The sequence below is a fragment of the Kribbella sp. CA-245084 genome, from assembly GCF_050942355.1.
GTDB lineage: Bacteria > Actinomycetota > Actinomycetes > Propionibacteriales > Kribbellaceae > Kribbella.
On record NZ_CP192053.1, the window covers coordinates 730,141 to 785,882 of the forward strand.

Annotated in this window: 54 protein-coding genes, 3 tRNA genes and 1 pseudogene (2 of these 58 only partly in view); 35 read left to right on the forward strand and 23 right to left on the reverse strand. The window is 67.5% G+C overall.

Going from position 1 to position 55,742, the window contains the following annotated elements; translation table 11 throughout:
* On the reverse strand, positions 1-457 hold the 5' portion of the coding sequence (locus tag ACQPYH_RS03665; RefSeq protein WP_432886511.1) for a TetR/AcrR family transcriptional regulator. Its footprint begins 206 nt before the window's first position; only the first 457 of its 663 coding nucleotides appear in the window; the start codon lies at positions 455-457; its stop codon lies beyond the left edge, outside the window.
* A gap of 92 nt (positions 458-549) precedes the next feature.
* On the opposite strand from ACQPYH_RS03665, the gene ACQPYH_RS03670 reads away from it, so the two are divergent.
* The 4 genes from ACQPYH_RS03670 to ACQPYH_RS03685 all read left to right on the forward strand — a co-directional run bounded on the left by ACQPYH_RS03670 (position 550) and on the right by ACQPYH_RS03685 (position 4,116).
* A complete protein-coding gene (locus ACQPYH_RS03670) occupies positions 550-1,974 on the forward strand; it encodes an MFS transporter (protein WP_432886514.1) in 1,425 nt (474 codons plus the stop codon).
* A 155-nt stretch (positions 1,975-2,129) separates the two neighbouring features.
* Positions 2,130-3,200 carry a serine hydrolase domain-containing protein gene (locus ACQPYH_RS03675; protein ID WP_432886517.1) on the forward strand — a complete coding sequence of 357 codons (1,071 nt, stop codon included), beginning with the start codon at positions 2,130-2,132 and terminating at the stop codon, positions 3,198-3,200.
* Positions 3,201-3,212: 12 nt separating this feature from the next.
* On the forward strand, positions 3,213-3,551 hold the full coding sequence (locus ACQPYH_RS03680) for a hypothetical protein (RefSeq protein WP_432886520.1): 339 nt from the start codon (positions 3,213-3,215) through the stop codon (positions 3,549-3,551).
* Between the two features lie 88 nt (positions 3,552-3,639).
* Positions 3,640-4,116 (forward strand): N-acetyltransferase family protein, encoded by a 477-nt coding sequence (locus ACQPYH_RS03685; RefSeq protein WP_432886523.1) that lies wholly within the window; start codon positions 3,640-3,642, stop codon positions 4,114-4,116.
* Here the strand turns inward: ACQPYH_RS03685 and ACQPYH_RS03690 are convergent.
* A complete protein-coding gene (locus tag ACQPYH_RS03690) occupies positions 4,063-5,283 on the reverse strand; it encodes a hypothetical protein (protein ID WP_432886526.1) in 1,221 nt (406 codons plus the stop codon). The genes ACQPYH_RS03685 and ACQPYH_RS03690 overlap by 54 nt on opposite strands.
* Positions 5,280-6,413, reverse strand: a complete 1,134-nt coding sequence (locus tag ACQPYH_RS03695; protein WP_432886529.1) for a helix-turn-helix domain-containing protein — start codon at positions 6,411-6,413, stop codon at positions 5,280-5,282. Before ACQPYH_RS03695 ends, ACQPYH_RS03690 begins: the two co-directional genes overlap by 4 nt.
* 329 nt (positions 6,414-6,742) lie before the next feature.
* Here ACQPYH_RS03695 and ACQPYH_RS03700 point away from each other — a divergent pair, with 329 nt between their 5' ends.
* Positions 6,743-7,480, forward strand: a complete 738-nt coding sequence (locus ACQPYH_RS03700; RefSeq protein WP_432886532.1) for a phosphotransferase family protein — start codon at positions 6,743-6,745, stop codon at positions 7,478-7,480.
* Between the two features lie 9 nt (positions 7,481-7,489).
* Here the strand turns inward: ACQPYH_RS03700 and ACQPYH_RS03705 are convergent, their stop codons facing one another.
* The gene (locus ACQPYH_RS03705) at positions 7,490-8,320 is read right to left on the reverse strand and encodes a hypothetical protein (RefSeq protein ID WP_432886535.1); all 831 of its coding nucleotides are present in this window, start codon (positions 8,318-8,320) and stop codon (positions 7,490-7,492) included.
* A 534-nt stretch (positions 8,321-8,854) separates the two neighbouring features.
* Between ACQPYH_RS03705 and ACQPYH_RS03710 the strand changes: the two are divergent.
* Positions 8,855-8,950, forward strand: a pseudogene (locus ACQPYH_RS03710) (hypothetical protein); the annotation flags it as partial.
* Positions 8,951-9,058: 108 nt separating this feature from the next.
* Here ACQPYH_RS03710 and ACQPYH_RS03715 read toward each other — a convergent pair.
* A complete protein-coding gene (locus tag ACQPYH_RS03715) occupies positions 9,059-9,997 on the reverse strand; it encodes a hypothetical protein (protein WP_432894695.1) in 939 nt (312 codons plus the stop codon).
* A 337-nt stretch (positions 9,998-10,334) separates the two neighbouring features.
* On the opposite strand from ACQPYH_RS03715, the gene ACQPYH_RS03720 reads away from it, so the two are divergent.
* On the forward strand, positions 10,335-10,730 hold the full coding sequence (locus ACQPYH_RS03720) for a tyrosine-type recombinase/integrase (RefSeq protein WP_432886538.1): 396 nt from the start codon (positions 10,335-10,337) through the stop codon (positions 10,728-10,730).
* A 190-nt stretch (positions 10,731-10,920) separates the two neighbouring features.
* On the opposite strand, the gene ACQPYH_RS03725 is transcribed toward ACQPYH_RS03720, so the two are convergent.
* The 4 genes from ACQPYH_RS03725 to ACQPYH_RS03740 form a co-directional block, all read right to left on the reverse strand.
* Positions 10,921-10,996 (reverse strand) — tRNA-Phe (locus tag ACQPYH_RS03725).
* A gap of 44 nt (positions 10,997-11,040) precedes the next feature.
* Positions 11,041-11,117: transfer RNA gene (locus ACQPYH_RS03730), tRNA-Asp, on the reverse strand.
* A gap of 60 nt (positions 11,118-11,177) precedes the next feature.
* Positions 11,178-11,250, reverse strand: a tRNA-Glu gene (locus ACQPYH_RS03735).
* A gap of 179 nt (positions 11,251-11,429) precedes the next feature.
* Positions 11,430-12,623 carry a hypothetical protein gene (locus ACQPYH_RS03740; RefSeq protein ID WP_432886541.1) on the reverse strand — a complete coding sequence of 398 codons (1,194 nt, stop codon included), beginning with the start codon at positions 12,621-12,623 and terminating at the stop codon, positions 11,430-11,432.
* Between the two features lie 117 nt (positions 12,624-12,740).
* Between ACQPYH_RS03740 and ACQPYH_RS03745 the strand changes: the two genes are divergently transcribed.
* From ACQPYH_RS03745 to ACQPYH_RS03755, 3 genes are all read left to right on the forward strand, one after another.
* Positions 12,741-13,661 (forward strand): hypothetical protein, encoded by a 921-nt coding sequence (locus ACQPYH_RS03745; protein WP_432886544.1) that lies wholly within the window; start codon positions 12,741-12,743, stop codon positions 13,659-13,661.
* Between the two features lie 17 nt (positions 13,662-13,678).
* Complete coding sequence (locus tag ACQPYH_RS03750; RefSeq protein WP_432886547.1) at positions 13,679-14,029, forward strand: metallopeptidase family protein; 351 nt, start codon at positions 13,679-13,681, stop codon at positions 14,027-14,029.
* A gap of 94 nt (positions 14,030-14,123) precedes the next feature.
* Positions 14,124-15,068 carry a hypothetical protein gene (locus ACQPYH_RS03755; protein WP_432886550.1) on the forward strand — a complete coding sequence of 315 codons (945 nt, stop codon included), beginning with the start codon at positions 14,124-14,126 and terminating at the stop codon, positions 15,066-15,068.
* On the opposite strand, the gene ACQPYH_RS03760 is transcribed toward ACQPYH_RS03755, so the two are convergent.
* Positions 15,065-15,793 carry a polyprenol monophosphomannose synthase gene (locus tag ACQPYH_RS03760; protein WP_432886553.1) on the reverse strand — a complete coding sequence of 243 codons (729 nt, stop codon included), beginning with the start codon at positions 15,791-15,793 and terminating at the stop codon, positions 15,065-15,067. The genes ACQPYH_RS03755 and ACQPYH_RS03760 overlap by 4 nt on opposite strands.
* 56 nt (positions 15,794-15,849) lie before the next feature.
* Positions 15,850-16,233: an STAS domain-containing protein gene (locus tag ACQPYH_RS03765; RefSeq protein ID WP_432886556.1), complete on the reverse strand. Its 384-nt coding sequence runs from the start codon at positions 16,231-16,233 to the stop codon at positions 15,850-15,852.
* Positions 16,234-16,430: 197 nt separating this feature from the next.
* On the opposite strand from ACQPYH_RS03765, the gene ACQPYH_RS03770 reads away from it, so the two are divergent.
* Positions 16,431-17,183 carry a DNA alkylation repair protein gene (locus ACQPYH_RS03770; protein WP_432886559.1) on the forward strand — a complete coding sequence of 251 codons (753 nt, stop codon included), beginning with the start codon at positions 16,431-16,433 and terminating at the stop codon, positions 17,181-17,183.
* A 15-nt stretch (positions 17,184-17,198) separates the two neighbouring features.
* On the opposite strand, the gene ACQPYH_RS03775 is transcribed toward ACQPYH_RS03770, so the two are convergent.
* Positions 17,199-18,698, reverse strand: a complete 1,500-nt coding sequence (locus tag ACQPYH_RS03775; protein WP_432886562.1) for an MFS transporter — start codon at positions 18,696-18,698, stop codon at positions 17,199-17,201.
* Between the two features lie 4 nt (positions 18,699-18,702).
* Entirely contained in the window at positions 18,703-19,419 is a 717-nt protein-coding gene (locus ACQPYH_RS03780; RefSeq protein ID WP_432886565.1) for a hypothetical protein, read from the reverse strand.
* 289 nt (positions 19,420-19,708) lie between these two features.
* Between ACQPYH_RS03780 and ACQPYH_RS03785 the strand changes: the two genes are divergently transcribed.
* The 4 genes from ACQPYH_RS03785 (at position 19,709) to ACQPYH_RS03800 (ending at position 22,469) form a co-directional block, all read left to right on the forward strand.
* Positions 19,709-20,524, forward strand: a complete 816-nt coding sequence (locus ACQPYH_RS03785; protein ID WP_432886568.1) for a DUF4397 domain-containing protein — start codon at positions 19,709-19,711, stop codon at positions 20,522-20,524.
* A 146-nt stretch (positions 20,525-20,670) separates the two neighbouring features.
* Positions 20,671-21,174: a class F sortase gene (locus ACQPYH_RS03790; RefSeq protein WP_432886571.1), complete on the forward strand. Its 504-nt coding sequence runs from the start codon at positions 20,671-20,673 to the stop codon at positions 21,172-21,174.
* A gap of 17 nt (positions 21,175-21,191) precedes the next feature.
* A complete protein-coding gene (locus tag ACQPYH_RS03795; RefSeq protein WP_432886574.1) occupies positions 21,192-21,809 on the forward strand; it encodes an L-threonylcarbamoyladenylate synthase in 618 nt (205 codons plus the stop codon).
* A gap of 12 nt (positions 21,810-21,821) precedes the next feature.
* Entirely contained in the window at positions 21,822-22,469 is a 648-nt protein-coding gene (locus ACQPYH_RS03800) for a nitroreductase family protein (RefSeq protein WP_432886577.1), read from the forward strand.
* Here ACQPYH_RS03800 and ACQPYH_RS03805 read toward each other — a convergent pair whose 3' ends face one another.
* Entirely contained in the window at positions 22,470-22,961 is a 492-nt protein-coding gene (locus tag ACQPYH_RS03805; RefSeq protein WP_432886580.1) for a DNA polymerase ligase N-terminal domain-containing protein, read from the reverse strand.
* A 127-nt stretch (positions 22,962-23,088) separates the two neighbouring features.
* On the opposite strand from ACQPYH_RS03805, the gene ACQPYH_RS03810 reads away from it, so the two are divergent.
* Positions 23,089-23,265 (forward strand): hypothetical protein, encoded by a 177-nt coding sequence (locus ACQPYH_RS03810; protein ID WP_198681793.1) that lies wholly within the window; start codon positions 23,089-23,091, stop codon positions 23,263-23,265.
* Between the two features lie 29 nt (positions 23,266-23,294).
* Here the strand turns inward: ACQPYH_RS03810 and ACQPYH_RS03815 are convergent, their stop codons facing one another.
* Together ACQPYH_RS03815 and ACQPYH_RS03820 are read right to left on the reverse strand one after the other, a co-directional pair.
* Positions 23,295-24,356 carry a serine hydrolase domain-containing protein gene (locus tag ACQPYH_RS03815; RefSeq protein ID WP_432886584.1) on the reverse strand — a complete coding sequence of 354 codons (1,062 nt, stop codon included), beginning with the start codon at positions 24,354-24,356 and terminating at the stop codon, positions 23,295-23,297.
* Positions 24,357-24,395: 39 nt separating this feature from the next.
* Positions 24,396-25,295, reverse strand: a complete 900-nt coding sequence (locus ACQPYH_RS03820; protein WP_432886587.1) for a TIGR03564 family F420-dependent LLM class oxidoreductase — start codon at positions 25,293-25,295, stop codon at positions 24,396-24,398.
* Positions 25,296-25,373: 78 nt separating this feature from the next.
* Here ACQPYH_RS03820 and ACQPYH_RS03825 point away from each other — a divergent pair, with 78 nt between their 5' ends.
* From ACQPYH_RS03825 to ACQPYH_RS03865, 9 genes are all read left to right on the forward strand, one after another.
* Complete coding sequence (locus ACQPYH_RS03825) at positions 25,374-26,246, forward strand: LysR family transcriptional regulator (RefSeq protein ID WP_432886590.1); 873 nt, start codon at positions 25,374-25,376, stop codon at positions 26,244-26,246.
* Between the two features lie 267 nt (positions 26,247-26,513).
* Positions 26,514-28,793, forward strand: coding sequence for an MFS transporter (locus tag ACQPYH_RS03830; RefSeq protein ID WP_432886592.1), 2,280 nt, complete (start codon positions 26,514-26,516; stop codon positions 28,791-28,793).
* Between the two features lie 123 nt (positions 28,794-28,916).
* Entirely contained in the window at positions 28,917-30,149 is a 1,233-nt protein-coding gene (locus ACQPYH_RS03835) for an IS30 family transposase (RefSeq protein ID WP_432886595.1), read from the forward strand.
* Between the two features lie 134 nt (positions 30,150-30,283).
* Positions 30,284-31,582 (forward strand): SWIM zinc finger family protein, encoded by a 1,299-nt coding sequence (locus ACQPYH_RS03840; RefSeq protein WP_432886598.1) that lies wholly within the window; start codon positions 30,284-30,286, stop codon positions 31,580-31,582.
* Positions 31,579-32,982, forward strand: a complete 1,404-nt coding sequence (locus ACQPYH_RS03845) for a DUF5691 domain-containing protein (protein WP_432886601.1) — start codon at positions 31,579-31,581, stop codon at positions 32,980-32,982. The genes ACQPYH_RS03840 and ACQPYH_RS03845 overlap by 4 nt, the downstream gene beginning before the upstream one ends.
* The gene (locus ACQPYH_RS03850; protein WP_432886604.1) at positions 32,979-34,061 is read left to right on the forward strand and encodes an ATP-binding protein; all 1,083 of its coding nucleotides are present in this window, start codon (positions 32,979-32,981) and stop codon (positions 34,059-34,061) included. Before ACQPYH_RS03845 ends, ACQPYH_RS03850 begins: the two co-directional genes overlap by 4 nt.
* Positions 34,058-36,226, forward strand: coding sequence for a DUF5682 family protein (locus ACQPYH_RS03855; protein ID WP_432886607.1), 2,169 nt, complete (start codon positions 34,058-34,060; stop codon positions 36,224-36,226). The genes ACQPYH_RS03850 and ACQPYH_RS03855 overlap by 4 nt, the downstream gene beginning before the upstream one ends.
* Positions 36,223-37,371, forward strand: a complete 1,149-nt coding sequence (locus tag ACQPYH_RS03860; RefSeq protein WP_432886610.1) for a VWA domain-containing protein — start codon at positions 36,223-36,225, stop codon at positions 37,369-37,371. Before ACQPYH_RS03855 ends, ACQPYH_RS03860 begins: the two co-directional genes overlap by 4 nt.
* 10 nt (positions 37,372-37,381) lie before the next feature.
* Positions 37,382-37,669: a hypothetical protein gene (locus tag ACQPYH_RS03865; protein ID WP_432886613.1), complete on the forward strand. Its 288-nt coding sequence runs from the start codon at positions 37,382-37,384 to the stop codon at positions 37,667-37,669.
* Positions 37,670-37,696: 27 nt separating this feature from the next.
* On the opposite strand, the gene ACQPYH_RS03870 is transcribed toward ACQPYH_RS03865, so the two are convergent.
* Entirely contained in the window at positions 37,697-38,041 is a 345-nt protein-coding gene (locus ACQPYH_RS03870; RefSeq protein ID WP_130446075.1) for a YciI family protein, read from the reverse strand.
* Positions 38,038-38,910 carry an aldo/keto reductase gene (locus tag ACQPYH_RS03875; RefSeq protein ID WP_432886616.1) on the reverse strand — a complete coding sequence of 291 codons (873 nt, stop codon included), beginning with the start codon at positions 38,908-38,910 and terminating at the stop codon, positions 38,038-38,040. Before ACQPYH_RS03875 ends, ACQPYH_RS03870 begins: the two co-directional genes overlap by 4 nt.
* A gap of 223 nt (positions 38,911-39,133) precedes the next feature.
* Between ACQPYH_RS03875 and ACQPYH_RS03880 the strand changes: the two genes are divergently transcribed.
* Complete coding sequence (locus ACQPYH_RS03880; protein ID WP_432886619.1) at positions 39,134-39,703, forward strand: TIGR03086 family metal-binding protein; 570 nt, start codon at positions 39,134-39,136, stop codon at positions 39,701-39,703.
* Here ACQPYH_RS03880 and ACQPYH_RS03885 read toward each other — a convergent pair.
* The 3 genes from ACQPYH_RS03885 to ACQPYH_RS03895 all read right to left on the reverse strand — a co-directional run bounded on the left by ACQPYH_RS03885 (position 39,677) and on the right by ACQPYH_RS03895 (position 42,813).
* The gene (locus ACQPYH_RS03885; protein ID WP_432894335.1) at positions 39,677-40,846 is read right to left on the reverse strand and encodes a hypothetical protein; all 1,170 of its coding nucleotides are present in this window, start codon (positions 40,844-40,846) and stop codon (positions 39,677-39,679) included. The genes ACQPYH_RS03880 and ACQPYH_RS03885 overlap by 27 nt on opposite strands.
* Positions 40,830-41,900 carry a glycosyltransferase gene (locus tag ACQPYH_RS03890; protein ID WP_432886622.1) on the reverse strand — a complete coding sequence of 357 codons (1,071 nt, stop codon included), beginning with the start codon at positions 41,898-41,900 and terminating at the stop codon, positions 40,830-40,832. Before ACQPYH_RS03890 ends, ACQPYH_RS03885 begins: the two co-directional genes overlap by 17 nt.
* Before the next feature lie 376 nt (positions 41,901-42,276).
* Positions 42,277-42,813: a GrpB family protein gene (locus ACQPYH_RS03895; RefSeq protein WP_432886625.1), complete on the reverse strand. Its 537-nt coding sequence runs from the start codon at positions 42,811-42,813 to the stop codon at positions 42,277-42,279.
* 137 nt (positions 42,814-42,950) lie between these two features.
* Here ACQPYH_RS03895 and ACQPYH_RS03900 point away from each other — a divergent pair, with 137 nt between their 5' ends.
* Complete coding sequence (locus tag ACQPYH_RS03900) at positions 42,951-45,824, forward strand: S8 family serine peptidase (protein ID WP_432886628.1); 2,874 nt, start codon at positions 42,951-42,953, stop codon at positions 45,822-45,824.
* A 63-nt stretch (positions 45,825-45,887) separates the two neighbouring features.
* On the opposite strand, the gene ACQPYH_RS03905 is transcribed toward ACQPYH_RS03900, so the two are convergent.
* Positions 45,888-46,832, reverse strand: coding sequence for a phosphotransferase family protein (locus ACQPYH_RS03905; RefSeq protein ID WP_432886631.1), 945 nt, complete (start codon positions 46,830-46,832; stop codon positions 45,888-45,890).
* 925 nt (positions 46,833-47,757) lie between these two features.
* Here ACQPYH_RS03905 and ACQPYH_RS03910 point away from each other — a divergent pair.
* The 4 genes from ACQPYH_RS03910 to ACQPYH_RS03925 all read left to right on the forward strand — a co-directional run bounded on the left by ACQPYH_RS03910 (position 47,758) and on the right by ACQPYH_RS03925 (position 50,785).
* The gene (locus ACQPYH_RS03910; protein ID WP_432886634.1) at positions 47,758-48,321 is read left to right on the forward strand and encodes a TetR/AcrR family transcriptional regulator; all 564 of its coding nucleotides are present in this window, start codon (positions 47,758-47,760) and stop codon (positions 48,319-48,321) included.
* Positions 48,318-49,175, forward strand: coding sequence for an LLM class F420-dependent oxidoreductase (locus ACQPYH_RS03915; RefSeq protein ID WP_432886637.1), 858 nt, complete (start codon positions 48,318-48,320; stop codon positions 49,173-49,175). The genes ACQPYH_RS03910 and ACQPYH_RS03915 overlap by 4 nt, the downstream gene beginning before the upstream one ends.
* A gap of 81 nt (positions 49,176-49,256) precedes the next feature.
* Positions 49,257-50,090 carry a hypothetical protein gene (locus ACQPYH_RS03920; protein WP_432886640.1) on the forward strand — a complete coding sequence of 278 codons (834 nt, stop codon included), beginning with the start codon at positions 49,257-49,259 and terminating at the stop codon, positions 50,088-50,090.
* Positions 50,087-50,785, forward strand: coding sequence for an HD domain-containing protein (locus ACQPYH_RS03925; protein WP_432886643.1), 699 nt, complete (start codon positions 50,087-50,089; stop codon positions 50,783-50,785). Before ACQPYH_RS03920 ends, ACQPYH_RS03925 begins: the two co-directional genes overlap by 4 nt.
* 1 nt (position 50,786) lies before the next feature.
* Here ACQPYH_RS03925 and ACQPYH_RS03930 read toward each other — a convergent pair whose 3' ends face one another.
* The gene (locus ACQPYH_RS03930) at positions 50,787-51,791 is read right to left on the reverse strand and encodes a LacI family DNA-binding transcriptional regulator (RefSeq protein ID WP_432886646.1); all 1,005 of its coding nucleotides are present in this window, start codon (positions 51,789-51,791) and stop codon (positions 50,787-50,789) included.
* A 136-nt stretch (positions 51,792-51,927) separates the two neighbouring features.
* Here ACQPYH_RS03930 and ACQPYH_RS03935 point away from each other — a divergent pair, with 136 nt between their 5' ends.
* The 4 genes in view from ACQPYH_RS03935 to ACQPYH_RS03950 are tightly spaced (at most 5 nt apart) and all read left to right on the forward strand, a layout consistent with a single transcriptional unit that may run on beyond the window.
* Entirely contained in the window at positions 51,928-53,229 is a 1,302-nt protein-coding gene (locus ACQPYH_RS03935; RefSeq protein ID WP_432886649.1) for an ABC transporter substrate-binding protein, read from the forward strand.
* Between the two features lie 5 nt (positions 53,230-53,234).
* On the forward strand, positions 53,235-54,167 hold the full coding sequence (locus ACQPYH_RS03940) for a carbohydrate ABC transporter permease (protein ID WP_432886652.1): 933 nt from the start codon (positions 53,235-53,237) through the stop codon (positions 54,165-54,167).
* Positions 54,164-54,979 (forward strand): carbohydrate ABC transporter permease, encoded by an 816-nt coding sequence (locus ACQPYH_RS03945; RefSeq protein WP_432886655.1) that lies wholly within the window; start codon positions 54,164-54,166, stop codon positions 54,977-54,979. The genes ACQPYH_RS03940 and ACQPYH_RS03945 overlap by 4 nt, the downstream gene beginning before the upstream one ends.
* Positions 54,976-55,742, forward strand: the 5' portion of a protein-coding gene (locus ACQPYH_RS03950) for a hypothetical protein (protein ID WP_432886658.1). The gene runs 697 nt beyond the window's last position; only the first 767 of its 1,464 coding nucleotides appear in the window; the start codon lies at positions 54,976-54,978; its stop codon lies beyond the right edge, outside the window. Before ACQPYH_RS03945 ends, ACQPYH_RS03950 begins: the two co-directional genes overlap by 4 nt.

Sequence of the window (55,742 nt, forward strand, 5' to 3'; positions counted from 1 at the left end):
CCGTGGTCACCAATGAGATCAGTGAGCAGATTGCCTGCCGGCCGACCTCGGCCGCGTCGTCGACGCTGAATCCGCCCTCGACGAGAAGCTCCAGCGCGCGTTCGGACAGCGCCAGGCCGGGCTCGGTGATCAGGATCCGCGCCAGCGTCAGGTCCGCGAGTCGCGGGTGCCCGCGGAGCGCGGTCACGAACGCGGTCAGCAGCATGTGGAGCTGCTTGTCCCAGCGTTCGTCGTTCGGCGTCGGGAGTACGACGTCGGCCAGGATGCGATCCCCGATCGCGGCCAGCAGGTCGTCCTTGTCCTTGAAGTGCCGGTACAGCGCCATCGGCGTGACGTCGTGCTGCGCGGCCAGCTTCCGGAACGAGACCGCGGCCGGTCCCTCGTCGTCGGCGATGGCCAGGGCGCTGTCGACGACCTTCTCCGGATCGAGGCGGCGGGAGGTCTCTTTGGTGATCACGTTGACAAGTCTACACCGTAGACCTAATGTCTACTCCGTAAGCTTACGGCGTATACATACAGCGTAGACTCTCAACCGAGTGAGGTACGGCAATGCGACGCAGTCCTTGGGCCACCCTGGCGGTGCTAGCTCTAGCTCAGTTCATCGTGGTGCTCGACGTGACGATCGTGAACGTCGCGCTGCCCCACATCCAGGCGGACCTGAACTTCTCCGCCGACTCCCTGCAGTGGGTCATCAACGCGTACACACTGCTCTTCGGCGGCTTCCTGCTCCTCGGCGGACGGATGGCCGACCTGCTCGGTCCGCGCCGGGTGTTCACCGCGGGCCTCGTCCTCTTCGGTGCGACCAGCCTCATTGCCGGCCTCTCCAACTCGCCGGAGTTCCTCATCGGCGCCCGCGCGGTTCAGGGCCTCGGGGGAGCGCTGCTGTCACCCGCGGCGCTGGCCATCCTGACGATGACCTTCGCGCACGGACGTGAACGCAACATCGCGATGGGCGTCTGGGGCGGTCTCGCCGGTCTCGGCGGCACGCTCGGCGTGGTCGCGGGCGGCGTACTCGTGGATTCCCTCAGCTGGCAGTGGGTCTTCTTCGTGAACGTGCCGATCGTGATCGCACTGATCGCCCTCATCCCGGTCTTCGTACCGGACCTGCGGCACTCGACGGGTCGCCGTACGTTCGACACCCTCGGTGCGGTGCTCGGCACGGCCGGTCTGATGTCGGTCGTGTACGGCGTGGTGCGGTCGGAGCCGTCCGGCTGGGGATCGTTCGAGGTTGTCGGCGTACTGACTGCCGGTGTGCTCATGTTGGTGGCGTTCGTTTTGGTCGAGTCGCGGTCCGCTGCTCCGCTGGTGCCGCTGCGACTGTTCCGGTCGAGGGCGCTGAGTGTGTCCGGTGCGACGCTGGCGCTGAACGGCGCCGGGTTCCTGTCCATGTTCTTCCTGACTGCTATCTACCTGCAGCAGGTGCGTGGCGACAGTGCGCTCGAGGCCGGCATCCACTTCCTGCCGATGGGCGGCGCGGCGATCGTCGGTGCGGTGCTGGCATCCCAGTTGGTGCAGCGACTCGGCACTCGGACCGTCCAGCTCGCCGGTGCGGTCCTCAGCGTTGGCGGACTGCTCCTGCTGTCCCAGGCTGACGCCACTGGTAGCTACAGCTCCCAGCTCCTGCCCGGCCTGATCATCTTCGGCTTCGGCATCATCGGCGTCGGCGTACCAGGCCAGATCAACGCAGTCTCCGAGGTACGGCCTGCTGAGGCCGGTGCGGCATCCGGTGTGGTCAACGCGATGTACCAGGTCGGCGGCGCGCTGGGCCTGGCGATCGTCACCACCCTCTCCATCAGCCACACCACCAACGAACTAACCCACGGCGCAACCCAACTCCAGGCCCTCCAGTCAGGCTACGAACGCGGCCTCCTGGCAGCCACCGCCTTCGCCGTAGCCAACGTCTTCCTGACCCTGGCCACACCCCAGCTCCAGCCAACCGCGGAGCAGCTCACCGAAGCGACCGCTGCAGCATAAGTTGCTAGAGGCAACGTCCGGCCCGGGTCTTTCACGGACCCGGGCCGGACGTGTTTCCCCGAGCCTGCTCACGGGGTGATTCGGGGGCGATCCCGGATGTTTGTGGTGTTCGTCGCGGGAAGGGTTGGAGGCTCGGACGGACAAAGGAGATCGGGATGCTGGTGCAGGGAGTGGTTGCGTTGGTGACTGCTGCGATGACGGCGGTGGTGCCGGCTTCGCCTTCTAGGGGTGGCGATTTGCAGAAGAGCCTTGACGGGGTGGCGGCGGTCGGGGCGATGGCTGAAGTGCGGAACGGGGCGCAGGTTTGGCGTGGGAGTAGTGGGGTTGCGGAGTTGGGGACCTCGCGGAAGGTGCCCGTGGACGGGCGGTTCCGGGCCGGGAGCATTACGAAGACGCTTGTTGCCACCGTCGTACTGCAATTGGTGGCTGAGGGCAAGATTCGGCTCGACGACTCGGTGGAGCGTTGGCTGCCGGGGGTTGTGCCGAACGGCGAGAACATCACGGTGCGCCAATTGCTCAACCACACCAGCGGTTTGTACGACTACAAGAACACGTTGCCGATGCCGCCGAGCGAGGACTTCTATGCGCTTCGGTATCGAACCTGGACGGCAACCGAGCAGATCGAGCGCGCCCTGGCGAATCCGCCGGTCTTCGACAAGCCGGGTTCGCAGTACGACTACTCGAACACCAACTACCTGCTCGTCGGCGAGATCATCAAGAAGGTCACCGGCCGGACGTACTCCGACGAGATCGAGCGCCGCATTATCCGCCCGCTCGGACTGCACGGTACGACGATGCCGCGGACGTCGACGCGCATCCCGGGGCCGCACCCGCATGGATACGTACCCAAGGACGGCGGGCAGCTCGACTGGACCGAGATGAACCCGACCCTGTTCGGCGCCGGCGGCGACATCATCTCGACGACCCACGACCTCAACCGCTTCTTCGCGGCACTACTCGGCGGGCACCTGTTGCCGTCGCGACTGCTCGCCGCGATGAAGCAGGCCGGGACCGAAGGCGGCACGTACGGCCTCGGGCTGTCCTGGCATGACACCGCCTGCCATATCCGTGTCTACGGCAACGACGGCGACGCGCTCGCGTACCAGGCCTACTCGTTCTCCACGGCCGACACTCGCCGGCAGGCAACCGTTGCCGTCACGCCGCACCTGCCGACCAACCCGGACGCCACCGTCAACACCTTCCTCGACAAGGCGTTCTGCTCGTGACACGTTGACTGCATGACTCGGTTCACGGACGACCAGATGCGCGCAGCGATGAGCACGACCCGCGAGTACACGGTCGTGCTCCTCGAGGAAGGTCCGCAGTACGGCACCGATGGCGCCGACGCGATCATCTGGGAGCACGGCCGGCGCAATTTCGAGCTCCGCGCGGACGGTCTGCTGAACGTTGTCTGCCCGGTCCGGGACGATTCCCCGCTCTGCGGCGTCGGCATCTTCCCGGGTACGGCGGACGACGTGCGACGCCTCATGGACGACGATCCGGGGGTGCGTGCGGGCGTGTTCACCTACCGGATCCACCCCACCCGGAGCTTCCCGGGAGATGCCCTAGGAATGTGAGATTGTCCGGCAATCGGTTTGGCCCTCGGGCGAAACGGCGACACTGGGATGGATGCGTTGCTGCCGTCGACCGAGGGGGACCGGGACCTTGGAACTCGCCACGCTCGATGCCGACGACTGGCCCATCGCCCGGGAAGTCCGCCTCCGGGCGCTCAAGGATTCGCCGTCGGCGTACATCTCGGAGTACGAGGACGAGGTGGCGGTCGGCGAGTCCGCATGGCGGGAGCGCTTCACCCGGATGCGGTGGATCGTCGCTCGCCACCAGGCGCGCGTGATCGGATTGGCGAGCTCGGTCCGCGTCGACAGCCGGCCGCCGTACGAGCGGCACGTCGAGTCGGTGTGGGTCGATCCGCGGCACCGGCGTACCGGGATATTGCGGGCAATCTTCGGCCATCTGACCGAGGTCGAGCCCGACGTCACCGAATGGCGGGTGTGGGTGCTGGACACGAATTCCGTGGCGCGCGAGGTCTACGAGCGCCTCGGGTTCTGCCCGACCGGCGAATGGCAGCCGCTAGCCGACGGTTCCGGTCGGCTGGAGATTCGTCTGCGCTTCGATGCGCGCTGAGACGCCATACCCACAAGAGGCCCAGGTCTGAAGCCCGAGCTCGGCCAATGCATCACGGTCGGACAGGTCACCCGTGTAGCGCCACAGCACCTGCTCCCACTGCAGTTCGTCCTCTTGCCATTTCTGGATGAAGTCGACGCACAGGTCCGGGGTGATGCTCGAGGCCCGCCTCTCTGCAACCCGCAGGGATTCGTGTGCGTCCAGCATCCTCAGGTACTCGACCGGATTCGCTGACAATTGGGCCTGGGACAGCGCAGCGATGGTCTCTTCGATCGTTTCCAGCCGGATCTCGATGAATTCTCGCCACAGACTCTTCCGGGTAGCGGCAGCCAACTGCTCCTTGAAGGTCCATTTGGGTGTGCTTTCAAAGAGCGCATACAGGCCCTCCGCGAGCAGGTCACCGAACTCCTCGCGATCCGCACGTCCCGAATCCGCGAACGGTGCGTACTTCGCCTGCCGGACCTCGCCGATCCTCGGCAACGACCGCTCGGCCGCATGCCGCGCGAAGAAGAACCAGTCCTCGTTGTAGACGTCCGCGAAGAACGACAAACCCGGCTGCTGAAGATTGACGCCCAGCGCCGCGCCGCTGACGAACACGTCCTGCCTGAAGCCGGCGAGCCGTCGTGCATGACAGACCACCGAGTTATCGGGGAACTGCCGGCTGACCATCGAGGCAACCGGGTTCCGGTCAAGAGTCCCGGACAGGCGATCGACATCCCATGGGTTGAACTGGCTGATGTCGTCATCGACGAACAGGATCTTGTTCCAGCCGCGCATCCGGCCGAGCAGCAGGCCGATGTTCCGCTTGGCGCTGAGGTCACTCGAGCGACCGGCGGAGGCCATCTTGAACTCGGGGCCGGACGTCAGCGGAGCGTCGTACGGAAGCTGGTAGTTCTCCGGCACCTCGACGACGAGCGCCCTGGCACCGAACGTCCTTTCCACCCGACGCACGACCTGTCCGACCTGTGCCTGCCGGCTGCACAGGATGACGAGCGGCACGGACAGAGTGGCAGACAGAGTGATGACGTCTTGCAGGGCTGATGCCGGCCGGGCAGCCGGGACGACGATCGCGTCCAGCCCGCTACGCGCGGCCGGCGCAGCGCTGGCAGCGGAGACATCGCGCAGCAGCGACGCGTGAGATTGGCCGTGCTTGAGCTGACGGCTCATTCGTCCTCCTCCTCGGGGGACCACTCGTAAAGGCGGTTCTCCGGGATTTCCAAGTCAGGAGTAATGGCCTCGCCGTTGATCACCGGCACGCGCAGGAGCAGACCGAAGATGCCGCCTGGGAACGTATTCGCGAGGTAGGCCTCGTTGCGTTCGCGGACGGCGTCGTCGGTGAGCGTTCGTACTGCGCCCAGGACACCACGGCTGTAGACGCCATTGCAGATGGTGATAGTTCGGCTGTGATTGAACGGATTGCGCAACCTGGCGAGGAGAGCGACGTCTTCGACAAGCTCGCGCGGAGTCTCGCCCTTCCAGGCGTCCTGCGCCTGGATCTCCTCGAGCTCCGCCTTCGACGGTGCGTCCGGATCGACGTACTTGAGCTCTTCCCACAGTGGCCGGTACTCGCGGCCGTCGCGCGATCGGAAGATCTCGCCGTCGGCAAGGTCCGTGACGGCCATCTGCCGGATCGGCAGTTGGTCCAGTACTCGCAGCAGGCGGCCGGTGACCTGGTTCCAGGCGATGCCGCCGAGCAGGATGAGATGACCGGACAGGTGGTCCGCGTTCACCTCGGAAGGAAGATGGTGCCGAGCGCGAATCTCCGGGTTGGAGGCGCGCACATGGCCCCACATCTCGATCAATGCGTCGAGGTCTGCATACCTGTAAAGGCGGGTGTAGTTCGGATTGTCCTGCTCCGCGAGCGGAGATCGCCCGTCCTCCGGGGCTTCCGGGCAGATCAGTGTGATCGGTCCGGACTCGAAGTCGAAGGTGTACGACCCGCCGACGGGCGATGGGGTGGCTTGCTGACGAACTCCGTCCCTCAGCCCGACCAGCTCTCGGTGGAGAGCGTTGAAGCGCTCCCGCTCCGCCGCGGTCAGGTCCTGCTCCCGCGGCAGCCGCGCTGGGCCTTCCGGTACGCCGGGCTTCGCGAAGAGCAGCGCATACGATCGCAGGCGCTCTTCCGGCGGCAGTTTCGGGTTGGACTGTGATTCCCACGAGCTGATCGTTGCGACCGCGACCCTGAAGTCGGAGCTGAGCGCGCGCGACAGGTCCTTCTGGGTCAGCTTCTGCGACTCGCGGAGTTCTCGAAGTCTCCTGGCGAGTCGTACGGCCTCTGGTGAGGGGGCCACTGTCACTCCCGAAATCTGCTCAGCCAACGACGGGCTCACGGATCCGGCTGATCCTATACCCGCTCTACCCGACTCCACTGACTACATCTGAACCCCGCACCGAAGATCCTCCGATGCCCCGCGACGCTCAGATTCGTCGACTCCCTGCGTTTCCCCGATCACAGTGTGTGCTTTGCTAGCCGCAGTACACCATCGCTCTACCGTAGTACCGAAGTCGACCTGAATCCAACTGAACCCGCACAATACGCCGAAATAGGTCAGATCTCGGTGCCGTCTCAGCTGGCGGCGCCGATATTCCAGTGACGCAGGTGGTCTTACCCGCGAGGATGGCGCGCGTGGACGAGGTCAAGGTTGTCGTTGCCCATAGCGAGCGCGCGACGCTGCGAGTCGGTGACGTGTTCCTGAAGATCGACGCCGATCAGGCCAATATCGACGTCGAGGTCGAGGCGATGGCCCTGGCGCCGATCCCGACCCCGGAGATCCTGTGGCGCAAACCGCCCGTACTCGCCCTTGGAGCTGTCCCCGGTATGGCGCTCGGCGTACTCGGCGAGCCCTCGCCTGCGTCGCCGGCCGCCTGGGCCGCCGCAGGTGCCGCCATCCGAACGCTGCATGACGCGCCTCTGCCGCCATGGCCCGGAGAGAACCTCGACGACATCACTGCACACCTCGACAGCGAATGCGATTGGCTCATCACGAGCGGCACCCTTCCCGCCGACCTCGTCAAGCGCAACCGCGAGGTCGCCGAGGCCGCACTCCGCCCGTGGACCCCGGTCTTCATCCACGGAGACCTACAGATAACCCACATCTTCGTCCAGGACGACAAGGTCACCGGCATCATCGACTGGTCCGAGGCAAGCCGAGGCGATGCCCTGTACGACCTAGCCATCCTCACCCTCGGCCATGAGGAATGCCTCCCCGACCTCCTAGCCGGCTACGGCACCGACGTAGACCTCGACGTAATCCAAGGCTGGTGGTCCCTCCGAAGCCTAGGAGCCAGCCGCTGGCTCGTAGAACACGGCTTCGACCCCAACTCCCCAGGCTGCGAATTCGACGTACTCCGAGCCCGGATGTAACCGCGGCCGTCAGCTCGGCTGCTGTGCAGATTCAACGGGTTTGCCGGTGCCGGTCTCCACGACGTACGCCAGGAAGTCGCGGATGTCGGCGAGTAGTTCGGCCTGGTCGTCGTACTGCGAGGTGCCGGTGCCTTCGCGCAGATGTAGTCCCTCGGCCAGGATGCGGTGCCAGCGCTCGTCGTAATACGTCAAAGCCCAGCGGGCAGCTCGGGACTTGGCGGTCATCCCGCCGGTGACGAGGAGATGGTGCAGGCGCACTGAGGCGACGATGCAGTGTGAGAGTAGGTAGTCGCGCTCCCGCTCATCCGCCGGGAGGTCGGCAGGAGTCGCCCGCGTCAGGCCCTCGGCGTTGCTGCGCCAGTAGGTGTTGAGGTTGTCCACTGTGTACGCATGCAGCGCCTTCTCGTCGGTCCAGATCTTGAGTGTGGACAGCTGCGGTCCGGCGATCGTGATCCCTCCCCGCGCCAGCTCGTGCCAGGCGATGATCCACGTCGGCGACGCGAGCACCTCGAGCTTCCCGGTATGCATCATCTCCGGCACCGGCGGCACAGTCCGCGGATCACACGCGAGATCAGAGGCCAGCAAGTACGGCCCATCAAAGTGAACAGAGGAGTACGCCGCCAGCTGCGCATGCACGCCCCGCAACGCCTCCACCTCGGCCGGCTCTAGCCGATGAGCAACCGTGGCAACAAAATCAACATCAGACTGCCGCGGTGCCCACTCCCCAAACACCACGCCGCCACGCAGATAAACCCCAGTCACCAACCCCACAGGCAACTCCCGCTCAACCAGCAACAGATACCGCTCACACAATTCCCGCACCGGCGCCGGAAGCACCACTAGCTCTCCTATCCACCACCCTGCGAGACACCTGCCCCGCACCCATGGGATGCCCAAGCCCACCACAGAGTTCGAAAAGACGGTGATCCCTGGGCGTGTGCGGATCAGACTCTGCTGGAGTACTGCACCCAGGAGCACATTGCCTTCGACGGACTCCTGAAGAAGGTCGCCGCGACCCACAACGCCACGCCCTCACAGATCTGCCCTGATCGCGCGCTCCTTGTCGAATCCCTTGAGGGCCAGGGAAAGGCGCTTGATCAGCTCGCGGAGCACGTCGCCGGGTGGTGGGCCTGATCAACGTCACCTCAGGCAGAGCGGCTGCCGAGTGGGATTGGTCGCGCGATGAGCGCGCACAGGCGGGCGATAAGCCCGCAGACGCCTGCCTGGGAAAGAAAATCCCTCCCCGGCTGAAGCGGAGAGGGTGTGGTGGTCAGGGGCGGTCTCGAACCGCAGACCTTCCGGGTTTCAGTTCGACAGCGGCCCTTGGGCTCCAGGGAACCGGTGTTGCAGAGCAAGGCTCATCGGTCGGCTCGGATGGTTGCTGTCGCCACCTGTTGCGGTCCCGGTTGCGGTCATCAGATCCGAGCCCTGGTCTACGGCGGCCCGGTCGCCGAACCCGCCGACGCCGAGTGCGTCCTCCGCAAAACCACCGGCATCCACGGCTTCTACGGCGCCTCCTCCTTGGACGCCCCCCGTCGAACGAGCCCTTCACCGACCAAACCCGAGCCTTCACCTCCATCACTCTCTGAGGTACGGGTACGGCGTGAGACGTATGCCGGTGTCCGCGGCGATGACGGCCCGGTCGCCGAGCGGCTTGCCGAGGGTGACGACCGCGGTCGATGTCTTCCCGACGTCCGCACCGCCCGGGAGCAATGGACCGTAACTGCCGCCGATGACCACCAAATCGTCGTACTCGACGACGTGGGCCCGGAGGTCGGTCTCATAGAGTCCGTGGCTCAACTCGAAACTGAGGGTCTTGCTGTCGACCCAGTCGAGAACGCCGACGCGGAGCAGACCCTGCTCGAGCCGGGCGAGACCGGGTAGCGGGTCGGGCCACTGCAGCGACTTGAGCACGCCCGCGGGGGCCGCGACGGCGACAACAGGTCTCGACAGGCCTTGCACCGTGAAGGACCAAGCCGGCACGGTCGCCCGGCCATGGCTGGTCTCCACGTCGGTCGTCGTCAAGGAGCCGCCGGTGATCGTGAGCGTTTCGCAGCTCGGCATCCTCTCGCACATGTCGCTCGGCGGCCCGATCGCCTCGGTCAGAGCTTGCTGAGCTTCGAGCACCTGCATCGTCTCGTTCGACCCATCCGCGAAATCGACCCGCGTCGTACCACCTTCCGCGAACTGGACCCCGTCCGCGAAGGCAACCCGCCCGGACGACCACGAGATCTTCTGCTGCCAGGTGTCGAACCCGAGCCCCGGCGTCCGCGTCGAGTACAAGAAGATCCCGGTCACCGGCGCCGGAATCCCCGCCGCCCGCACGACCTGCGCCACCACTCCCGCGCGCGCCACAAACGCTTGTGTGGGCTGAGCTTGCGGCACCAGATCACCGCCCGGTGTCTTCCACGCCGGCCGAGGGGCCGACGTACTAGGCGCAGAGCCCGGCACTGCCTCGGACCCGCACCCTTCGAGAGCGAGCACCAGCACCACCCCCAACCACACCTTCCCCACCATGGGGCCGAGTATCCGCTTCCCTTCTCGGCCCCTCAAGCAGCGAGGTTTGGTGCGCTGACCGAGTCAGTCCGGTCACCTTGCGCTCTCCCACAAGACGACTCGGCTTCCCACTGGGTCGGCGAATCGTGGGTGTCGGGGCATGTTCTCACCATCGGTCGGCGGGTAGTGGCGCGGGTGCATCTCATTCCCCAGCTCGGCAAGAAGAAGCTGCGCAAGCTGACCGGTGCGGACGTGCGGTTGTTCACGAAGCGCATGCGGAACACCTGCCTACCGCCTCGTGGAGCAGGTTCACGCCGTACTGCGAAACGCCTTGCAGGCGGCTGTCAGGGAGGAGGTCTTGCAACGCAACGCCGCGAAGCTGGTGCAGGTGAAGGGCGCGCAGTACGAGGTCAACCGGGGCGCGACCGAGGATCAGGCTCGGGCTCTGCTGGAGGCCGCGAGGGGGACGCGGTTGCACGCGCTGTTCGTGTTGGCGCTGTACCTCGGTCTGCGCCGCGGGGAGGTGCTGGGACTGAAGTGGGAAGACATCGACTGGGCGGAGAACACGGTCCAGATCCGGCGCACTCGCAGGCGATGGAACGTCTGCTGGCCGGGGGGACTGGGTGGACATCGGCTACGTGTTCACGACCGAGGTCGGTACGGCGATCGAGCCGGACAGCCAGAACTTGTGTCCGTTGCCGGACCCGGCCCGAGCGGAGCGGGATCGGTCCGGCACGTGGATCAGTTCTCGTGATCAGGGTCACGGTACGGAGGTGCCTGGCATCCTTAGTCGCCCGCGCGGCAGCGCGCAAGATGCCGGCGGTAGCCGGAGGGTGGGTGGGAGCTCGTGGAGTGCGCGCGGTGAGAATCGTGGCGACGAACGTAGCGGCCGCGGAGCGTGCGTGGGAAAGAAAAATCCCTCCCCGGCTGAAGTGGAGAGGGTGTGGTGGTCAGGGGCGGTCTCGAACCGCCGACCTTCCGCTTTTCAGGCGGACGCTCTACCAGCTGAGCTACCTGACCGGGGAGAAAGATCGGCGGCGGTGTTGGACACCGCCGCCTTCTCCTGGCGACCCAGACGGGACTCGAACCCGCGACCTCCGCCGTGACAGGGCGGCACGCTAACCAACTGCGCTACTGGGCCAAATGGACTCGACGATCGTACAGCATCTTCGAGCTAGTTCTTGCACCGGCCTTTCGGCCGTATCCCCAACGGGATTCGAACCCGCGTTACCGCCTTGAAAGGGCAGCGTCCTAGGCCACTAGACGATGGGGACTCGGACCCGCGGGAGCCGAAGCTCCAGGGACAGCCGTAAGCATAGAGGAGTTGGGCCGTCGGTCCAAAACGAGTTCCGGAGGCCGTCAGAGGTGGGCGCCGTACGCCGGAAGAACCGGTCGGCGTACGGCGCCCGGGGCCGGGTGAGAGGCCGGCCCGCGCAGCTGTCGCGCGACGACGTCAGGTGGTCGCGTCAGGGGCGATCAGCTGCGGGTATTGCGCGGTGAAGAGGTCGTTGAACGTCCGCGACGGCAGGATGTGTCCCCGCGGCTGCAGCGAGGAGGCCAGACCTGCGGCCCACAAGGCCGAGCGCATCCGCTGGTTCGGAGTGCCGTGGTGACCGGCGCTGGTGAAGCCGCAGTCGCCGAGCTGGTAGAACATCTGGCCGAAGTCGTGCACCCGCTTCCAGTTCATCGACTCGCCGCGGGCGTGGGTGAGGAAGTAGGCGCTGAACGCGTCCGCCTCCAGTTCGGCCCATCGCGAGGCCTCGGGCGCCGGCAGCTCGGGCCGCATGAGCTCGTCGGAGAACTGCACCTGGTGACCGAACTCGTGCGACAGGATCGCTGACGGCGCCACATCGGACAGGCCCACCTTGGCGAACCCGTCCAGTACGCCGTCGCCGTACGCGATCCGCCGGTGCGACTTCCCGTACCCCGGAACGTCCTCGCCGCCGGGCGCCGCGAACGCGTTGAACGAGAAGATCGGCAGGTCGCCCCAGCCGAGCACGGGGCTGCGAAGTTCGCGGGCGATCAGGTCGGCGGAGAATCGCGACTGCGCCGGGTTCGCGCCGTACAGCACGGTGAACACCCGGTAGTCGCGTTCGGCGTCGAGCATGATCCGCCCGTGTGCCGGCACCAGTTCGAGGTCCTGCGACGGGATGTCCCAGAACCCCTTCAGGTCCTTGAACGTCTTGTTCACCGTGTGAGTGAACTCACCTCGCGCACCGAAGGTGAACGGACCCTGCTGCGGGAAGTAGAGCGCATCCATCAGCGGGACGTCGTAGATCACGATGGTCAGCAAGGCGGTCAGCTGGTCGATCGTCATCGATGCCACGTCGGGCAGGATCGCGCTCAGCACCGGCGGGGTCGCCGAGGAGCACTCGTACTGCGTGGGGTCGATCGCGTTCAGCAACGCGTCGCGGACGGGGTTGTCCGGCAGCCCGAGCCGCTCCCGGACGGCGTCGGCCTGGGCCCGCATCTCCGGCAGATGGTCGATGACCTGTCGCGCCTCGGGCGACACCGGTCCTGAAACCGCGACACCACCGACGCCACCGGCGCCACCACCTGCAAGGCCGGCCGCGGAGGCCGGCGCGGTCAGCAGGCCGAGCGACAGGCCCAGTCCGGCTACGGCCGACCAGACAATGCTCTTCCTCATACAAACTCCTATGGACGGGGGGCCTCAGTATCAGCAGCCCTCGGAGTCGGCTGCGAGCGCTCGGCGCTGTCAGAATCCGGCATGGCGGGAATCTGTCGCCCGGTGGTACACAGGGGCATGGAACCGCTGCGGGCGTTGGGCTTGTCGGCCGAGGCTGAAGCGGCGTACGTCGACCTCCTGCACGACAAGCTGGTGGCGGACGAGGCGGTCATCGGCGAGCTGATCGCGCTCGGCCTGGTCGAGCGGGCCGACGGCGAGATCGTGATCCATCCGCCGCGAAGGGCCATGGACGCGCTCGCCGAGCGTCACACCAGGCAGGCCGAACTCGCCCGCGACGGCGCCGACCTGCTCAACGAGCTCTGGAAGGCCGCTGCGGGCAAGCAGGACTACCTCGAGATCCTTCCGACGTACGCCGCCTCGCAGGCCGTGCTGAACTCGGTCCAGAAGGACGCACAGGATCACGTACGGGCGATGACGACGGGCAACCTCGCTGCGCGCGAGCTGAAGATCGTCGAGGGCATGTTCGACGCGCTCGAGCGTGGTGTCCGGTACGAGGTCATCTACGGCGCACACGTGCTCCAGGACGCCAACGCGCTGCACATGGTCCAGGCGTGTATCGACGCGGGCGAGCAGGCCCGGGTGTTCCCGTACGTGCCGCTCAACATCACGATCGTCGACGATCGGTGGGCGCTGGTCGGGGCACGTGCGGAGGTGGAGCGCGGGCCGGAGTTCGTCGCGATGGTGGTTCACCAGTCCCCGCTGCTGGGCGGACTGGCCCGGATCTTCGAGGCGCTGTGGCGGATCGCCGTACCGATCACCGGCGGGACCGAGCTGAACGACGTGAACGCCGCGCCGAGCCTGGAATCGAAGCGGTTGCTGACCTACCTGAGTGCGGGGCTGACGGACGAGTCGATCGCGCGCGAGTTCGGCGTCAGCGAGCGGACGATCGCGCGCCGGATCGGCCGGTTGCAGGAGGCGTTGGGAGCGCAGACGCGGTTCCAGCTCGGCGTACAAGCGTCGCGGCAGGGCTGGCTGTAGGTCACTACGCTGGACGCGTGATGGAGATGAGCCGGGCGAACTTCGAGGCGCTGGTCTCGCAGGCGCTGGACGAGATACCCGAGGAGCTCGGGGCGTACATCGAGAACGTGGCGGTGTTCGTCGAGGACGATCCACCGCCGGGCGATCCGGAGCTGCTCGGGATCTACGAAGGCATCCCGCTGACCGAGCGCGGGCACGAGTACGGCGGCGTGCTGCCGGACCGGATCACGATCTACCGGAACCCGACGCTGGCGATCTGCGAAACCTTCGGCGAGGTTCTCGACGAGGTGAACGTCACAGTGGTGCACGAGATCGCGCACCACTTCGGCATCGACGACGCCCGCCTCCACGAGCTGGGCTACGGCTGAGCGTGGCCGATCCGGCCCGGGTCGGATAACCTCAGGCGGCCGGTATCGGGGACCGGTTCAGCCCAGTATTTTAACGATCGAGTGAGGCTTCGCCATGAGCGATCCCCAGCCGCCTGCCTGGACCCCGGAGAACCACCCGCACGGCGCTCCACCACCGCCGCCCGGGCTCCCGCAATACACCGCCCGCCCTCCGCAGTACGGCGGCCAACCTCCGCAATACGGCGCACAACCTCCGCAGTACGGCGGACCACCTCCGCAATACGGCGCACAACCTCCGCAGTACGGCGCTCCGCCGCAGCAGCCGTACAGCCAGCCGCCGAAGCGGCGAACCCCATGGGTGCTGGCCGGTGCCATCGCTGTGGTGATCGCGCTGGTCGGCGGCACTGTCGTGTTCTTGACGAGCCGTGGAAACGACGACGACGCCGCCGTCGGCGGTCCGATGCCGACAGTCAGCTACTCCGACGGTGTGACGTCGAGCGAGACCCCGTCGCCTACATCGTCAGTGCCGTCGTACACCCCTGAACCGACCCCCACCCCCTCCGCGACGCCCGAGCGCCGCCGGACGCTGAAGGACGTCGACGAGGGCATCCTCGTGTACGACGACGTGTACGTGAAACCGCTCAGCGGGTGGACCCGCAAGCAGAAGTACAAGACCGGCGTGCTGCTCGCCGATCCGAGCAAGGGCGGCGTGCTCTTTGTGGTGGTCGACCCGGTCGGCTATTCAGCGGCCGAGGCGGCGTCGAGCGTTGCGAAGGGTCTCATCACAGGCTCGCGTATGACCGGCGTACAGAAGGAGCCCGCCAAGACGCTTCGTCCGGCGAACTCGAACATCGGCGCCCAGGCGGAACTGTCGTTCTCGGGCCGCATCCGGACGAACGGCGTCAGCGTCTCCCTTGTCGGTCGCTGTACCGCGATGACCGGCGTCGAGTCGATCCATACCGTGACTGTCATCGTCTGTGTCGAGGCACGCAAAGACACCCGGTCTGCCGTCTACCGCGACGGCACCCGGATGCTCGCCTCCGTCGCCCGGTCGATCTAGCGACGGTTCAAGAGCAGCTTCCACGGCATCAGCGCCGACTCGAGCTGGACCTTCAGCGACATCTTCGAGACGCCCTCGGTGCGCTCCTCGAAGCGGATCGGCGTCTCGGCGATCTTCAGGCCACGCTTGACCGTCCGGTAGTTCATCTCGACCTGGAACGAGTACCCGTTGCTCGCGATCGACGCGACGTCGATCCAGCGCAGGGTGTCGGCCTTCCACGCCTTGAAGCCGGCCGTGGCGTCCTTCACGTGCAGCCGCAGGATCGCGTTCACGTAGAAGTTCGCCCAGGCGGACAGCGCCCGCCGGTGCCAGCCCCATTCGGCGGCCGCGGAGCCGCCCGGGACGTACCGCGAACCGATCACCACAGCGGCGTCCGTGGTCCGCAGCATCTCGACCATGGTCGGGACCACCGACGCGGGGTGGGACAGGTCCGCGTCCATCTGGATGACGATGTCGGCGCCCTCGTCGAGCGCACGGGTGATCCCGGCGACGTACGCGCGGCCGAGGCCGTCCTTGACGGTCCGGTGCAGTACGCCGACCGCCTGCGGCGACTTCTTCGCCAGCTCGTCGGCGACGTCGCCCGTACCGTCGGGCGAGTTGTCGTCGACAACGAGAAGCTCCAGGCCGGGCAGGTTCAGGTCGGACAGGAGTCCGGCCAGCACGGGCAGGTTCTCCCGCTCGTTGTAGGTCGGCACCACGACCACGATCTTGGCTAGCTCACCCATGACTTTCCTTTGTCGGAGACACCGAAAGCTACCGTATCCGCCGACCACAGCTGACTTCAGAGTTCGGAGAGTGCCTCTTCGACGGTGCTGTAGATGCGGAACTGGCCGCCGAGACCGGTCACGCTGAGCGGACGGTCGACCGGTCTGCCGACGCCGACCAGAGCCAGGGTGATGTTGTGCTCGCCGGCCAGGTTGCGCGCCTCGACCAGGTTGCCGAGGCCGGCCGAGCTGCAGAACGTGACGGCCGACAGCTCGATCAACACGAGCCGGGCCGGCGGTGCGACCGCGGCGTGGATCGACTCGGCGGCGAACTCGGTGGTGGCGATGTCGATCTCACCGGACATCCTCACGAGCAGTACTCCGGGTTCCAGCTCCACGGTCACTGCGTCGAAGGTGGTCCGGATCATCTCGCCGTCCCGCGGGTCTGGGTGGCTTGTCACGCGGGTATCTCCCCCGGAGTAGCGCCACGAACGCGGGTCCTGGCGGATATGAAATTACCTGTGGTCTCACCGTATGCCCCAACGCACAAGCGTCACAACGGGTGTCCAGGTGATCGACCCCGGAGCGTGACCTCACGTCCGGAAGCGCTTCAGAGTAAAGCAAACGTCAGACCCACGACGGTGATAGACAAGGCAGCATGGGCGACCGGAGGGATGCTGGTCTGATTACCAAGGATTTGCTCGAGGCAGTGGACGCCGCCGCTGATCCGGGGGTGGCGGAGGTGCTTGCGCGGTACTTCCAGCTTCAGCCGGGCGGCTACGGTCACGGTGACCAGATGGTCGGTGTGAAGCTGTCGACGATTCGCGGCATCCTCAAGCCGTACCTGCAGGCCGGCCTGCCGCTGCCTGAGCTGGAACACGCCCTGACCAGTCCGATTCACGAGCACCGCCTGACAATCCTTTGCCTGCTGGCCGATCGCGCCGCCCGCGCCCTCAAGCCGCGTACGGCGAACCCGGACGAGCTCAGCGCGATCCACGACCTCTACCTGCGCAGTACGGCGTACATCAACAACTGGGATCTCGTCGACTGCAGTGCTCCGCAGGTCGTCGGCGGATACTTGCTCGACAAGCCCCGGGACGAGCTCTACACGCTGATCCACTCGAGCAGTTTGTGGGAACGCCGGATCGCGCTCGTCGCCACGCAGTTCCTCATCGGCCAGGGCCAGATCGACGACACCTTCAAGCTGGCCGCCGAGGTCCTCGACGACCGGGAAGACCTGATCCACAAGGCGTCCGGCTGGATGCTGCGCGAGGCCGGCAAACGCGTCTCCGAGGCCGAGCTCCGCGACTTCCTCGACGAGTACGCGACCCGTATGCCGCGCACGATGCTCCGCTACGCGATCGAACGCCTCGACCAGGTCAGCCGCAAGCACTACCTCGCGCTGCGATAAATAAAAGTCGACAAATCAGCCGCGCGGTGGGGCATCGGTGTGCGCGTCGGCCAGAGGTGGCGCCTCGAGCGCGCAGTGCCGGTGGTGGATCTCCGTGGGCTGCACTTCGCGGACGGCCTTGCCGGGGCGATCGCCCAAGGTGACCCAGGCGATCAAGCCGCCGGCCGCCGCGAGTACTGCGGAGATCCACAGCGCCTTGCCGAATCCGTTGTGGAAGGCAACGGGATCGCGGTACGCGTCGCCGGTGATGCCGGCCGCCACCGGGATCGCGGCGACCGCCATCAGCTGTGCGGACCGGGCGACCGCGTTGTTCACGCCGGAGGCGATGCCCGCGTGATGGTCCGCGACCGATGACATGACGGTGGCGGTCAGCGGTGCGACGGTCGAGACCAGACCGAGCCCGAGCACTACGACGGCCGGCAGTACGGCACTGACGTAGCTCGACTCGTCGTCGATCCGCAGCATCAGCAAGAACCCGATGGCCATCAGCACCGGTCCGACCGTCATCGGGATGCGGGCGCCGATCCGGTCCGACAGACCGCCGGCGTACCCGGACAGGAAGAACATCAGCAGGGTCATCGGCAACAACGACGCACCGGCCCACAGGGCGGAGTAGCCGAGTGCGGTCTGCAGGTACACGACGAGGAGGAAGGTCGCGGTGCCGAGACCGCCGTACACGACGACGGTGACCAGGTTCGCGCCGGTGAAGCGCCGGTTGGCGAAGATGCTCAGCGGCAGCATCGGATGCGAGCTCCGTCGCTCCACCTCGATGAACCCTGCGAAGGCGAGTACGCCGATCACCAGGCTGGCCACGACCACCGGATCGCCGAAACCGTGGTCGCCGGCACTGATCAGGCCGTACGTGAGGCCGGCCAGGCCGACGGTGGCGAGGATTGCGCCGTTCAGGTCGAGCTTGCCGCCGGCGCTCTCGTCGCGGCTCTCGGGCACATGCCGGAGCGTGACGAGGACGGTCACCAACGCGATCGGAACGTTGAGCAGGAAGATCAGCTGCCAGTAACCGCTGTCGACCAGGGTCCCGCCGACGAACGGCCCGACGGCGGCCGCGACCGAGGTGAGGCCGGACCAGGTGCCGACGGCCTTGCCGCGGTCGGAGTGCTGGAACGAGGTCTGCAGGATCGCCAGGCTGCCTGGTGTCAGCAGCGCACCGCCGATGCCCTGCAGGACCCGGCCGGCGATCATCACCTCGAGAGTCGGCGCGATCGCGCAGACCACCGAGGCGACGGCGAACCAGATCACGCCGACGACGAACGTCCGCCGTCGCCCGAGCCGGTCACCGATCGAACCGCTGAGCAGCACCAGCGAGGCCAGCATCAGCATGTAGCCGTTGACGATCCACTGCAGGCCCGCGACGTCCGCGTTCAGGTCCTCACCCATCGCCGGCAGGGCGACGTTCACGACGGTTCCGTCCAGGAACGCCATCCCCGACCCGAGCGCCGTCGCCGCCAGCACCCACCGGCCCCGGGCTGTGCCCAGAGCGATCCGCTCATCCGTCATGTAGTCAGCGTGGCAGATCCAGTTGGAGGACGACGAGGGCCTTGCTTGCCGGGATGCCGGACTGGATCCCGAGGATGGGCGGATCGCCGACCGCGCAGCGGGTCTCGGTCAGCAGCGGGCAGATCGCGTTGAGCAGACCGCTGGTCACGGTGACGTCGGTCGGCAGGGTCCCGCCGGCGGAGGAGGTGAGCGGCCGGATGGCTGCGCCGGCTCGCGTCGACGTCGACGGGGAGGCGAGCACCGCGGATCCGGACAGCGTGTACGTCAGCTTGATCCTGGTGGCGGAGACGGTCAGCGGCAGGTCATCCGCGGCGGTGACCGTGGTGTTCTCGATCGGCACCGTCTGGTCGTCGGCGACCACCTTCAGGTTGGTGACCCGGGGCGTTGTCCGGGCCATCATTCCGGGCAGGTGGTCGCCGGACGACGGCAACTGCAGCGGCAGGATGTCGGTGGCCGCAGGCAACATCACGTTCTCGGTCATGTCGAACGAGCCGTCCCGGTGCGGTACGGCGATCAGCTGGATGCCGGGCACCGTCTCGCCCGGACCGGGCGTGGTCGCCCTGGCCGTCGGAGCACTACCCGACGGGCGCGAACTGTTCAGCCCGGGGCTCGGCGCGACCGGGATCGCGGCGATGTTGGAACAAGCGACGGTCGCGCTGTACCCCAGCACCAGCGCGACCGCCGCCAGGATTCGAACTCCCGTCCGTCCGGTCTCCTCCACCCCCGATGTCCGCTCGGGGAGGAACCCGTGAAGCAGCCGCGAGCCAGGTCCTGACACGAGTCACCGTCTCCCCATAACGGACCTGACCATAATCGAGACCAGCGCGGCCCCTTCCGGACAGGTCGGACTAGCGCTTAGGATACGCCCGAATTCGGGGGGTAGGGAAATGCTTACGCTATTTTCTGGAGAACGGCGGAGGGGGAAGGAAATGCAGGAACGGAGCGTGTCCGGGCAATTCCGGGCGGTATCCCTGAGTATTTCGAGAATTCGCGGTCCGGTAATTCGCAGGGTGTTGTCGCTGCTGCTCGCCGTAACGGTGGCGGCAGCGCCGGCGGTCCTGACGGTGCCGGCGCAGGCTGCCGCGGGGGCCAACCTGTACTTCGTCCAGGGGCTGCCGGGGCGCAGTCTGGACATCAGTGTCGACGGTCATCAGGTCGCCACCGCAGTCGCGGGTGGGAAGCTGGTCGGGCCCTTCGGGGTTGCCTCCGGCAAGCGGATGATCACTGCCAAGCAAGGCGGGAAGGTGGTCATCCAGCGTGAGGTCTCGGCCGGATCCGGGGCCAGTCTGGACGTCGTCATCCACCAACCGGTGTCGCCGACGGGTCAGCCGCTGATCACGTCGTACGCGAACAAGCTGACCGCGGTGCCGGCGGACAAAGCCGGATTGCGGGTTGCGCACGATGCGGCGGTCGGGCCGGCTGACATTCGGGTCAACGGAAAGGTGCTATTCCGTAACGTAGCGAACGGTGAATCACTCGACGTAGTCGTTCCGGCGGGTACTTACAAGGTCGACATCGTTCCTACCGGCGCAACGTCACCGGTTGTTCTCGGTCCGTTGGACCTGCCGGTGAAGGCCGGTTACCTGACCCGGGTCTTCGCGATCGGCGCACCGAGCCAGAAGACGATGACCGTTGCCCTGGGCACGATCAAGGTACCGGCCACCGGGTCGGCGAAACCGGGTGTGGTGAACACCGGAACAGGTGGACAGGCGGCAGGGCTCGACCAGGCGCAGAGCCCTGCCGGACAGTCCGGACTGTGGGTCGTGGTGTTCCTCGCCGCACTGGGTGTCGCGGTAGTCACTGCCCGGAAGGTGGTCCGCCGCTGAAACGCGGACTGCTCGGTACGGCGCTGTGCTGTCTCGCCCTGGCGGGTTGTGCCGCCGGGGCGGACGGCGCGGTGCCGACACCGACGCCTACGTTCGGCTTCACGTTCGAGGGCACACCGTCTGCCGTGCCCTCCCCGACGGAGCCGATGTCAGCACCGCCGGGACGGGTCGGCACGCCCGCCCCGAGTCAGCGCGTGCGCTTCATCCCGCAACAGGTCGTGCTGCCGGGCGGCAAGGACGCACCGGTGCTTCCGGCAACTACCGTCAGCGGGCAACTCCAGGTGCCGTCCAAGCCGCAATGGGTCGGCTGGTGGGACGGCGGCGCCGAGGCCGGTGATCCGTTCGGCTCGGTGGTGCTCGCGGGCCACGTCGACTCGAAGGACCAGGGACTCGGCTTCTTCATTCGCCTCAAGGGCGTGCGGATCGGTGAGATCGTCGTACTGAACGGCTCCGGCCATACCGCGTCGTACCGAGTCGTGTCGATCAAGTCGGTACGGAAGGATGCGCTTGCGACCAAGAGCGGCGCGTTCGACCAGACCGTCGATCATCGGCTGGTCCTCATCACCTGCACAGGTGCGTACGACGCCTCGCAGGGCGGCTACGAGGACAACCTCGTGGTGACCGCGACCCCGATCGGCCTGGCCAAGTAGGGCTAAGCTCGCCGGTCATGGCCAGGTATTTCGACATCCATCCCGAGAACCCTCAGCGGCGGTCGATCGGGCAGGTGGTGGACCTCCTCCGCGAGGACGGGCTGATCGCATACCCGACCGACTCCTGCTACGCGCTCGGCTGCCAGCTGGGGAACCGGGACGGGATCGACCGGATCCGGACCATCCGGCAGCTGGACGACCGGCACCACTTCACGCTGGTCTGCGAGAACTTCGCCCAGCTCGGGCAGTTCGTGCACATCAGCAACGCCGTCTTCCGCTCGATCAAGGCGGCAACGCCTGGCAGCTACACCTTCATCCTCCCGGCCACCAAGGAGGTCCCGCGCCGCCTGCTGCACCCGAAGAAGAAGACCGTCGGCGTACGCATCCCGGACCACGTGGTCACCCAGGCACTGGTCGCGGAGCTCGGCGAGCCGCTCGTCTCCAGCACCCTGCTCCTCCCGGGCCAGGAGGAGCCGATGACGCAGGGCTGGGAGATCAAGGAAGAGCTCGACAACCAGATCGACGCCGTCATCGAGGGCGAGGCCGGCACCGAGCCGACCACCGTCGTCGACTTCTCCGAGGACGTCCCGGAACTCGTCCGGGTCGGTGCCGGAGACCCGACTCCCTTCGAGTGAGAGCATCTCCAGGTGGCCTATTCACTGGATCTGAATCCTGACGAGCTGCTGACGACCACCCGCACCGTCCGCAAGCGCCTCGACCTCGAGCGACCCGTGCCGATGGAGCTGATCCGGGAGTGCATCGAGATCGCTCTGCAGGCGCCGTCGGGGAGCAACCGGCAGACGTGGCACTGGCTGGTGATCACCGACGCCGAGAAGCGTGCGGCCATCGGTGAGTACTACCGCCGGTCGGTCGAGGACTACCTGGCCGGCCCGGGCGCGGCGGGCAAGCTGCACGCCGACGACCCCGAGCGTGGTCCGGTCCAGCGCCGTGTCGGCGACAGCGTGGCCTACCTGGGCGAGCGGATGGGCCAGGTCCCGGTGCTGGTGATCCCCTGCCTCAAGGTCCACTCGCTGCCTGCCGGAAACCAGGCCGGCCTGTGGGGCTCGATCCTGCCGTCAGCCTGGAGCTACATGCTCGCCGCCCGCGCCCGTGCTCTCGGTACGGCGTGGACCACCCTGCACCTCAGCTACGAGCAAGAGGTGTCGGAGCTGCTCGGTCTTCCGCAGGACATCCGTCAGACGGTGCTGATCCCGACGGCGTACACGATCGGGACCGACTTCAAGCCGGCCGCGCGCCAGCCGCTCGACGAAGTTCTCCACCTCGACAGCTGGTGATCACGAGGCGGCCATCTCCTCGATGGTCAGCCCGCTCAGCACCGAACGGGGCTCGGCCACCGTCAGGTCCAGCCCCGGATCGGCATCCGCGTCCTTCACCTTCACCAGCAGCCAATCCCCGCCGGTCCGGGTGAAGGCCCAGGCGCCGTTGAGCTTCACGCCGTGCAGTTGCACCTTCAAGTGTCCGCGTTCGATCGCCTCCGCGGGATCGAGGAGCTGGTGCCGGTCGTCGCGGGTCAGATTCGTGTAGACGCCGGCATCCCAGACGATCACGGCGCCACTGCCGTACTGCGCATCGCGGTGCACGCCCTCGTACGACGCGTACTCGAGATCGTGGTCCGTGGTGAACACCGCGAGCCGCTTCACGATCGGGTCCAGCGACGGCCCGCGCGGCACCGCCCACGACTTCAGCACCCCGTCCACCTCGAGCCGTACGTCGTAGTGCAGCCGCCTCGCATCGTGCAGCTGAACGACGAAAATCGGCTTCGGCATCAGGCTCCTGAGGATTTTGAATTACAACTAACGATCGGTCGTGAACCGGTTGTAGGCTTGCGTCTGGTTGGGAAACCAGCCCCCACAACCTTCCCATCACATCCGCCCCTGTCCAGAAGCAGGTGCCATGCCCGTAGCCCCCTCACCGGCGCGGCCGATCGCCGTCCAGATCCTCATCGCCGGACGCTGGATCGCAGGCCAGGAGCTCGGTCGACGGACCGGGACGGCCGGGGCCGACGAGGTTCTCGTCAGCCACCACGGCCATCTCGTCTGGGTCGACCAGCGCTCGGTCCGCGAGTCCTGAAAGCTGAAAGCCCTTACCACTAAGGGTTTTCAGCAAAGAGCTTTCGCAACCAGGTTGCCGATCTCGACCGCGGACGCGGAACCCGTCGGGTCGAACAGCGTCCTGGTCAGCGCGAACGCAACGCCTGAGCGCGTGTCGGCCCAGGCGATACTCCCGCCCATGCCCGGCCACCCGAAGGTCGCCGGGCTCTCCTCCGCTGTGGATCCCAGCCGGCCGATCGCATAGCCGAGCGCCATCGTTGCCGTATTGCCGAGCAACTCGTCCTGCGCGACCAGCGCCGGGCCGGTGATCACAGGCACGGCCTCGGGCCGGACCAGCCGTACGCCGTCCACCTCGCCGATCAGCCCGGCGTACAACCTGGCTATGCCGCGGGCGGTCAGGATCGCGCTCGACGGGTCCTCGATCGCCAACTGCTCGGGCCGGTTGAGCCCCGCGGCCCGCGGCTGCATCGACGGCGGCATGACCTTGCTGAACATCCCGGCCAGCATCGTGAACGTCTCCTCGGCGCCCTCGGGTTCAACCAGTGGGATCAGTCGGTCCCGCTGGTCGGACGGGAGCGCGAAGAACACGTCGTTCTCGATACCCAGCGGGGTAATCAGCTCTCGCAGTACGTCGGAGATCGACCGGCCGGTCGCGCGACGGACGATCTCACCGACCAGGAGGCCGAACGTCTCCGCGTGGTACGTCATCTTCGTGCCGGGCTCCCACCACGGCTCCGCGTCGGCGAGGTACGCCGGGATCGTGGGGAACGACTCGTGGGTCGCGTCCGGCGGCAGCGCCGGCAGGCCGACCGAGTGCGTCAGCACGTGCCGAAGCGTCGCCTTGTCCTTCCCACGCGCCCCGAACTCGGGCCAGATCTCCACGATCGGCTGGTCGTAATCGAGGACCCCGCGATCGACCAGCACATTCGCGACCGTCGCGGACGCGCCCTTCCCGGTCGAGGCCGCGTAGTACAAGGACTCCGACGTCACGCCGTCGCCGGCGACAGCGTCCACCAGCAGCTCACCGTGCCGGTAGACGGCTACCTGCAGCCCGAGTTCCGTCTCGACAAGTTCGTCGATCCGCTTCTGCACTATCTCTTGGAGTTCCATACAGGTACGTCGGAGCGAGCTTGGGACCTTTGACACCATCTATGCATAGTCCAACGCGAACCTGACCGTGCGCTCCACCTCCGCGTCCGTGCCGACCGGGCAGACCAGGAATTCCGTCGTACCGGCGTCCGCGTAGCGCTGCAGCTCCTTGGCCACCGTCTCCTCGTCGCCCAGGACCGCGGTCTCCTCCGGCCCGGCCTTGCCGCCGCGATCCAGCACCGCGCGGTACGACGGCATGTCGCCGGCCGCGCCGTAGTGGGACCCGATCCAGTTCCGCGTCGCATCCGGATCGTCCGTGACCGCGACGCAGACGCCCGCGATGACCTGGGGTTGCGGTCGGCCGGCGGCGGTCGCGGCTGCGTCGATCGTCGGGCGGATGAAGCTCTCGATGACCTCGGGGCCGGCCCAGCTGGTCGTCGTACCGGCGGTGAGTTCGCCGGCGGTCTTGAGCATCCGCGGGCCGAGCGCGGCCAGGATGAGTTCGGGCGCCTGGGCGCCGGCGATCGTGAGCTGGCCGCGGGCGGTCAGCCGCTCGCCCGCATAGTCGGTCGGCTCACCGGCGAGCAGCGGTCCGAGCGCCTCGATGTACTCGCGGACGTACGCCGCGGGGCGGTCCATCGAGAGCCCGAACATTCCTTCCACCATGTGCGGGTGGCTCGCGCCGACGCCGAGCGTCAGCCGGTTGCCGGTCAGCGCCTGCACGCTGAGCGCCTGCGCCGCGAGGGCGAGCGGGTGGCGCGGGTACACGGGGACGACGCCCACGGCGTACCCGATGGTCGAGGTGTACGACGCGACGCCGGCGATCAGCGTCAGCGCGTCCCAGCCGAGTCGCTGGCTGAACCAGACCCGGTCGATGCCGTTGTCCTCGGCGGCCTTCGCGGCGGCGCCGATCTCGTCGATGGTCTTGCCCTCTTCGTCGATCCACAGTCCGATCCTCATGTCCACCAGTCAACGAGACTCGAGGCCGCCGACCCAGACGCAGTTAGGCTGTACAGCGATAAGGAGTCGTGATCGCTGATGGAGCTGCGGCAGTTGCGGTACTTCGTCACCGTCGCCGAGGAGCTGCACTTCGGCCGGGCCGCCGAGCGACTGAACATCGTCCAGCCCGCGGTCAGCCAACAGGTCGCCCGGCTCGAACGCGAGCTCGGCCTGCGGCTCCTCGACCGATCGTCCCGGCACGTGCGGCTGACCGGCGACGGCGAACGCATGCTGCGCGAGGCCCGCGCCGTCCTGTCGGCCGCGGATCGAGCCGCCGAGGTCGCCGCGGAGCTCGCCTCCGGGCGTTCCGGCGTACTCCGCATCGGCACCGCACCGGGCTTGCGGGACCGGCTGGAACGCGGCCTGACCGCCCTCCGTGCGAACACGCCCGACCTCGAGATCCAGCTCAGCTCCGGCTCGACGGCGGAGTACCTGACTGCGCTGCGGTCGGGGGAGTTGGACATCGCCTTCGTGCGCGGCGATGTCGCGGCCGCCGATCTGCAGGTCATCGAGCTCTGGCGCGATCCGTTGTCCGTTCTGGTCCCGACGGCGTACCGGTCGGACGACGGCGTCAAGCTGGTCGACCTTGCCGGGCTCCCGCTCCGGCTGCCTGCCGACGACACCTGGCTGCGCGACCACCTGGTGGCCGCGTGCCGTGAGGCCGGCTTCGAGCCGTTGGTCGGTCGGCCGATCGAGGACTTCGAGTCGGCGGTCGTCGAGATGTCGACGGGGTCGCCGGCCTGGACCGTCGTCTACGGGACGGCCTGCGAATCTGCGGAGGGTGCGCTCTGGATGGGTCTGCTCAATCCGCCCTCAACGGCACCGGGCAACCTGGTGATGGGGCCGGGGCAGACGGAGTGCGCTCACGTCCTCGTCGAGGCGTTCGGCGATGAACCCCCCGGCGGGCCCTGACAGCTCCGCCGAGGGGTGTTGATTACTCAACAAACACGGGATCGTACGGCGGAAAGCCTGTTCCGAGGAGGGCTCGTCTCATAATTCGCCGCGATCTTTCGGCGAACGATTGCTGCCTCCCGGTGATCGGTTGCTGACACAGCGGGGATATTGTTGGTAGTTGCAACCAAAATATCGGGCTGTGTGAGGACAAGTCAGCCGTTTCCGCCTCGGGACAGTGCATAGCGCTGCCCCGGTCGTCGCGATCCCGCCGTACGAACGGAAACCATGTCTGCCACCACTCAGACCCGCTATCGCTCGAGGTACGCCGAGGGCGAGCCGGACACAACACCGGTGCCACCGCCACCACCGACGCCACCGATGGCTGCCGCTGAACTGTCGCACCGGGAGATCCTGGAGATCCTCGCCGGACTGCTCGCGGCGCTGTTCACCGCGGTCCTGAGCTCGACGATCGTCAGCAACGCGCTGCCGACGATCATCGCGGACCTCGAAGGCTCGCAGACGCAGTACACCTGGGTCGTCACCGCCAGCCTGCTCGCGATGACCGTGTCGACGCCGGTGTGGGGCAAGCTGTCGGACCTGATCAGCAAGAAGCTGCTGGTGCAGCTCGCGATCATCATGTTCGTCACCGGCTCGGTGCTGGCCGGCGCCTCGCAGAACGTGCCGTTCCTGATCGGCGCGCGGGTCCTGCAGGGGCTCGCGATGGGCGGTTTGATGGCGCTCGCGCAGGCGATCATCGGTGCGGCGATCCCGCCGCGGAACCGCGGTCGGTACTCGGGCTACATGGGTGCCGTGATGGCGCTCGCGACCGTGTCCGGACCGCTCGTCGGCGGCGTGATCGTGGACACCTCGTGGCTGGGCTGGCGCTGGTGCTTCTACGTGTGCGTGCCGCTCGCCGTACTGTCGCTGATCGTTCTGCAGCGGTTCCTGCACCTGCCGGTGGTGAAGCGCAAGGTCAAGATGGACTACCTCGGCGCGCTGCTGATCGCGGGCGCCGCCAGCCTGCCGCTGATCTGGGTGTCGTTCGCAGGCGAGCACTTCCCGTGGTGGTCCTGGCAGACCGGCGCCTACCTCGGCGGTACGGCGGTGCTCGCGCTGCTGGCCGTGGTGGTCGAGGTGCATGCGCGTGAGCCGCTCGTACCGGTCAAGGTCGTGCGGGAGCGGACGACGGCGTTGGCGATCCTCGCGAGCCTCTCGGTGGGGATCGCGATGTTCGGCAGCGCGGTGTTCCTGGGGCAGTACTTCCAGGTGGCGCGCGGGTACAGCGCGACCGAGGCCGGGTTGCTGACGATCCCGATGATGTTCGGGTCGTTCCTCGGGTCGGTCGGGTCCGGGCAGCTGATCACGCGCTTCGGGAAGTGGAAGCGGTACCTGGTGCTCGGCGGGTTGTTCCTGACCGCGGGGCTCGGCGTACTCGGGACGATCGACCACACGTCGCCGTACTGGTACATCGGGCTCGGGATGCTCTCGATGGGCATCGGGATGGGCATGATGATGCAGAACCTGGTGCTCGCCGTACAGAACACCGTGGACGTCAGCGAGGTCGGGGCGGCTAGTGCGTCGGTCACGTTCTTCCGCAGCCTCGGCGGTGCGGTCGGGGTGTCGGTCCTCGGCGCAGTGTTGGCGGCGCGGGTGACGGATTCGATCATGGAGCACATTCGCGCGCTCGGTCCGGCTGCGGCTGCTGCTGCGCAGGGTGGGTCGGGGAGTGTGCTGGACGTGAACTCGCTGCCGGCGCCGGTTGCGGAGATCGTGCGGCAGGCGTACGGCGACGCGACCGGGCGGATCTTCGTGATCGCGGCCGGCGCTGCCGTGGTGAGCCTGCTGGCGGTGCTCTTCATCCGCGAGGTGCCGCTGCGGCAAACTGTCGCGATGGGCCCGGACGGTACGGCGTCGTCGGACCTGTCTGGCGCGGGCTCGGCTTCGGGCGTGCCCGGAGCGACCGCGGCTTCGGATGACCCGGCCGAGCGTGCGGCTGTGGTGGCGCTCGACGTGATCACGTCGGCCGAGCGGACGGCCCGCGAACGTGAGCGCGAAGCCAACGAGCGCGTGCAGGCGGCCGCGACGGTGATCCGGCAGATGCGTACCGACGTGAAGGACCTGTTCACCCGCGTCGACCAGCAGATCGCCGACCTCGAGGACACGCTCCCCGGCGCCATCCCGCAACCCGCCGCCGCGATCCTCGACTCCCAGCGGCCCCAGGGCGAGCTCGTCGACGAGCTCCGCCGCTACGAACTGAGCGTCCTCAGCGCCAGCCAACGCACAGCCGACCACCTCCGAGCCACCGCGCGAGCCGAGGCCGACCAACTCCTCTCCGAAGCCAAGTCTGAAGAAGAAGAGATCCGGGCGCGGATCGCCGAACTCCAGTTGGTGGAAGAACGCCTGCTGGGCACAGTCCGCGACACCCTCTCCACAACCCCACCCCCGCCAGCGTCGAGCCCGCCGTCTCCGTTCCCGTCCGACGGCTCGTCGCCGTACCTGCCGCACGCCACCGGCAACGGCTACCCGGACGCCACCGCCACCCCAGACCGCCAACCCTTTGGCTAACTCTCCTCGCCGAGTCGTGGCGATCGGCGGCTGGGCTGTCCGCCGAGTCGTGAGTTTCGGCTCGTTTCAGCAGCTTGGGTTCATGGGGTGGTTGCAACACCTGGGTTTCTTGGAGGTGTTGTGATGGCTGAGGCTGGTAGGCCGTCGGTGGCGCGGGAGTTGCAGCGGTTGTTTTGGTTGCGGGTGCGGTCGGGGTTGGGTTATGAGGATGCGGCGCGGGTGGTGGGGGTGGCGGCGACGGTCGCGCGCAGGTGGGTGCGTCAGGGTGGCGGCATGCCGATGGTTGATCTGAGCGGTGTGTCGGGGCGGTATCTGAGTCTGGCCGAGCGGGAGGAGATCGCGGTTGGGCTGGCCGAGCGGTGCAGTGTTCGGGAGATCGCTCGGCGGCTGGGCCGGTCGGCGTCGACGGTAAGCCGCGAGATCCGGCGTTACAGCGCGACCCGGCTGTACCGTTCCCGGCCGGACCGAGACGGTTGCGCGGTGCCGTTGTATCGCGCGAGCTTGGCGCAGTCGAGGGCGGACAAGGCCGCGCGGCGGCCGAAGCCTGCCAGACTGGCGGTGCAGCAGCGGTTGCGGTGGCGGGTGCAGGCCGGTTTGCGGCTGCGGTGGAGCCCGGAGCAGATCGCCCGGCGGCTGCGCCAGGACTTTCCCGATGCACCGGAGATGTGGGTGTCGCACGAGACGATCTACCAAGCCCTGTACGTGCAGGGCCGTGGTGGGCTGCGCCGCGAGCTGACCCGCTGCCTGCGCACCGGCCGCGCGCTGCGGATCCCGCAGCGGCGCCCGGACGAACGCCGCGGCCGGATCCCCGGCATGGTGATGATCTCCGAGCGGCCGGCCGAGGCCGCCGACCGGGCAGTGCCGGGGCACTGGGAAGGCGACCTGATCACCGGCGCCGCCAACAAGTCCGCGATCGGCACCCTGGTGGAGCGCACCACCCGTTACGTCATGCTGCTGCACCTACCCACCGAACACACCGCCGACCAGGTCCAGGCCGCCATGCTCGACGCGATCGCCACCCTCCCCCGGCACCTGTGGCGCTCACTCACCTGGGACCAGGGCAGCGAGATGGCCCGCCACCGCGAACTCAGCCTCGCAGCCGACCTGCCGATCTACTTCTGCGACCCCCACAGCCCCTGGCAACGCGGCTCCAACGAGAACACCAACGGACTACTACGCCAGTACTTCCCCAAAGCCACCAACCTGTCCACCCACACACCCGAACACCTCACCGACGTCGCCGTCCAACTCAACGGCCGCCCCCGCAAAACCCTCAACTGGCAAACCCCCGCCGAAGCCCTCAACCAACTACTCTCAAACCCCTATCCCACACGCGGTGTTGCCACCACCCCTTGAAACCACCCAGCCTCTATCCACGACTCGGCGAACCCGCCGGCCGCCTTTCGCCACGACTCGGCGGGGGCGGCCCGGGAGTGGGATGTCGGGGGTGGGTGGCATGCTTCGGGTAAGGCCGTGGTGAGGGAGTGGGTGTGGGGTTGTGGGACGTGGAGCAGGTGTTGGGGCTGGCGCCTGATGCTGCGTCCGCGAAGGCTGGGCAGGGGTTGGCCCGGGCTGAGAAGTGGTCGGAGGCCGGTGCGTCCGACCGCGCGGTGTGGGGGCTGTGCCAGGGGAGCGGCAAGCAGCCGTACCAAACCGCCGTCGACCTGAGCGGATCGGCGTACAAGTGCTCGTGCCCGAGCCGGAAGTTCCCCTGCAAGCACGCACTGGGACTGATGCTGCTCAACGCCGCGGGTGAGGTGCGGCCGGGTGATGAGCCCGATTGGGTGAAGACCTGGGTGGACCAGCGTGCCGCCCGGGCCGACCAGCCGGAGCGGAAGCCTGGCGAGGTCGCCGACCCGATCGCAGCCCAGCAGCGCGCCGTACGTCGTGCCGATCGGGTGTCGAGCGGCATGGCCGAGCTGAAAGGCTGGTTGGACGACCAGGTCCGCGTCGGCCTCGGCGGGTTCGACCAGCGTGCGTACACCGAGCTCAGCCGCCTCGCCGCGCGCATGGTCGACGCTCAAGCGCCAGGCGTCGCAGGAGCGGTACGACGTGCAGCGGGCGTCGTCGGACGCGGGCACGGATGGCCCGGCGAGCTGCTTGAGGAGCTGTCCCTCGTCCACCTGATCGTCTCCGCCCACGACCGCCTCGCCGACCTCCCGCCGACGCTGGCCGACACCGTTCAGAGCAGGATCGGTTGGTCGACCGAGACCGCCCGCGTCCTCGCTGAGGGCGAGAAGGTCCACGACGACTGGCTGGTGCTCGGTCGCGTGATCGAGCCCGACGACCGCCTCACCGTCCGCCGCGTCTGGTTGCGCGGGGCAACAACTGGCCGGCTCGGCCTGATCCTCACGTTCGCCGCCGCCGGCCGCCCACTGGACCCGCTCCCCGCGCGCCCAGGTGAGTACGTCCCCGGCACGCTCTCGTTCTACCCGGGCGCCCTCCCGATGCGCGCCCTCCTCACGCAGACCGATCCCCGCCAGCCCGCGCCACGTCCGAGCGGTTTCACAGCCCATCAAGCGCTCACGTCGTACGTCGAATCGCTCGCAGCTGACCCGTGGAACGAACGCTGGCCGTTGGTCCTCCAGGACGTACGACCGGCCCGCCACGGTGACGGATGGGCGCTGGTCGATGCGGGCGGAGATGCGCTCGAGCTGCTGCCGGGATGGGATGCGTGGAAGCTCCTCGCGGTGTCGGCAGGCGATCCCATCACGGTCGCCGGCGAATGGAACCGCGCAGGCCTGCGCCCGATGACCTGCTGGCACGGCGATCGGCCGGTGATCCTGTGAAGGGTTGGGACGGTCTCGTCAGCTCGGCGCTCCTCGGCACCGATCGCCGGCCCGCGCACTTCGAGGAGCTCCCGGAACACATCCAGGAACGCCTCGGCGACGGCGGCCTCCTCGACGCGGCCGCGCTCGCGACTGTCTACAAACGCGCCGGCCGTAAGCCGCTCCGCGAACTCGAGCCGATCCCAGCCGCGCCGGGCGAGGACAGGCCGCTGCCACGTCCGGCGGCGATCCGTCGCCTCGCCGCGATGCTCGGCGGGTTCCAGACCTCCGCGCTCGGTGAGTGGTTGCGTGCAGCCGACGCCCGTGGCTGGGGTGTGCCGCCGGAACACCTGCCGGCTCTCGCGGACTACGCCCGCCACCGCGCCGAGTACCGTCCGCTCGTGATTGCAGCCGCCGGCCGGCGTGCACGCTGGCTGGCGGATCTGAACCCCGAGTGGCGCTACCTCCACGCCGCAGTTGCTGAGAGCAACGACCCGGAGTACTGGACGCACGGAAACGCCGTCCAGCGGCGCACCTGGCTACGCACGCTTCGTCAGCAGGACCCGCAGGCAGCTCGCGAGGCGCTCACGGAGGTCTGGCCGACCGAATCCGCAGCCACCCGAGCCGACTTCCTCGGCCTGCTCACCGACGGTTTGTCCTTGCAGGACGAGGACTTCCTGGAGTCCGCCCTCGACGACCGTTCGCGTGAGGTACGCCGGGGCGCCGCGCGCCTGCTCGCGCGCATAGCCGGCTCGAAGTACGGCGAACGTATGACCGAGCGTCTGCACTCGCACCTGATCCCGAGCCAGGGCGTCCTCGCGGTCGACCTGCCGAAGCGGCTGTCGCAGTCGATGGAACGCGACGGCATCGACTCGCAGAACCCGGAAGGTGTCGGCAAACGCGCCTGGTGGTTCCTGCAGATCGTTGCCAACACACCGATGTCGGCGATGGACCTCGCGTGGTTGCAGACCCCTGTCGAAGGTTCCGCGCCCGACATTCTCCAAGCCGGCTGGACCGAGGCCGCCATCCGTGAAGGTTCCGCCGAGTGGGCGCGTGCCCTCCTGCAGTCGGAAGCCTCGACCGGTGACCGCAGTCCGGCGGAGCTGCTCCGCTTGCTACCCGCCGACGAGTGGGCCCGCGCGGTCGACGTACTGCGGAAGACGGTCGACGTCACCGAGCTTGTCGGCGGGCTTCCGGTCCCCTGGCCGGAGTCGCTTGCGAGCATGATCCTCGACCAGCTCGCCAAGGTCGGCTCCAACCGCGCCTGGGCTCGGCTCGCCAGCATCGCGGCCCGCGCCGTACCGCCCGACGTACTCAACCATCCGATCACCCGGGAATCCACCGGCGAGGAAGACACCTGGCGCCGCCGCCTGGTGGAGACCTTGACCTTCCGCCGCGAAATGTACGAGGAGCTCTCATGACGACCGAAGTCCTTCGCCCGCACGCGGAAGTCGAGTACGCCGACGAGCTGCGAGCGCTCAAGGCCGCCGACGACAAACCGCGTCCGCCTGCCTGGCAGCTGTCGCCGTCGGCTGTCGTCACGTACCTGCTCGGCGGCACGGCGGGCGACACCGAGATCTCACCGAAGTACGTCGGTCCGCGCCGGCTGGTCGAGGTTGCGGTCGCGACCCTCGCGACGGATCGAGCCCTGCTGCTGCTCGGCGTACCGGGAACGGCGAAGACCTGGGTGAGTGAGCATCTCGCCGCCGCGATCAGCGGGGATTCGACGCTGCTCGTGCAGGGTACGGCGGGCACTGCCGAGGAAGCGATCCGGTACGGGTGGAACTACGCCCAGTTGATTGCCCAGGGCCCCAGTGAGGCGGCGCTCGTGCCGAGTCCGGTGCAGCGCGCGATGGCCGACGCGAAGATCGCCCGGATCGAAGAGCTCACGCGCATGCCGTCCGACGTACAGGACGCGCTGATCACGATCCTGTCCGAGAAGGCGCTGCCGATCTCCGAGCTGGCGACGGAAGTCCAAGCCCGTAAGGGATTCAACGTCATTGCCACCGCCAACGATCGCGACAAGGGCGTCAACGAGCTGTCGTCGGCGCTGCGCAGGCGCTTCAATACCGTCGTACTTCCGCTGCCCGAATCCGCGGACGACGAGGTCGAGATCGTCTCGCGCCGGGTCGCGCAGCTCGGTTCGGCGCTTGAGTTGCCGCAGCCGGACGACGCGCTCGACGAGATCCGCCGCGTGGTGACGATCTTCCGCGAGCTGCGGTCCGGTCGCACGGAGGACGGTCGTACGGCGGTCAAGTCGCCGTCGGCCACCCTGTCGACGGCCGAGGCGATCAGCGTCGTCACCGGCGGTCTCGCGCTCGCCGCCCATTTCGGCGACGGCGTACTGCGGCCGACGGATGTTGCCGGCGGCATCCTTGGTGCGGTCGTGAAGGACCCGGCCGCGGACCGGGTCGTGTGGTCGGAGTACCTCGAGACCGTGGTGCGCGAGCGCGACGACTGGGCGCCGTTCTACCGGGCCTGCCGAGAGATCTCCGGATGACCGTTCACCTACTCGGGATCCGGCACCACGGGCCGGGATCGGCGCGCGCGGTGGCGACCGCGCTGGCCGAGCTCCGGCCTGACGTGGTGCTGATCGAGGGGCCGCCGGAGGCCGACAAGATCGTCGAGCTGGCGGCCTCGGAGGAGATGGAGCCGCCGGTTGCTCTGCTGGCGTACGCCGTCGACGACTCGACGCGGGCCGCGTTCTGGCCGTTCGCGGTGTTCAGTCCTGAGTGGCAGGCGATCAAATACGGGCTGGCGGCCGGAGTGCCGGTGCGGTTCTGCGACCTGCCTGCGGCGCAACAGTTCGCCTCGTCAGGCGGGCGGTCTGTGTCGATGGATCCGCTCGCGACGTTGGCCGAAGCGGGCGGGTACGACGATCCCGAGCGTTGGTGGGACGACGTGATCGAGTCGCGGCGTGATGGTGCCGAGCCGTTCACCGTCATCGCCGACGCGATGCGTGAACTGCGTCGCGACTCGGAGGCGAAGGGCCGCGAAGCGCAGCGCGAGGCCTACATGCGGACCGTTCTCCGCAAGGCGATCCGCGAGGGCTTCGAACGGATCGCGGTGGTCTGCGGCGCCTGGCATGTGCCTGCTTTGGAGCTTCCGTTGCCTCCAGCAACACATGATCAGCGGATCCTGAAGGGCCTGCCGAAGAGGAAGATCGCCTGCACGTGGGTGCCGTGGACGCACGGTAGGCTGGCGGCAACGAGCGGGTACGGCGCCGGCATCACTTCACCCGGTTGGTACCACCACCTGTTCACAGCGCCCGATCAGATCACCACACGCTGGCTGTCGAAGGTCGCCCAGGTACTGCGGGACGAGGATCTACCCATCTCCAGCGCCCACGTGATCGAAGCGGTGCGACTCGCGGACACCCTTGCCGCGTTGAGGGAACGCCCGCTCGCCGGCCTGAGCGAGGTGACCGAGGCAACACGGGCGGTGCTTTGCGGCGGAAACGACGTACTGCTGGATCTCGTGACGAGGGAAGCTGTTGTCGGCGAGCTACTCGGGTCCGTGCCGGGCGAGACGCCGCAGGCGCCGGTCGCGGCCGACCTGGCGGCGCACGCGCGGCGGTTGCGGATGAAGCGGGACGCGACCGAGCGCGTGATCGAACTCGATCTGCGGAAGTCGAACGACCTGGAGAAGTCCAGACTCCTGCACAGGTTGAGGATTATCGGTGTGCACTGGGGTGTCCCGGCCGTCGACGAACGGCGCGCACAGGGCACCTTCCGCGAGATGTGGCGGCTGGCCTGGGATCCGGGACTCGAGGTCGAGTTGGTTGCCGCAGGCGCCCACGGTACGACGGTCCTCGGCGCCGCGACCACCGTGATGCTGAAGGCCGCCGACTCGCCGACGTTGGCCGACGTCACGGCCGCGCTGGAGAGGTCGCTTCTCGCCGATCTCGCGGACGCACTTCCGCCTTTGCTGCAAGGGATCGACACTCGTGCGGCCGCCGATGCGGATGTCGGTCACCTGATGGCCGCGCTCCCCGCTCTCGCGCGAGCCTCCCGGTACGGCGACGTACGCGGGACCGATACCGCCGGTCTCGCGTCGGTCGCGGGGCGGATGGTGTCGCGGGTGTGTGCGGGGCTCGGGCGGACGGTCCACGGTCTGGATCCGGATGCGGCGACCGCCGTACAGGAACTGATCGACGGGGTGCAGGACGCGACCGTGCTGCTCGCCGAGGACGTGCGCGTCGAGTGGCTGAACACGTTGGAAGGGCTGAGCGATCGCGCGTCGGTGCCGCCGCTGATCCGAGGGCGGTTGACGCGGTTGATGCTGGACACGTCACGGCTGCCGGATCACGAGGTCGCACTGCGCTTGGGGCGGGCGTTGTCGCCAGGTACGGCTACTGCGGAGGCGGCCGGGTACGTCGAGGGATTCCTTGCCGGTGGCGGGTTGTTGCTCGTGCACGACGAGCGGCTGCTCGCGCTGGTGGACGAGTGGCTGGGCGCGATCCCGGACGATGCGTTCGTCGAGGTGCTGCCGTTGTTGCGGCGTACCTTCGGGACCTTCGCGGCGCCGGAGCGACGCTCGATCGGGGCGCGGGCGCGCGTGCTCGCGGACCCGGCTTCTCTCGTTGTTGCTGACGACAACGATCTCGACGCCGAGTTGGCCGCGACAGCGTTGCCGGTCGTTGCTCAGCTGCTGGGGGTGTCATGAACGACGAGCGGATGCGGCGCTGGCGGCTCGTGCTGGGTGGCGAGGCCGAGGAAGAGACGGGTACGACGCTGTCGTCCGAGGACCGCTCCGTCGACGCCGCGCTGGCCGCGCTGTACGACGCCGCGGAGGGCGAGGCCGGGAGCCAGCGGTCGTCCGGGTTGGGCTCCTCGGCGCCGCGCGTCGCGCGGTGGTTGGGCGATATCCGGCAGTACTTCCCGAGCACCGTCGTACAGGTCATGCAGCGGGACGCGGTCGAGCGGCTCGGCATCACGCGGATGCTGATGGAGCCGGAGCTGCTCGGCGCGGTCGAGCCCGACGTACACCTGGTCAGCACGCTGCTTGCGCTCAACGAGGTGATGCCTGAGGAGACCAAGCAGACCGCGCGGGACGTGGTCGGCCGGGTCGTCGCCGAACTCGAGGCTCGACTGGCGGAGCGGACGCGGGCAGCGGTCACGGGTGCGCTCGACCGGGCCGGACGGACGGCGAGGCCGCGGCACTCGGACATCGACTGGGACCGGACGATCCAGATCAACCTCAAGCACTTCTCGCCGACGCTCGGGACGATCGTGCCGGACCGGTTGGTCGGCTACGCGCGACGGAACCACAGCGTGCAGCGGGACATCGTGCTGGCGATCGACCAATCGGGGTCGATGGCGGAGTCGGTGGTCTACGCGTCGCTGTTCGGTGCCGTGCTCGGCTCGATCCGGACGCTGCGGACGTCGCTGGTCGTCTTCGACACCGCTGTGGTTGATCTGACGGATCAGCTCGACGACCCGGTCGACGTACTGTTCGGGACGCAGTTGGGCGGCGGGACGGATATCAACCGCGCGCTGGCGTACTGCGAAGAACTCGTGACGAAGCCGGCCGAGACGGTGCTGGTGCTGATCTCCGACCTGTACGAGGGCGGCGTACGGGAAGAGATGCTGCGGCGGGCGCGTTCCTTGGTGGAGTCCGGCGTACAGGTGATCGCTCTGCTGGCGCTGGCGGACTCGGGCACCCCGTCGTACGACGCCGAGAACGCTGCGGCGCTGGCGGATCTCGGCGTACCGACGTTTGCCTGCACACCGGACCTGTTCCCGGACCTGATGGCTGCGGCTATCCGGCACGAGGACATCACCAGCTGGGCATCCACAAACTTGACGTGAGAGGAACCCGATGACCACCGTCGAACTGACCCGCTTCCGCGTGCTCGCCGAGAAGACCGAGGAGCTGCTGGCCGCCAGGGTCGACATGCTGAAGGACTTCGAGGCTGATCGAGCTGGATTCCTGGGCGCGCGGTTGGTGCAGCTGCCCGACAACGAGTGGCTGGACATCGTCGAGTGGGCGACGCCGGAGGACTACGCCACCTCCAGCGAGAAGGGCCCGAACCTTCCTGGGATCGCCCGGTTCTTCGCGGCAATCGACTCGCTCGTCGTGGCCGAAGAGGGCACTCTGACCGAGTGAAGATCAGCGGGACCTGCACCTGCAGCGTCAGCCCGCGATCTCCAGGATGTCGATCGGGGTGTAGGGGTCGGCCTCGGCGAAGCGGAGGGCCCACTGGACGGCCTCCTCCTTCGAGTCGACGCGGATGATCGAGACGCCCGCGACGAGTTCCTTGGTCTCGGCGAACGGCCCGTCGATCACCCGCGGCTGACCCGGCACCGGGAACGTGACCCGCGCACCACGCGAACTCGGCATCAGCCCCTCACCGAGCACCAGCACTCCGGCCTGACGCATCTCCTCGAGCACGGCATCCGCCCGCTCGAGGATCTCCGGGTCGGGCGGATTACCCGCCTCGAGATTGTCATTGGTCTTGTGCAGCAGCATGTACCTCATAGCCGAGACCTTAGACCGGCCCAGAACGCATCGGGGATCTCGTGATCCAGCCACGCCGCGATCTCGGTGATCTCCCGCGGGCTCCGCGCGCCGACGACCACGGCCGGTACGGCGGGGTGCCTCAACGGGAACTGCACCGCAGCCGCCAGCAGCGGTACGTCGTACCGCCGGCACAGCTCCCGCAGTACGTCGATCCGGCGGAGCACGTCCTTCGGGACCCGCTCGTATCCGTGGGGCGCGCCGTCCGCGGTGTCGGCGAGGACCCCGCCCTGGAACACCCCGGCGGCGAGCACGGCGACATCGAGCTTCTCGCACAGCGGCAGGAGCTCGTCCTCACCGCTCTGGTCGAGGAGCGTGTACCGCCCGGCGAGCAGGATGCAGTCGACTCCAGAGGTCTCCCGGAGGAAGCGCGCCGCCACATCCGCATGATTCACGCCGAGCGAGATCGCCCCGATCGTGCCGCGCCCCCGGAGCTCGGTGAGCGCCCGGAACGCCTCGGTGGACGCGGTCAGGTAGTCGAGCTCAGGGTCGTGGATGTGCAGGATGTCGATCCGATCGATCCCCATCCGTTCGAGGCTGGCCTCGAGCGATCGGATCGTCGCGGCGTACGAGTAATCGAGCCTCGGCCCGATCCCGGCCGGCGGCTCGGCCCAGATCGGCTGCAGATCCGGGCCGCCCGGCTCGATCAGCCGCCCGACCTTGCTGCACAGCACGAACTCGCCCCGTGATCGACCGCGCAACGCGAGGCCGGCCCGCTGCTCGGACACGCCGTACCCATAGACCGGCGCGGTGTCGAACAGCCGAACCCCCAACTCCCAGGCCCGATCAATCGTCGCCACCGCCTGCTGCTGCGGAACGGCCGCAAACATCCCCCCGATCGAAGCAAGTCCCAACCCCAACTCACTGACCCGCAACCCCGTCCGCCCCAACTCAACCATCCGCACCCCAACGACCCTAGAAGTCCCCACCGACAGTCTTCGGCGCTAACGACAGGAGGTAGTCGCCGTTTCACGCTGGCTAGACGCCGGGCCCAGCGGGGAGGGATGGACTACCTCCTGTTCTTACGGCCGGCAGATGGGCAAGATGCGTTCCATGGGCGAGATCGCGGAGCGGTACCGGCGGCGGGCCGAGGCGTTCGAGCGGAAGGTTGCGGCCGTGGCGCCGGACCAGTGGGAGAACCAGTCGCCGTGCGTGAAATGGACCGCGCGGGACGTGGTCGAGCATGTCGTCACGATGCACGGTGTGATGCTGATCCCGGTCGCCCGGAAGCTAGAGCCGTCGGACGATCCGCTGACCGCCTTCCAGGAGGCGCGCGCCGCGATCGAGGATGTCCTCGACGATCCCGTCGCCGCGTTGAGTGAGAGCGATACGCCGGGCGGCCGGATGACGACCGAGCAGCACATCGATCAGGTGATCTCCGACGACCTCGTCCTCCACGGCTGGGACCTCGCCCGCGCGACCGGTCAGGACGAGACGATCGAGCCGGTCGACATCGAGCGACTCTGGGCGACAGCGGCAGCGATCCCGCCGGACCTGATGGCGAAGTACCGCACGCCCGGCGCATTCGGCGAGGGCATCGAGGTGTACGGCGCTGAGGTACCCGTCGCGCCCGACGCCCCACTCCAGAACCGCCTCCTAGGCCTCCTCGGCCGCCAGCCCTAACCCCACCCGCCGTGCCGGGGCGTAGTAGATGTCGGGGGTTGGGCAGAGGGGGGCGCTGCTGAGGTCGGACGGCTGGGACAGGAGTACGGCGTGGCCGCGGGCGATTGCCGGGGCCAGGTACTCGTGCCCGGGCAGGTCCGCGACCGCCGTACGGCAGCCGAGCGCCATGCCCTCGAACAGCGCCGTCGTCGAGACCCCGACCTGGTACGTCGCCGTGGCGAGCAGATCCAGCGTGCTGCCGCCGGTCGACAGCTGCACCCCGGACGGGATCGTGTAGTCCTCGGGACGCTCGCTCGGGTGCAGCCGGTACACGACGTCGAGCGATGGATCTTCCTTCGCCACCGCGTCCGCGACCTGCACCAGCTCCGCTCCGACCGTCCCCTGCGACAGGAACACCACCCGCCGCGGATCCTTCGGTCCCGGCGTCGGCAGGAACGTCGCGCCGATGACCTCGGTCCGCATCCCCGCGGGCAGATCCGCGACGTCGGTCCAGTACGACCCGAAGCACCACAGCTCGTCCGGCTGATCGGCGACCGTCGGCCGGCCTGGGTAGCTGTAGCCGAGGTGGAACGGGCTGATCGCGCCGTGCTGCAGCTCGACCACGCGGATCCCGAGGTCGCGAGCGGCGCCGACGATGTGCTGGTGGAAGTACGCGACGACGACGTACACGGTCTTGATCCGATGCCGCTTGAGCAGCGAGCGGTAGAGGGCGCGCAGTCGCAGGTGTTTCGGGACTTCGCGCGCAAGGATCGCGCCGACCGGGACCCGGACGCCGGTGATTTGTTGTAGTGCTTGGCTGATCCCTCGGTCGTCCGTCGTCCGGGGGTGGATCGCACCGGCGGCGGAGGTGAAGAAGTCCAGGTTCTTACTGCCGGGGAGCGGGGTGCCGTTGATACCCGAGTCGAGGATCAGAGCGCGGTCGCCGAGCGATGCGCGGAGTACGTCGGTGTAGATCTCAACACCGTTCGGTTTCCGCGGATGCGGTACGACGAGGGCGTCGTACCGGCCGGGGAACGGCGAGCGGGTGACGATCCCGGCGACATGCTTGGCGACCAGAGCGGCCTTGTCGTACGGCGTGCGTCGTACCGGATGGGGTGCGCCGTGGATGCCGGTGCGGCGGGTCAGCTCATGGAAGACGCGCATCCGGATGATCGGCCAGGGGTGAGCGCCTTTCGTCTGCCACTCGAGCAGCCCCAGGTCCGTCTCCACCTGCCAGATCGCCCGGCACAGCTCCGCCACCGTCGGCCGGTCCGGGGCCGTGGCCGGACCCGTGCCGTTCCCGGTACTCGTCATGGTTGATCCCTACTATCCCCGCGAGACTGCCGACGCCCGAGAAGAACCGGCGGACTGCCTTCAGCAGGTGCGTCTTCCGGCCGAGCAGCAGCCCGGCGAGGGCGAACCCGATCGCCGAGATCACCCGCGCCGAAGCATAGGCCAGCACGAGCACGTAGCTGATCGCGCCCGGGCGGATCAGCAGGCGGCTGATCGTGTCGCCGGAGCCGGAGCGGAACGCACGGCGTACCAGCCAGTGCAGCGTGGTCCGGCCGACCGGCACCTCCTCCGCGATGCACGCCTCCTCGCACCACACGATCCGGAAGCCGGCCCGGTGTACGCGGAGGAAGAAGTGCAGGTCGCTGGAGCCGGTGTAGCGGAACGCGGGATGGAATCCGGGCGTGACCGCGTGGTAGACGCGGCGGCTGACCAGCGTGTTGTTCGTGTACGCCTTGCGGAGCTCCTCGCCGGTGGTGTGCTTGCCGGTCGAGTCGTGTACGTCGCTGTAGTGGTTCCAGGGCGGCGCACCGGGCGGGAGGTTGCCCTTCACCGGGCCGGTGACGACGTCGGCGCCGGTGGACTCCCACGCGTGCAGAAGCTTTCCGAGCCAGCCGGCCGGGGCGGTCTCGTCGTCGTCCACGAAGATCAGGGCGTCGTCGTTCCAGCACAGCTCGACCGATTTCTCCCGCGCGAAGGGGATCCCCGGCTCCGGTTCGACCACCGATTGAATCGGGTACGGCGTACCTGCGCCGAACTCCTCCAGCACCGCCGCCGCCGACCCGTCCGCGTCGTTGTCCACCACCACGATCCGGATCGCATAATCCGAGTCCGCGGGCAGTTCCTGAGCCTGCAAACTGGTCAATAACCCCCGCAACAGAGCAGGTCGCCTGAAGGTAATCACCGCGATGGCGACACTGGTGCTCATGGCGCCCGAGACTATCGGTTCCCACAAGGACTCCGCTTCGCGGCGACAGTTCTTTCGGCGCCTTCGGCGCTGTGCCGGAGGCGGCACACGCGCTCAGGTGTTCGGCGGGGTGGATGTGGTGCCACGAATGGACACCGCTTCGCGGCGACTGTCCTTTGCGCCTCCGGCGGGGGCACGGACATCCGCTCACGCGGTCGGCGCGGTGGAGGTGCCTGCGCGAACTGACGCGGCTCCGCGGCGGCTGTTGGTGAGGCGGATGACGGTTGGCTTGTGGGGCCAGCCTGCGCGGGACGCGACCGGGGGTTGGTTGGGCCCGACGGGAGAGGCATCTGCCTGAGGAGCGGGTGCCGAGGGGTGATGTGGACGCACGCTCGCGTCAGGCGTCTGAGGGGGCGGGTTCCCAGCCGGCTTGTTGGGACCAGGTGTCTGCGCGGCGGATGGTTTGCCAGAACCAGGGGAGTTTGGCGTTGGTGTAGGCGGCGCGGTCGTCGGGGTGTTGGGCGGCTAGCGAGCGCTTGAGCGACTCGTAGGGAGCCAACTCCTCGGGGTGGGTGCGGAGGTAGTCGCGCAGGAGTAGCGGGAACTGTTGGGAGAAGCTGCCTAGCTTGCGTACGTGGATGTGGGTGCGCGGCGTGCCGGGTGGTTCGCGGAAGTACCTCTTGGTGCGTTCGGTGTTGTCGGGACGGTATACGTATCCACACGCCTCCAACGGCCCTCGAAACGGATCGACCGGCTCGAGAGCAGCGACGGAGATTTGGATGTCGACGATCGGCTTGGCGGCGAGACCGGGTACGGCGGTGGAGCCGATGTGGTCGATCCGCAGTGCGACGTCCCCGAGCGCGTCACGCAGCCCGTGGCCGAGTTCGGCGAACCGGTCCGCCCACGCGGCGTCGTACGACTCGATCCGGATCACGTCAGGGAAAGTACCGCTCCACAGGTCTCAATTGCAGGAAGTTGCAGAACCTGTAACGCCGACTGAGATCCGCGCGATTTACCGCCGGGGCCACATCTGGCCCGATCCGCCCTTATGAGGTCTTGGGAGTTGCGGTGTTGCGTAAGGCGCGTTTCCTGCGGCTGGCTCTGCCGGCTGCGCTGGTTGCGGGGTCAGTGGTGGTGGTTACCGGTTCATCCGGTAACGCTGCGGTGTCCGCCGAGCCGAATGTGCGGCAGGCGAAGTTCCAGCCTGCCGCGGCGAGTGGTCCGAAGTACGACCCGAAGTCGGTGATCGTGCAGTTCAAGCCGAAGGCGACAACCTCGGCCCGCAAGGCCGCGGTGGCCAAGGCCAAGGGGACACCAGACGTGTCCGTCACCGCGGACGTCGTCAAGGTCACCGGTGACACCCCGGCGCCCGAGCTGCTGAAGAAGTTCAAGGCCGACCCGTCGGTGGAGCTTGCCTCGCTCAACTACATCCGGCAGAAGTCCGCCATCCCGAACGACTGGCTGTACGCGAACTACCAGAAGTACCTGTCGACCGTCCGCGTCGACAAGGCGTGGGATCTCTCGAAGAGCGCCGGCAACCAGACGATCGGTGTTCTCGACACCGGCGTCGACGCGGGCCACCCGGACCTGGCCGGTCACCTGCTGCCCGGGTACAACACCTTCAACAGCGCGCTCCCGCCGAACGACGGCGACGGCCACGGTACGGCGACCACCGGCATCATCGCGGCCGGCACCTCCAACAGCCTCGGCATCGCGGGCGTGGCGTGGAACGCCAAGGTCCGTCCGGTCAAGGTGCTCGACGACACCGGCTCGGGCGACGACACCAACGTGATCAACGGCATCAACTGGGCGGTCAAGAACGGCGTCCGGGTGATCAACATGTCGCTCGGCGGTGAGGGCGACGACCCGATCCTGCACACCGCGATCCAGAACGCGGTCGCCAAGGGCGTCGTACTGGTCGCCGCGGCCGGCAACACCGGCGACTCGTCGCTGCACTACCCGGCGGCGTACCCGGAGGTCCTGTCGGTCGGCGCGACGAACGCGGCCGGCGTACTGACCAGCTTCAGCACGTACGGCGACTCCGTCGACCTCGCCGCCCCGGGCTACGACATCACCAGCACCTCGCCCCGCGCCGGAACCCCGGCCGGCTACGAGCCGTACTTCCTCGGCCTCGCCGGTACGTCGTTCTCCTCGCCGATCGTTGCCGGCGTCGCCGCGCTCGTCCGCAACAAGTGGCCGACGCTCACGCCGGAGCAGGTCATGGCCCGCCTGAAGGCCACCGCCCGTGACGCCGGTCCTCGCGGCAACGACCCGTACTACGGCGCAGGCATCCTCGACGCCTACGCCGCCCTCGGCGGCAAATGGACCACGGACTTCGCGCAGGGTGTCGCCGACACCAACGACCAGCCGTCCCGCGCGGGTGAGCTGATCGCCGGCGTCGCGGTGTCTTCGACGATCAGCGTCGAAGGCGACGTCGACTGGTACAAACTGCCGTCGGCCGCGCTCCACCAGGTGCGCCTCGACCTCACCGGCCCGATGTTCGACTCGGGTACCTACGCGCAGAACTTCGGCCCGGTCATCTCGGCGTACGGCGAAGACCTCAAGCCGCTCGCGTATGCCGCGAAGCCGGAGCCTCCGGTGGACGGCGACGGCTACGAGATCCCGCAGGCGCTGACCGCTTCGACGTACGTCAACGTCCCGGCCGGCACGATGTACGTCGCGGTCCGGAACGCCAACGGCTCCCGGGACAGCCGTCCGTACACGGTGAAGCTCACGAACGCCGACGGCACCCCTGACGCGGCGGCGATCGACGCGTACCCGGTCCGCGACGTGCTGCCCGGGAACCTGTCCTCCGGTGTCTCGGTCCTCGTCAAGCCCACGGTCACCTTCCCGCGGAACGTCGACGAGAACAGTGTCACCAACGGCGGCGTGAAACTGCTCAACGGCAAGACCGGTGCGGTGATTCCGGCGACCGTCACCTACGACCACGACATCCGCCGGGCGGAGATCTCGCCCGTGTCCCCGTTGGCTGAGGCCACGCCGTTCCGGATCGTCGCCGACGGTGTCGTCTCGCTCGATCCCACGGTGCCGATGGTGCCGGTCACCTCGGTGTTCAGTACGGAGGACCTCGCTCCGAAGCCGGTGCAGCTCATCGGGGTCGGCGCCTACCTGGCCGCCAACCTGTCGTGGACGATCCCGCCGACCACCGATCTCGATCAGGTGATCGTACGGCGGAACGTGGGGAGCAAGGCGCCGACGCCGAGCACCGGGACGCTCGTGTACACGGGTACCGGGACCGTGGTGAAGGACACCGGGCTCGCGCAAGGTACGACGTACACGTATGCCGCCTGGAGCAAGGACCGTGCCGGTCACTACAGTCCGGCCGCGGTGAAGCAACTGCTCGGGATGAAGTCCGGGATCGCGGTGACGTCGACGCTGCTCAACTACGGCGGGGCGATCACGATCAAGGGCAGCACGCTGCGGATCGACAATCTGGCGTACGCCGGATTGCCGGTGAACGTCTACGTACGACCGAAGACGTCCTCGAAGTTCACGCTGCTTGCAGCGCTGAAGTCGTCCTCGACCGGGACCCTCTCGGTGACGCACAAGCCGCTCGTGTCGTCGGTCTACATGCTGACGTTCCCTGGCAACGGGATCCTGATGGGCACCCGTACCCCCGACGTCACCGTCCAGGTCAGGCCGACGATCTCGGCCACTCTGTCGCCGGCGTCGATCCGGCTCGGCGGGACGACCGCGTTCAGCGGGTACGTCGTTCCGGCGCACTACGGCCAGACGGTGTACCTGCAGCAGTACGGCAGCAAGGTCTGGAAGTCGATCGCCTCGGTCAAGCTCAGCACCTCCGGCAAGTACGCCTTCGGCATCAAGCCGGCTGTTCGCGGCCAGATCGCCTATCGCGTGTACTTCCCCGGCGATGCCGATCACGCCCCGGCATACACCGTCAACAAGATCGTCACCGTCAGCTGAACTGGTGGCCCGCCGCCCCCGTGGGCGGCGGGCCGCCACCCTTAGCGGTCTGGGAATCCGCAGTTATCCGAGGCGCCGTAACGCCGACTCGACAGCGACCTCGACCCGGGACGTCATACCGGGCACATCGACGGGACGAAGCCCAGCGACCTGGCCCTGGATCCACTTCGACCCGCTGGCGTCGTAGTGCAGCAGGGCATACAGGTCCCACCACGGATCGAGAGTCACCCCGGCAATCGACTCGTAGAGCGACCGAAGCTGCTCCGACCACTCGGGCGAGTAGAGCGCCGCCAAGTATCGCCGACAATGCCCGAGGTCGATCGCGCGCGATCCCCGATGGATGGAGTTCCAGTCGGTCAGTCCGGTGATTTTCCCGCGCGACCACAGCATGTTGACCGGCAGAAGATCGCAGTGCAGAAAGACGGCAGGGTCCTTTGGCGGCGGAGCTGCCATGACATCGAATGCAGCCTTCCAGACAGCCGGCTTCTGTGCGTCGCCCGGCACCTGAAATCCGCCCAGAGGAGCGATCCAGGAATCCGTCCACGGTCTGAACGTCTTAGCGGGGAGATCGAGGGAGTGCAACAAGACGGCGAGCTCCGCGATCCTCGTCAGCCAGGACCGAGGCTCCGCCGGGTTGAGGTGAACATGCCCCGGCAACCGTGACATCAGCAACGATGGCGAGCCGCTTGTCGAAGCACCCGCAACGTCAGTAGCCAGAATTCTCGGAACTGGGAGCCCGCTGCCCGCCACCACACCGAGGTTGGCGATCTCCTTCTCCAAGGGCTCCTGGAGGCCGAGGCCGCCCGGGTACTGCCGCAGTACGACGAACGTTCGCACTCCACGCCGCTCGACAGTCAGCCGATTCACGGCGGAGCAGACGCCACCGGTCATTCGGCGATAATCAACGACCCGACTGCCCCGCGCCATCGACGCCGCAACCCAGCCGAGCGTCTCCGCGGAGGGCCGACGCTGCCTGAACCCGCCATCCCTCCAGTCGCTGACGGTCATGCCGCGAGACTATTCGTGCCTCCACAGACTCACCAACGGATTACTGAGATGCCAAGCCGCGCGGAATCCCCCGGCTATCTGGTGTGGTGGCCGGGCCGGCAGTCCCCGTCCCGTTTGCGCCGCCCAATCACGACCCCACCGAACGCGATACCCACGAAGCGGCGTCCGACTCGGGGCGGTCGATTGGCCCGCCGGCGGCCGTGCTCATGAGAGTGCTCCACCTCGCCGCCGAAGGCGGCTAACAGGTCCGCCGCCGAAGGCGGCTAACAGGTCCGCCGCCGAAGGCGGCCGACAAGTGAGCCGCCCCCAAGCGGTGTCGGATTGCTTGTGGGGCGGCTTGCTGCCGGGGCAGTTGAACGAGTAGGCGGCCCATGCCCCGCCGAAGGTGGCTAGTAGGTCAGCGGCCGCGACGCGGTGTCCGGTTTGGCTGGCCGGTCCGTTCGTGGACTGGTGTGCGGTCGGCGCGGTGGGACGGTTTTTGTTTGGCCGCGGAGGACGGGCGAAAGGACGGGTGTGCACGCCGCCGGAGGCGGCCAGAAGGGCAGCCGCCGCGAAGCGGTGTCGGATTGCTGGTGGGGGTGGTGTGCTTGCCGGGGTGGTTGAGTGAGGGGGCGGTCCGTGCACCCGCCGGAGGCGGCTAACAGAACAGCCGCCGCGAAGCGGTGCCGTTGGTCGGTGGGCGGGTCCGCTAGCCGGGACGGTTGGGTGAGTGGGTGGCTTGCGCGCCGCCGGAGGCGGCTAATTAGTCAGCCGCCGCGGAGCGGTGCCGGTTGGTCGGTGGGCGGGGTGTGTTCGCCGGGGTGGTTGAGTGAGGGGGCGGTCCGTGCACCCGCCGGAGGCGGTTGACAGAACAGTCGCCGCGGAGCGGTGTCCGTTGGGGGTTCCCTCGGCAGTCAGGTGCTGTACCTGTGGGTACAGTTGTGGGGTGGAGACGGTGGAGCGGTTGATTCGTAGTACGCAGGAGTTGTTGTGGGAGCGGGGGTATGTGGGGACCTCGCCGAAGGCGATTCAGCGGGCTGCCGACGCCGGGCAGGGGAGTATGTATCACCACTTCGCGGGGAAGGCGGAGCTGGCGAAGGCGGCTATCGAGCGGTCGGGGGCTGAGCTCAGGGCTGCCGCAGATGTTCAGCTGACCGGCGAAGGGTCGGCCGGCGAGCGGATCGCCGGGTATCTCGAGCGGGAGCGGGATGTGCTCAAGGGATGCCAGGTCGGGCGACTGACGGCGGATCCTGACGTGATTGCGGACCCGATGTTGCGGGCGCCGGTCGCTGAGACGTTTGAGTGGTTGCGGAAGCGGCTGGCCGAGGTGGTTGCTGAGGGCAAGCGCTCGGGTGAGTACCCGGAGTCGCTGGACCCGGAGCGGATCGCGGCGACGGTGGCTGCGGTGTTGCAGGGTGGGTACGTGCTGGCTCGAGCGGCCGGCTCAGCGGAGCCGTTCGAGTTGGCTGTTCAGGGATTGATCGACTTGTTGCCGGAGGCTACGAAGTGAAGATCGGTGCGGTGTTCCCCCAGCTCGAGATCGGCGCGGATCCGATGGTCGTGCGCGACTGGACGACGACCGTGGAGCAGGCTGGGTACAACCATGTGCTCGCCTACGACCACGTGCTCGGCGCGGATCCCGCGAACCGGCCGGGCTGGACCGGGTACACCGACAAGTCCTTGTTCCACGAGGTTTTCGTGCTGTTCGGGTACATGGCGGCGATCACCACCACCCTCGAGCTCGTGACCGGCGTACTCATCCTGCCGCAACGGCAGACGGCGCTGGTGGCGAAGCAGGCCGCCGAGGTCGACGTACTGAGCGGTGGCCGGCTGCGGCTCGGTGTCGGCATCGGGTGGAACCAGGTCGAGTACCAAGCGCTCGGCGTGCCGTTCAAACAGCGTGGAGCGCTTCTGGAGGAGCAGGTCGACGTACTGCGCAAACTCTGGGCCGAGCCGGTGATCTCGTACGACGGCAAGTACCACGAGATCGTCGAGGCCGGCCTGAACCCGTTGCCCGGCCGCCAGATCCCGGTCTGGTTCGGCGGCACCGCAGACGCCGTACTCCGACGCACCGGCCGGATCGGCGACGGCTGGATGCCGCAGTCCCCGCCCGACGATCACGCCCGCCAGCAGATCGCCACGATCCGAGCAGCCGCGGAAGACGCCGGCCGCGACCCGGAATCCATCGGCATCGAGGCCAGACTCACCCTCGCCGCCGTCCCCGAGCAGGACTGGCCCACCTTCGCCGCCGGCTGGCGAGACCTCGGCGCCACCCACCTCTGCATCAACACCATGAACCTGGGCCTGCCCACACCAAGCGACCACGCCAAGGTCCTCGCCGAGGTCCTCCCGAAGCTGACCTGACAACCCCCAGGACGGTATCTCCCGCGACCTCCCGAGCCTCCGAACAGGTAAGGGGAGTCTTGTCAGGGAGAGAGGACTGTTATGTCCGCCGGGAACGATTTCGAGAAGAGGACCTACAACTACCTGCGGCTCGCGATGATCGCGGTTCTGATCCTGCTTGCGGTGGCGATCCTGCGGGAGCGGGCCAAGGTCACCGGCTGCTGGCAGGGGTCGATCAGCGCGTACTACTACACACCGGTGCACGCGGTGTTCATCGGTGCGCTGGTCACCGTCGGCGCCTGCATGATCGTCCTGAAAGGCGCCACGACGTTCAAGGACGTCCTGCTGAACCTCGGCGGCCTTCTCGCCCCGGTCGTTGCCTTCGTCCCGACGCCGAACGCCGGCAGTTGCTCGTCCGCAGAGATCGTTTCGCGCCGCGCGGCGGTGGACATCGCGAACAACATGTTCGCGTACTTCGTGGTCGGTGCAGTCGCGCTGCTGGTCGCACTGATTCTCGGACTGACCGCGAAGCGCGAGGCCAGGTGGGGCCGGACAGAGGTCGGCGGGTTTGTCGCTTCCGTGGTGCTCTGGCTGGCGGGAATCATCTGGTTGAAGGCCGATCCGGACAGCTTCAACGGCAATGCGCACTACACCGCGGCCGCGCTCTTGTTCGCAGTCATCATCGGCATCGTTTTCATGAGTGCACGCGGCAAGCGTCACCAGCCGGTCGCCGGGGTGCGGGAGCGGAGGAACTTCGCGCGTGCCTACGGGGTGATCGCGGCCGCGATGCTCGTGTGCCTGGTGATCGGTCTGATCGCCAGGTCCTCCGGGATCCTCTGGATCGAGACCGCTCTGCTAGGACTCTTCCTGCTCTACTGGGTGCTTCGGACCGCTGAACAATGGCGTGCGGACACGGAGGAGTCCAAGTCGGAATGAACGAGGTTCTCAGCACGAAGGACAGGCTGCGGTTGTTGCCGACCGTGGTGGGGCGGTTGGGGACGACGGGGATCGAGTTGGCGGCGTACTGCCTGGGCAAGCGCGGGGCGCCGTTGCCTTCCGGCGTGGCAATCAGCCCGCCGGCAACCGGGTGGGGTGCCGAGGCGCAGAAGGTTGGCGCGCAGCTGTTGGGGCCAGGCTTTCTCGAGCACTCGGTGCGGACGTGGTGGTTCGGGATGGCGTTGGCGTACGCGGACCGGGCGCAGGCGAACGTCGACTCGGACCTGTTGTACGTGGCCGCGATGTTGCACGACATCGGGCTGTTCGCGCCGGTGAAAGGCAGATGCTTCACGGCCGCTGGGGTCGAGGCTGTCCGGGAGACAGCTCCGGCCGGTACGGCGGCGCACGAGATCGCGGACGTGGAAGCCGCGATCTACGAGCATGTCGATATCGAGAAGCCGGCCAAACCCTTGTCGTACTACCTCCAGGCGGGGTCGTTGCTCGACGTGGCCGGGACGCGGATCACCAAGGTGGACCCGGTGGTCGTCAGGCAGGCATGCAGCGACCGAGCAGGGTTCCCTGCAGCGTGCAGGTCTGCTTGGCGAGCCGAGTGCCGGAGGTTTCCCGAGGGTCGGGCTGCCTATATGGAGTTCGCGTTGTTGCTGGGGACTCGGCTCAATCCCTTGCCGCGATGAGCTAGTGGCGGTTGGCGGTTGAGCCTCGGATGGCTAGGGGGCAGGGGAGGGTGACTGTCTCGGTGGGGCGGTCGGGGTCGGCTATGCGTTGGCGGAGGAGGTCTACGCCAGTTTCGACGATGGTGTGGGTGGGTTGCTCGACCGAGGTGAGGTCGAAGGATTCCCAGGCGGCCATCTCGGTGTTGTCGAAGCCGATCACCCAGACGTCGTCGGGGACTCGCGCGCCGACCGCGCGGGCTCCGTCGAGGATGCCGAAGGCGAGCAGATCGGTGACGGTGTAGATCGCGGTCGGCGGATTCTTCCGGGACAGGAGCTTCACCGCGGCGGCGTGGCCGTCGGCATGCGGGACGCCGACCGAGACCACGTTGCTCGGCTTGATCTTCACGCCGGCGTCGGCGAGTGCGGCGCGGAAACCGAGGTCGCGGTCGCGGGACGTGTTGCCGGTATGGGTGAGCGTGACGAGCCCGATGTCGGTGTGGCCGTGGTCGACGAGGTACTTGCCCGCGTCGTACGCGCCCTGCCAGTTGTCGCCGACGACCTGGTCGCACTCGAGCTCGTCGATCCCGCGGTGCAGCAGCACGGTCGGCGTACCCGAGGCGAGCGCCATCGTGTGCAGCTTCGAGTCGTACGTCGCCGAGGTCAGCACGAAGCCGTCGACGAGCCGCTGATGAAGCACCTCCGCGACCGTCTCCTCCGGATCGTGCTCGATGTTCCACAGGATCATGTGCAGACCCGTCGAACTGAGCACGCGCCCGATCTCGTCGAGCAACTCGGCGTGGAACGGGCTGGTCACGCGCGTCATGAACACGCCGATCGTGTCGGTCCGCCCGGTCTTCATCGCGCGCGCCAACGCGTTCGGCGTGTAGTTGGCGTCCTTCAGCACCTGCAGGACCCGCGCCCGGGTTTCCGGGTTGACCTTCGGATTGTTGGTCAGCACCCGCGAGACCGTCGCCTGCGAAACTCCCGCCAGCCGGGCCAGATCCCTACTCGTCGGTGGTCGTGCCATCGACCCCGCCTCCCCTCATCGTCCAAATGCTGAACCCTACTCAAGAGTCTCGCCCCAAGCCGTTGACCACGCCGAAGGCAGTGTGTATACGTATTCATTGTATACGTATTCATCCCGAAGTGGATGGGAGATTCCGGTGCAGACACAACTCTCCAACCTGAGCCGCCGCAGGTTTCTCGCCGGACTGACGGGACTCACGGCCGCCGGAGTAGTGGCCGGCTGTGGTGGCAACGGCAACGCAGGTGGAAGTGGGGGCAAGAGCCTCACCTTCCTCAACTGGGAGCAGGTCAAGGGCAACCCGCTGGAGCAGGCGATCCAGGCGTTCGAGAAGGAATCGGGCACCAAGGTCACCATCCAGCCCGCTGTCACCCAGGAATACGACACCAAGATGCGCACGCTGATCGCGGGCGGCAGTCCGCCGGACGTGATGCGGATCAACGACGACTTCGTCCGCGGCTTCTCCTCGCAGGGAGCGCTGCTGGACCTGAAGCCGTACATCGACAAGGACAAGCTCGACACGTCGCAGTTCGCCAAGGAGACGTTCGACTTCCCGCAGCAGCCCGACGGTTCGCACACCGCGTGGGTCCTGGGCTATGAGCCGCGGCTGATCTTCTACAACGCCGATCTGTTCAAGCAGGCCGGCGTACCGCTGCCGCCGACAACGTGGTCGGACGACGGCTGGACCTGGTCCGACTTCGAGGACAGGGCCAAGAAGCTCACCGACCCGGCGAAGAAGCAGTACGGCGCGCTGGTCTACCTGGACACCGGCTACGAGCAGACGTTCACGGTCAACCATGGCAGCCAGACGGGCATCTTCTCCAAGGATGGCACGCAGTTCACACTGTCGGACTCGAAGGAGTCCGAGGCGCTGCAGTGGGCGACCGACCTGACGTGCAAGGAAAAGGTGCAACCGCCGTGGTCCGCGCTGCAGCAGGACAGCATCCAGAACCAGATGTTTGCCCAGGGCAAGATCGCGATGATGTTCGCGACCTTCGGCACGGTGCCGTACATGCGGCAGACGGTGAAGGACTTCACCTGGGACGTCGCTCCGCCGCCTGGTGACGTGGAGCAGAAGACCGAGTCCAGCGTGATCGTGTTCTGCATCCCGAAGAAGGCCAAGAACCCCGATGCGGCGTGGGATCTGCTGAAGTACCTCGCCAGTGAAGACGGCGGCAAGATCCTGCTCCAGGGCGGCGCATTCACGCCGATCAACCTCAAGGCGGCGGCCGAGCTGGCGCCGAACGGGAAGGCGCCTGCGCATATCGGACTGTTCGCCGAGGCTGCGAAGCACCTGACCGCGACCAACCAGACCAAGAACACCATCGGCGCCCGCGAGCTGTACCGGCCCGCGCTGGACACGGCGTACAACTGCGAGAAGCCGGTCGCCGACGTTCTCCAAGGCGTCAAATCACAGGTGGAGAACGCCTTGAAGGGTTGATGTCGATGGCAACCATCACGATGGAGCGCGACAAGACCGCGGTCCAGGTCAACGACGTACGCCGGGCCCGCCGCAAACAGAATCTCACCGGCTGGCTGTTCATCAGCCCGATCGTGGTCGGGGTGGTGGCGTTCCAGTTCTTCCCGATCCTGGTCTCGATCGTCGCGTCGCTGACCGACTGGAACGGCATCTCCCCACCGAAGTTCGTCGGGCTGAAGAACTTCACCGAGATGTTCACCGACGACCCGTTGTTCCTGCAGACGTTCAAGAACACCGTCTACTTCACGCTGGCGAGCATTCCGCTGACGATCGGCATCGGGCTGATCCTGGCCTTGCTGTGCGCTCGTCCGATCCGCGGCGTCGCGTTCTTCCGGACGGCGTACTTCGCGCCGTACGTGACGAACGTCGTGGCGATCGGGTTCGTCTGGTTCTGGTTCTTCCAGCCGGACAACGGCGTGATCAACGGCTTGCTCAGCCAGCTCGGGATCAACGGCCCGCAATGGCTGTCGAGCTCGAGCTGGGCGATGCCGGCCGTGATCATGGTCAGCGTCTGGCAGGGCATCGGCTACCCGATGATCATCCTGCTCGCGGGTCTGCAGGGCTTGCCGAACGAGTTCTTCGAGTCCGCCAAGATCGACGGCGCCGGAGCGTGGCAGCGGTTGCGGTTCATCACGTTGCCGCTGCTGACGCCGCACTTCTTGTTCCTGCTGATTACGCAGTTCATCTCGTCGTTCCAGGTGTTCGGCCTGATCTACGTGATGACCAAGGGCGGGCCCGGCCACGCCACCAGCGTCTACATCTACAACATCTATCAGAACGCGTTCAGCTACGGGAAGGTCGGCTACGCCTCGGCGATGGCGTGGATCCTGTTCGTGGTGATCGCGGCCGTCACCTTCCTGCAGTGGAAGCTGCAGAAGAGGTGGGTGTTCTACTCATGAGAATCGTCGGAAAGACTTCGCAGTACGTCGTGATGACGTTGTTCGCGGCCGCGTTCCTGGCGCCGCTGGTCTGGATGATCAGTGCGTCACTGCGGCCCGAGGCGAAGGTGCTCAGCTCGCCGCCGAAATTCCTGCCCACGGACACGCAGTGGAGCAACTACGGCGAGGTGTTCGACCTGATCCCGGTGTTCCTGTGGAACAGCGTCAAGCTCGCAGCCTTCAACGTGGTCGGCATCCTGATCGTCGCCTCGATGGCCGGCTACGCCTTCGCACGACTCAGGTTCGCCGGCCGCGACATCGCGTTCATGGTGCTGCTCGCCACGTCGATCATCCCGGGCATCGCGTACCTGATCCCGCAGTACATCGTCTTCCAGCACATCGGCTGGGTGGACACGCAGTACCCGCTGTGGGTGCCGAAGGTGCTCACACCGGTGTTCGCGACCTTCCTCATGCGGCAGTCGTTCCTGACCATTCCGAACGAACTCGAGGACGCCGGCAAGATCGACGGTGCGTCCACGTTCGGGATCTATTGGCGGATCATGCTGCCGCAGACCAAACCGGCGCTCGCCGCGATCGGGGTCTTCACGTTCCTCGAATCGTGGAACGACCTGTTCGGTCCGTTGATCTACATCACGTCCGAGAACCTGCAGACGTTGCCGGTGGCGCTCGCCCAGTTCCAGGGCGAGTACTTCACCAAGATCAGTCTGCTGATGGCAGGCGCGACGATCTCCGTCGTACCGGTCATCGCCGTCTTCCTTTTCGCCCAGCGCTATTTCATCCAAGGCATCACGATGACAGGAATGAAGGGGTGAGCATCGTGCCCGATCGGGTCGTTGCCATGCAGATCGGAGCCATCTCGTTCGTCGACGAAGGCGTCGACCAGACACTCGACATCCTGGCCGAGCGCGGCGCGGTCAACGCGCTGTTCCTGGCCACACCGACCTGGACCCGCGGAACCGGCGGCCGGCAGATCCCCGGCCACCCGATTCCCGACCACGGCGCCCAGGAGTACGACCTCGGCTGGGTCGGCGGGAACTACGCGACCCCGCACCCGCAGTACTACGGAAACACCGTGCTCGGCGACGTCGGCCGCGCACCCGAACACCCTGAGCTGGACCTACTCGGCGAGGTGATCCCGAAGGCCCGCGAGCGAGGCATCAAGTCGTTCGCCTGGATGGAGGAGAGCGGCGGCGCGCGCGAACTGCGGACGTACCCGAACTTCGCCAAGGTGCTCGAGGTCGACGCCTGGGGACGCCCGGGACGGCGGCCGTGCTTCAACAACCCGGACTACCGCAACTGGCACCTCGGGTTCGTCGAGGACTACGTCCAGAGCTACGAGCTCGACGGCCTGGCCTGGTGCTCGGAGCGGCCCGGTCCGCTGAACATGCTGATGCAAGGCACGGTCGACGTGTCCGAGATCGGCTGCTTCTGCACGCACTGCAAGCAGATCGCCCGCGAGCGAGGCATCGACGTCGACCGGGCGATGCGCGGATACCGCGAGCTGGTCGAGTGGAACCAGCGGGTCGGCGCGGGTGAGCGTCCGGTGGACGGCGCGTTCGTGACGTTCTGGCGGAC

What these genes read in the sequence shown, in the direction of transcription:
- ACQPYH_RS03670 (WP_432886514.1), top strand. Translation starts at nt 550, where the DNA reads ATGCGACGCAGTCCTTGGGCCACCCTGGCGGTGCTAGCTCTAGCTCAG.
- ACQPYH_RS03675 (WP_432886517.1), top strand. Translation starts at nt 2,130, where the DNA reads ATGCTGGTGCAGGGAGTGGTTGCGTTGGTGACTGCTGCGATGACGGCG.
- ACQPYH_RS03680 (WP_432886520.1), top strand. Translation starts at nt 3,213, where the DNA reads ATGACTCGGTTCACGGACGACCAGATGCGCGCAGCGATGAGCACGACC.
- ACQPYH_RS03690 (WP_432886526.1), bottom strand. Translation starts at nt 5,283, where the DNA reads ATGAGCCGTCAGCTCAAGCACGGCCAATCTCACGCGTCGCTGCTGCGC.
- ACQPYH_RS03715 (WP_432894695.1), bottom strand. Translation starts at nt 9,997, where the DNA reads ATGGTGGGGAAGGTGTGGTTGGGGGTGGTGCTGGTGCTCGCTCTCGAA.
- ACQPYH_RS03740 (WP_432886541.1), bottom strand. Translation starts at nt 12,623, where the DNA reads ATGAGGAAGAGCATTGTCTGGTCGGCCGTAGCCGGACTGGGCCTGTCG.
- ACQPYH_RS03745 (WP_432886544.1), top strand. Translation starts at nt 12,741, where the DNA reads ATGGAACCGCTGCGGGCGTTGGGCTTGTCGGCCGAGGCTGAAGCGGCG.
- ACQPYH_RS03755 (WP_432886550.1), top strand. Translation starts at nt 14,124, where the DNA reads ATGAGCGATCCCCAGCCGCCTGCCTGGACCCCGGAGAACCACCCGCAC.
- ACQPYH_RS03760 (WP_432886553.1), bottom strand. Translation starts at nt 15,793, where the DNA reads ATGGGTGAGCTAGCCAAGATCGTGGTCGTGGTGCCGACCTACAACGAG.
- ACQPYH_RS03770 (WP_432886559.1), top strand. Translation starts at nt 16,431, where the DNA reads ATGGGCGACCGGAGGGATGCTGGTCTGATTACCAAGGATTTGCTCGAG.
- ACQPYH_RS03775 (WP_432886562.1), bottom strand. Translation starts at nt 18,698, where the DNA reads ATGACGGATGAGCGGATCGCTCTGGGCACAGCCCGGGGCCGGTGGGTG.
- ACQPYH_RS03790 (WP_432886571.1), top strand. Translation starts at nt 20,671, where the DNA reads ATGTCAGCACCGCCGGGACGGGTCGGCACGCCCGCCCCGAGTCAGCGC.
- ACQPYH_RS03795 (WP_432886574.1), top strand. Translation starts at nt 21,192, where the DNA reads ATGGCCAGGTATTTCGACATCCATCCCGAGAACCCTCAGCGGCGGTCG.
- ACQPYH_RS03805 (WP_432886580.1), bottom strand. Translation starts at nt 22,961, where the DNA reads ATGCCGAAGCCGATTTTCGTCGTTCAGCTGCACGATGCGAGGCGGCTG.
- ACQPYH_RS03810 (WP_198681793.1), top strand. Translation starts at nt 23,089, where the DNA reads ATGCCCGTAGCCCCCTCACCGGCGCGGCCGATCGCCGTCCAGATCCTC.
- ACQPYH_RS03815 (WP_432886584.1), bottom strand. Translation starts at nt 24,356, where the DNA reads ATGGAACTCCAAGAGATAGTGCAGAAGCGGATCGACGAACTTGTCGAG.
- ACQPYH_RS03820 (WP_432886587.1), bottom strand. Translation starts at nt 25,295, where the DNA reads ATGAGGATCGGACTGTGGATCGACGAAGAGGGCAAGACCATCGACGAG.
- ACQPYH_RS03825 (WP_432886590.1), top strand. Translation starts at nt 25,374, where the DNA reads ATGGAGCTGCGGCAGTTGCGGTACTTCGTCACCGTCGCCGAGGAGCTG.
- ACQPYH_RS03830 (WP_432886592.1), top strand. Translation starts at nt 26,514, where the DNA reads ATGTCTGCCACCACTCAGACCCGCTATCGCTCGAGGTACGCCGAGGGC.
- ACQPYH_RS03835 (WP_432886595.1), top strand. Translation starts at nt 28,917, where the DNA reads ATGGCTGAGGCTGGTAGGCCGTCGGTGGCGCGGGAGTTGCAGCGGTTG.
- ACQPYH_RS03850 (WP_432886604.1), top strand. Translation starts at nt 32,979, where the DNA reads ATGACGACCGAAGTCCTTCGCCCGCACGCGGAAGTCGAGTACGCCGAC.
- ACQPYH_RS03855 (WP_432886607.1), top strand. Translation starts at nt 34,058, where the DNA reads ATGACCGTTCACCTACTCGGGATCCGGCACCACGGGCCGGGATCGGCG.
- ACQPYH_RS03860 (WP_432886610.1), top strand. Translation starts at nt 36,223, where the DNA reads ATGAACGACGAGCGGATGCGGCGCTGGCGGCTCGTGCTGGGTGGCGAG.
- ACQPYH_RS03865 (WP_432886613.1), top strand. Translation starts at nt 37,382, where the DNA reads ATGACCACCGTCGAACTGACCCGCTTCCGCGTGCTCGCCGAGAAGACC.
- ACQPYH_RS03870 (WP_130446075.1), bottom strand. Translation starts at nt 38,041, where the DNA reads ATGAGGTACATGCTGCTGCACAAGACCAATGACAATCTCGAGGCGGGT.
- ACQPYH_RS03875 (WP_432886616.1), bottom strand. Translation starts at nt 38,910, where the DNA reads ATGTTTGCGGCCGTTCCGCAGCAGCAGGCGGTGGCGACGATTGATCGG.
- ACQPYH_RS03880 (WP_432886619.1), top strand. Translation starts at nt 39,134, where the DNA reads ATGGGCGAGATCGCGGAGCGGTACCGGCGGCGGGCCGAGGCGTTCGAG.
- ACQPYH_RS03885 (WP_432894335.1), bottom strand. Translation starts at nt 40,846, where the DNA reads ATGCGCGTCTTCCATGAGCTGACCCGCCGCACCGGCATCCACGGCGCA.
- ACQPYH_RS03890 (WP_432886622.1), bottom strand. Translation starts at nt 41,900, where the DNA reads ATGAGCACCAGTGTCGCCATCGCGGTGATTACCTTCAGGCGACCTGCT.
- ACQPYH_RS03905 (WP_432886631.1), bottom strand. Translation starts at nt 46,832, where the DNA reads ATGACCGTCAGCGACTGGAGGGATGGCGGGTTCAGGCAGCGTCGGCCC.
- ACQPYH_RS03920 (WP_432886640.1), top strand. Translation starts at nt 49,257, where the DNA reads ATGTCCGCCGGGAACGATTTCGAGAAGAGGACCTACAACTACCTGCGG.
- ACQPYH_RS03925 (WP_432886643.1), top strand. Translation starts at nt 50,087, where the DNA reads ATGAACGAGGTTCTCAGCACGAAGGACAGGCTGCGGTTGTTGCCGACC.
- ACQPYH_RS03930 (WP_432886646.1), bottom strand. Translation starts at nt 51,791, where the DNA reads ATGGCACGACCACCGACGAGTAGGGATCTGGCCCGGCTGGCGGGAGTT.
- ACQPYH_RS03940 (WP_432886652.1), top strand. Translation starts at nt 53,235, where the DNA reads ATGGCAACCATCACGATGGAGCGCGACAAGACCGCGGTCCAGGTCAAC.
- ACQPYH_RS03945 (WP_432886655.1), top strand. Translation starts at nt 54,164, where the DNA reads ATGAGAATCGTCGGAAAGACTTCGCAGTACGTCGTGATGACGTTGTTC.